A 57190-nucleotide genomic window follows, 5' to 3' on the forward strand; every position below is an offset into this window, starting at 1 on the left:
CGCACGGACTCATCAAGTCCTACAAGAAGCGATTGAATCTGCTTATTCTCAAGTCACTTTAAAGGATATTCGCAGCTGGTTCACAAATGACTGTTACTGTACCTCATCCGAATGAGAACCGCTATAGACCAGAAGTATGGTTTTGACACGGTAGTAAACTAAAACAACTAATGAATTACCAAATCACAAATTAGCTGCCGAATCGCAACTTCATTTGAGGGCGTGGTCGATTCATCTGGACTTATGACGAAGGAGCGGCAGTCATAATATTTTACAGGCTGCCTTTCACCGTCAATGCTAACAGTAACTCGATATTGCCAGACATATTTCGCGCTGCGTTTAATGGTTTCAAGACATACCTGATGGCTCGCTACATCTTGACAGAAGATGCCGATGCTGGCATCAGCATTATAGACCGGTAATCCTAATATCCAAATCAACCCGGCGATCGCCAAAATAAACGCTTTTACCACTGCTTTGCCTTTGGCTCAATTCATCTCAAGTCATAGCCAAACAAATTGGGATCTACATCACCCAAGTTCAAATCGCTGAGGCCATATTCAGTCCAGCGACTATCGACTAGTGCAGCGGTGTCAGGGTCGGGGGTAAGTTCTTCGCTCCAGGGGCGATCGGTTTCGGGGTAGACCTTGGTGGTGGCGTCGATGCCCATGCGGCTGCCGAGGCCAGGTCTTTCGGTGGCAAAGTCGAGCTTATCGAAGGGATTGTTTGGCAGAATAAATACGTCGCGCACGGGATCGACCTTAGAGGTGACGGCCCACATCACCTGGCGGGGGTCGCGAATGTTGATGGCTTTATCGACCACGATCACAAACTTGGTGTAGCTAAACTGCGGCAGCGCCGACCAAAAGGCCAAGGCCGCCCGCTTCGCCTGTCCAGGATACGACTTTTCAATCGAGAGCACCGCTGCTTTGTAGCTCAGGCCTTCCATCGGCAAAAAGAAGTCCTGAATTTCGGGCACCTGCTGGCGCAGAATCGGGTTGTAAATGCGGTTGAGGGCGATCGCCATCATGGCGTCCTCCTTGGGGGGGCGACCGCTAAACGTCGTCATGTAGATCGGGTTTTTGCGGTGGGTCATACAGTGAAACCGCAGCAGGGGGGCGGCTTCGTTGACGCCGCCGTAGTAGCCAATGTGGTCGCCAGCGGGGCCATCGACGGCGGTTTCGCCAGGGGTGATGGTGCCCTCCAGCACGATTTCAGAGGCGGCAGGCACCTCAAGATCGACAGTTTTGCATTTGGCCAGACTTAGCCCCTTGCCCGCATACAGCCCGGCGAACAGCCACTCTGACAGGTCTATAGGCAGCGGTGTGGCGGCGGCGAGAATGACCAGCGGATGTACCCCGATCGCGATCGCCACCTCTAGCTTTTTGCCCATTTCTGCGGCTTTGCGCAGATGGCGGCTACAGCCCCGCACCGACAGCCACTGCACCGTGGCGGTGTGCTTAGACTGTAGCTGAAGGCGGTAGACCCCAATGTTGGGAATATTGGTTTCCGGGTCTTTGGTGATCATTAGCCCCAGGGTAATTACCTTATCGGCATCGCCGGGGTAGACCCGCAGCAGGGGAATTTGGCTGAGGTCTACCGCGTCGCCCTTGAGCACCACCTGTTGGCAGGGGGGCAGCAGATCGCGCACGGGCTTGGCCTTGACCACGTCGAAAAGCGCTTTGCCCAAATCGATCGCCTGAGAAAACTGCTTGGGCGGGCGGGGCTGGTAGAGCAGCGCCAGCTTTTCGCCCAGGGTTTCTAGCTCCGCTGGCTGGTCCATACCCATGGCCCAGCACACCCGCTCTACGGTGCCCAGGACGTTGATGGCCAGGGGCATAGTCGCCCCCTGCACGTTTTCAAACAGCAGCGCGGGGCCACCGCCGAGTAGCAGACGATTGGCGATCTCAGCAATTTCAAGGTCGGGGCTAACGGGGGCCGCAATGCGGCGCAGCTGCCCGCGCTGCTCTAGCAGGGTCAAAAATTGCTGTAGGTCTTGTGCCATGGTGCCGAAATATTTGTGAACGAGTGTTAAGCGCTGTCTTCATTATGGTGGAGAGTGGGACCAGTCCGGCAAAAATCGTGCCTCTACAGGGGTAGCTGTTTTGGTCGCCTGAGGTAGTGGAGACAGCATGCTTTAGAATGCCCTTGCTGCCACAATTGGGGTATTACCATGGTCAATACCCAACTTCACCCTAAGGATTCAATGGCTCAATGGATAGGCGCAACCCCATAGCTCACGTGCATTTTTCACCATTTCTGCTGGGGCTGCTGGGGCTGGGAGTCATGGGCCTGAGTGCCTGCGGCAATCGCCTCGACACCGCCGATATCGAGGCCAATATTCAGGCCGATATTGAGCGCCAGGGGCGGCGACTGTCGCTCAGTGGGGTGCGCTGCCCCAGCGACGTCAGCCGTCAGGCGGGGGCCTATTTTCGCTGCGTGGGCGAGCTAGAGCCTGAGGGTACGTTCACGATTAACGTGACTCAGCAAGACAACCAGGGCAATGTTACCTGGGAGGTGCCCAACTCCAAGGTGCTGCTTAACTTGCCTACGGTCGAAGACACAATTCAGCAAGGATTGTCTCAGGCCTTTGGTCAGCGTGCTCTCATCGACTGCGGTACGGCCACCTACCGGATCAATCAGCCGGGCGATCGCTTCCAGTGTCAGGTGGTAGGCGGTCTTGAAACCAAGTCGAACACCATCGACTCGGTGCTGGTCAGAATTGGCCCCGACGGCAATTTAAGCTGGCAAGAACTGCAGTCCACCGCGACAGCATCAGCGCCGGTAGCCTTCAGCAGTGCATCAACCCCCTCAGCAGCGCCAGCCCAACCTGCGTCTGCCCCCTTGGCCAATGGGGCTGGGCCGCAGGCCGCTCCGGTCAAAACAACTACCGTGACCGGCCCCACGGGCCGGGTGGTCAACCGTCCCTATATCCCTGGCGACGATGACTAATGTGGGAATAATAGAACTGCGGGTTTAATCTGTTCTTAAGGCGCTAAATCCCATGCGTTAATGTGTGAGGCAGTGGCTTTCGATACGCTTATCCTGGTAGGCAGACCTGCTAGCACAACCAACTCCAACCTTAGTTTTGGGCTATGACAACTGTTCTTGATTTTTTAGCAAAGGGTGGGCCAGTCATGGTGCCCATTTTGGGCTGCTCGGTGCTGACTATTGCCACCGCCCTGGAGCGCGCCCTGTTTTGGACTAAGCTGCTGCGCCGGGAGGACCAGGTGGTCAGCGAGGTGCTCGATGCCTCCCGCCGCGATCTCACCGAGGCGGCCGCGATCGCAGCCCAGGCCCAAGATCTCCCCATTGGCCGGTTTTTGCTGGCTCCCCTGCGGCTCAAGCAGCCCTCCCCCGACACCTTCCGGCTGGCCATGGAAACCACAGGCGATCGCGAGTTCGTCAAAATGCGCAAGGGCGACAAGCTGCTCGAAACCATCGTGGCCGTAGCTCCCCTGCTGGGACTGCTGGGCACGGTAACCGGCCTGATTGCCACCTTTGGCAACCTCAACATCGGCGGCGGCGGCACGGGCGATCAGGCCACAGCGGCAGCGGCGGGCATTGGTGAAGCGTTGATTACCACCGCCGCTGGCATGATTGTCGCCATCATGGCGCTGCTGATCTTTCGCGTGCTGGTCAGCCTGCAGGCCCAGCAAATCGACTACTTTTCCGATGCTGGCAACGAGCTAGAGCTGATCTACCGCCAATACTGGTACGAGCCTGCGGCTCTCGCTCCCGACAGCACCCGCCACGGCGACTTTGTCGGCACCCCTGAGCGAATCTAGTTACCCCATGCGCCCCGATGCAATTTAAGTCCAAACTAAGCCCCAACCCGCCCCAGGTCGATCTGGTGCCCATGCTCACGGTCATGATGGGCATTCTGGCTTTCTTTGTCACCATCACTATGACCCTGGGCAGCGAAACCCTGATCGAAGTCCAGCTCCCCGCCGAGCAGCAGGACAGCGCCCCGCCACCGCTGCCTGCCGACCCCTTTATCGTGGAGCTAGTCGGTGAAAACCAGGTGCAGCTCAACGGTCAGCCCATCGAGGTTGACGCCCTGAAGGGCCAGATGGAGGCCTATCTCAGCCGCAACCCCGAAAACATCGTGTTTTTATTGCCTAACCAAGATCTCCCCTACGAGCAGGTCATGCAGTTTTTGGGCGAAATGCGCTCCGTCGGGGGCAGTCGAGTCTCTTTAGCCATCGAAGAATAGACGATCGCCAGTCACCCTCGACCATCACCTGGGGCTCGCCGGTAGCCCCAGCCCATTAACGACCTACTTCTGCATCGGCTGTAGCGTTAGCACAACCTCCCCATCCATCGGCTGCCGCTGAGTTGCGGTCAGTGCGTAGAACAGGGCCTCGTAGCGATCGATCGCGCGCTTAGCCGAGTAGTGCTCTAGCGCATACTGACGACCCTGACGGGCTAGTGCCTGGGCCTTTTCGGGCTGGTGGTACAGTTCGAGAATTCCCTTAGCCAAAGCCGTCGGATTCTCGGGGTCAACGACAAGCCCGCCGCCGCTGGCCAGAACCGCCTGCGCCGCCGTGCCGTGAGCCGGTACTGAGGCCAAAATTGGCCGACCGCTGGCCAGCAGCACCTGGGTTTTAGACGGCATGTTGAAGCCCACCATGCCGTGCTTCTGCAAAATCAGCCCCACATCGGCGGCGGCCAGCATATCGGGCAGTTCGGCTCGGGGCACAAAGGGCAACAGCAAAACGTTGGTCAGCCCCAGCTGCTGGCGAAACCGGTCGAGCACCTCGAGCTGTTTCCCCTCACCCACAATCACCATACGAATATCGGGGTAAGCGGCTAAGGCCTGAGCGGCGCGAATAGCGGTTCTAACCCCCTGAGTTTCGGCAATGTTGCCCGTATAGAGCACTACAAACTTGTCCTGCAGCTGGTGGCGACGGCGAAACTCGCTGCTGGCCTGAGGCCGAGGCGCAATAAAATCGACATCCACCCAGTTCGAAATCGGCACCATTTTGGCATCGGGTACCCCTTTGGCCAGCAGGTTATCGCGAAAACCCTGGGCAATCACGCTGATGCGGGTAGCGCTGCGGTAGGCAAACGACTCCAGCAGCTCAAACAGGCGAATGGCCCACGGATTGCGGAGTAAGCCGGTCTGAATGGCGGCCTCGGGCAAAATATCCTGCAGGTTGAGCACGCTGGGGCATTGAAACAGCGTCTTGAGAATGGCGACCGGCAGACAGGCTGGCAGCGACGGACTGGTGTTAAGAATAACGTCGGGACGCCAGCCCCCCAAAGCTGAAACCAGCGCTGGCCACAGGCTCAGGGTAATAAAGCTCGACTCCAGCAGCAGTCGCCCCACCAGTCCGCGCTTCGGGCAGGCCAGCACAAAGCAGCGCTGAATGGTAACGCCATTGCGCTGCTCAGTTGCGTAGAGGCGGCCTCGATACTGAGGATAAATAGTGCGCTCAGGATAGTTGGGCATAGCGGTTACAACCCGCACCTGGTGACCTCTAGCGGCTAGCCCCTCAGCCAGCTCAGTCATCAGTGGGGCAATACCGATAGGCTCAGGGTGGTAGTTGTAAGAATAAATAAGAATTCGCATGGACAACGCCTGCTCTAGAAAACCACGGGCAAGATGTCTTCGGGGGTGTTGAGGACAGGGGGCTGTGGGGCAAGTCTGGTTAAGCTCAGCTCAGCCGTAGCTGCAGGCTCACTTTAGGAGTGGTCTTTGGGCACCGTGCCTGGGCCTTTGCTTTGATGGCGATCGCTATACTCTGCTTACTCTTACTAGACTGAGGGGCTAAGGCGCAATCGGGAAGCCTTTGGTCTTTATTTATAGAAGATTGATGCATCGCCTGGTTGACCTTATAGAAGCTTTAGCCTGGAGGCAGCTTAGACAGCTAAGCTGCCAAGCTGAAGAAATCGCCCCGGTGCTCAGGCTCTATAGCTGTCGCTATGCTGTTGAGCGGCACCGAAATCCTGAATAAATCCAGCATACCCAGGCCCATTCATCGAGTTAATGGGTGAATTTACAGAAAAACTTTTCTTTTGCTGCTGCCTTGCACACCATAGCTCTGTGCCATCCGAGATTTTGCTGTAAGCTAAACTTCATTTAAGTCCAGAAATGACGTTCTACCTGTGGTAAAGCGTCAAATCCCGAGCTGGACTTGGTATATCACTATGGTTTGGAACCCTCTACGGCTGCTTAAAACGCTGGCTCACTTCGACGTGGCCGGGCCTTTATCTCCGGTATTGAGAGGGCTGTCTGAGCTAGCTGATCCTGGTAGTGCAATGACTCAGTCTCTCGACCCTGCTGGCTTGGTGCCGACTCCAGCCCCGCCGAGTGTGTACCTGTCTGGTGAGTCGACCGGCTGGGCAGCCAGTCTGATCGAACCCCTAGGTTCGTTGGGGTATAGGGTTGAGGCCGCACCGCAGGTTTTTGAATCTCATTTAGGAAATGCTGCGCTAGTTGTTTGGGCCGCTGCCGACCATGAAGATAGCTTTCAGCCCTGGCTAGAGCGCATGGGCCAAATGCCTGCTCACCAGGAGGCCACCCTATTCGATTTTCAGCAGCCTGATCCAGCTGTTGCCGCGCTGTGGGGCAGCCTAGACGATGGGGTGATGGGGGGCGTGAGCACTAGCCAGGTGCAGTGGCAGAATGGCCTGCGGTTTATGGGGCAGGTTTCTACGGCCAACAGCGGCGGGTTTGCCTCAGTGCGCACTCGCAATTTTGAGCCACCGCTCAATGTGGGGCAGTGGCAGGGCACGGTGCTCTACGCCCAGGGCGACGGCCAGCGCTACAAGTGGATTGTGCGCGACAACCCCGGTTGGGATAGCCTGGCCTACTGTTACTCTTTCGATACCCAGCCCGATCGGCTGAGCGTGGTCAGGGTTCCCTTTCTAGAGATGGTGGCCACTCGTCGCGCCCGCACGGTACCCGAGGCCACCCCGCTCAACCCAGCACAGCTCTACTCAATGCAGCTGATGCTGAGCAAATTTGAGTACGACGGTGAGCTAAATCCAGCCTTTCAACCCGGCTCTTTTGGGCTGACGGTAGCGCGTTTGGGAGTTTACCGCCAGGGGCCAAAGCCGCTGCTAGTGCTGCCCAAAGAAAACGCTGGAGTAGCCCCGCAGTTGACGGCAGCCGGGCTGACGGGAGTGGTTCCTCAAGAGGCTGGATTTGCGGTCATTGGAGCCAGCCGTAACCTACCGCTGGAGGTTAAGCCAGCGGTGGTAGAGTCGATATTTCAGGCGGCGCATTAGCCCACGCAAAAAGGGACCAGGTGCCTGTGTTGATGACCTAGATCTAGGCTTCAGCGCAGGCACCCGGTCCCTAAATAGCTGTATAGCGGTTTAATAGGCCGATCGCATGTCGCCCCGTTCGGCCCGAGCGCTTTCTTTGGCTTTGGCGGCGCTCTTCTTGAGCGCTTCTAGACGCTTGATATAGCGATCGCGCTGGCGCTTCTTGGGGGTTTGCTCGATCAGGGTTTTGAGGGCGCTGCCCAGGCTCTTGTAGGCGTTGGGCAGGGTATAGCCAAAGCGGGTAGCAATGGCGATCGCTCGCTCGTCGGCACTGATGCTCTCCTGCAGCGTTTTTTGGTTGTTGTTGCGCTTGTAGAGCCGCCAGCTAGAGAAGCCGCACAGGCTCAGGGCCAGCATCAGCAGCAGTCCGTCTTGCACCCACAGTTCGCCCACGGCACCGCCCAGACCAATGGCCAGCGCTGCCATCTCCCAACCGTCGCGGGGAATGGTGTCGTTTTGAATGCGACCCACCTCGTGCCAGAACAGCAGGTTGCGCTGATCGAGGGCCAGCTGCTCCCACTTGATTAGATCGACCTGGATTTCGACCTGGTCTTTACCCAGTTCTTCACAGGTAATCAGCGGCGGGGTGACATCAATGGCGGACTCCACCGTCACCCAGCTTTGCAGCTCGGGGGGCAGTAGGCTTCTCAGACGGCGAAGCTCACCCATATCGGCGCGGGCAGTGGCGGTGGCGTACGAGGTCATGGGAGATTACGGGGAGGAAACTGCAAATTAAATTTACTAATAGATCCTACCTTAAAGCCCATTAGTCAAGGGTCGGTTATCCGATGGGTAGAACTTCATTACATTTGACCGACCAGGACAGGGGGGTATTCGACTGCTGCGATCGCGTTTTCTAACTCAGCGATCGCGCCATCGAGCAGCGCATACCCGGCCTCAACCGTATCGATCTGGCAGAGTCGCTGACGCAGGGGGGCGGCTCCCTCAAAGCCTTTGACGTACCAGGCCATGTGCTTACGGGCCTGGTGAATGCCCTTCTGCCCCTTATACCGCCACAGCAGGCCCAGGTGCTCACGGGCGCAGCGCAGCTTATCTATGGGCGTGGGCGCTGGCGGCACGGTGCCAGTCTTGAGAAAAGCGTCAATTTCGCCGACTAAGAATGGGTAGCCCAGGGTACCCCGTGAGCACATCACGCCGTCGGCCCCGGTCTGCTCCAGACAGCGCACCGCCGCTTCCACCGAAACAATGTCGCCATTGGCAATGACTGGAATGCTCAGCGCCGCCTTGACCTGGGCAATCCAGTCCCACCGGGCCGGGCCGTGGTACCCCTGGGCGCGGGTGCGGCCGTGGAGGGTGAGCATTTGCGCTCCGGCGGCTTCCATGCGGCGGGCAAAGTCAACGGCGTTGATGTGGTCGTCATCCCAACCAATGCGGGTTTTGACGGTGACGGGTACAGAGACAGCTGCCGCGACGGTGCGCACGATCGCCTCGGCGACTTCAGGCTGGCGCAGCAGCGACGAGCCGCCCCCCTTTTTGGTGATTTTATTCACCGGGCAGCCCATATTGATATCGATGGTTTTGGCCCCCTCGGCGACGGCTTTACGGGCGGCCGCGGCCATAAAGTCAGGCCGACAGTCAAATAGCTGAATGCTGATCGGCTGCTCGCTGGCGTCAATATCCATAATTTTTTCGAGCTGCTGGGCGTGGCACAGTCCGGTGGCCTGCACCATTTCGGTGTAGAGCATGGAGGCGGGGGCGTAGCGGCGCACCAGCTGCCGAAAGGCGCGATCGGTCACGCCGGAGAGGGGCGATTGCAGCACCCGGCTTTGTACGGTTACAGCGCCAATGGCTAGAGGCGATCGCAGCCGCCGCTGTAGAGTGGGAGACAGGCTAACCATAAATTAAATCAACATTTACTAACCCGAGTTGGGAAGCAGCAGGCAGGCCGACAGGTCGCCTGGTTGGCAACCAAAACATTTGCAATCTAATCAGCTCGAAGACCTGCACCTCTGCCTCGCCTCTGCAATCTGTACAGAGGGCTTTGGCCTTCGAGACCCGGCTCTACCCAAACTGGCTGCACATCCCTAGGCCGATTGTATCCCCTCAGACCACAGGCAGTAGCGATTGCGACCGTTCTCCTTGGCGGCGTAGAGGGCCTGGTCGGCCCGCTGAATCAAGAGTTCGGCGGATAGGGTTGGGGCCGGGGTCAGAACCGCAATGCCAAAGCTGACGGTAACCTGCCCGTACAGGGGCGAGGCCGCGTTGGGAATGGCCAGGCGGGTTAGATAGGTTTGAGCTTCTGCGGTGAGGGCGATCGCCCCCGCCGAGGTCGTATTGGGCAAAACCAGGGCAAATTCTTCTCCTCCGTAGCGGGCGGCTAAATCAGCCGGGCGCTTAGTTACCTGGGCCAGCAGGCGCGCGATCGATCGCAGGCAGTCGTCGCCAGCCAGGTGGCCGTAGGTGTCGTTGTAACCCTTGAAGTGGTCAACGTCGGCCAAAACCAGGGCCAGGCTGCCCTGCTCGCGCTGCAGCCGCTGCCACTCCTGGGCCAGGTAGCGGTCAAACTCGCGGCGGTTGGCAATTTGGGTGAGCCCGTCGAGGTGGGCTAATCGGCGGAGTTCGTCGTTGGCCGCCTGGAGCTGCTGGTAGAGAGCCGCCTGCTGCAGCGCCTGACTCAGCTGCATGGCCACTTCTTCAACCAGGCTCAGATCGCTGTGCTCCCACCGGCTTGTTTTGTCGGTGCTGCTCAGGCGATCGGGGGCGGGGCAGGCCCACAACACCCCCTGCACCTGGTTGTCAATGCGAATGGCTGTAGCCAGATAGGTGTTTTCGCCCTGGACCACCAGCTGAGCTGCGTTGGGGCGCATCTGCAGTGGGTTCATCCGGTAGGGCAGCACGACCAGGTTGTTGTCGAGCATGAGCTGCTGCCGCAGCACCTCAGTAATCTCCAAAGGAGCAATCGGTTCACGCAGAGCTGGAGCCTGCACAGTCACCACAAACGGCGTGGGCAGGCCGGTCAGGTTGTGGCGCAGCAGCGTAATGCCGCACTGGCGCAGATTAAGGGCCGTGCCTAAGTGCTCTACGGTGCAGGTGAGAATGTGCTGTACGTCCAGGCTGGCGCGAATTTCGTCGAGAATGTGGTTGAGCAACATCTCCTGGCGAGCCTGCTGACGCACCTGCTCAAACAGGCGGCTCTGCTGAATGGCGATCGCCAGGTGGGCCGATATTTCCTGCAGCAGCTCAATCTCATGGGTTTGCCATCGCCGGGGTTGGTAGCACTGGTGCACAATAATGAGTCCCCACAGGTAGCGGTTTTGCCCTGGCAGGGTGTGGATAATTGGTGCCACCAGGTTGGCTCGAATGCCAAAGCTCAGCAGCATGTCGCGGTAGCACTGGCTGATGTTGCCCAACGCTTTGACGTCACTGATCTGCCCGACCCGCCCCGACCAGTATTTGGCGGCGTGCTCCTGATCAAAGCAGGCGTCTTCTACCTGGCGGTGCAGCACGGTGAGGTGCTGATCGACTATGGCTTCGTGAGTTACCAGGCCCCGCCCGTTCTGAGCAAACTGATAAATGATGACGCGATCGGCCAATATCTGCTGACGCACGTCCTGCACCGCCGTCTGCAAAATGGTGTCTAAATCGAGAGTATTGTGCAGGCGCTGCAGGCTATCTTTGAGCAACGATGGGCGAACTGGCCTGGCTGTCGCGACCTCCAGCCAGTGACCAACCCGAGCGACTACATCTGCCGCCACAAAGGGAGACTCCAGATAGTCTACGCCGCCCGCCGCAAAAACCTGCTCTCGGCTAGCCGCGTCGTTAAAGCTGCCGGCAAAGATCAGCGGTATGGCGGCTGTGCTGGGATTGGCCTGTAGCCTTCGGCCCAGGTTATAACCGCTGCTGTTGACCCCAGCTACCTGCAAAATTATCAGATCGGGCCACTGCTCTAGCTGCGGTGGTTGGGGCGGTGGTTGGGGCCGTAAATCTGCTTCGGCGCGCACCTGCACCTGGTAGCTGGCGGCGACTAACATCTGAACCAGGGCCTCGGTCTGGTGAGGGGCGGCTTCTGTGATTAAGACCGTTGCCTGCTGAAATAACGTCATTCCTGCAATCCTCTACCAGAGCCTCACCAGGCTCTGGCGTGACTGAATCGAACCCCGCCCTGTCCCCAGACAGCTCACCCAACCGCCGTTTCAAGACAATGGGGTGAGCTGATGAACGAACTGGGGTGCCCCCAATCTTTCTCTGGGCTTATCCTTCCCTTTGGCGTTGTCTCCCTCGCACCGGTCTTCAGGAAAGGCCGTTTATGTAAACCTTGATTACGCTATCACATGTGACAAAAACCATAGGTGTCTGCAGCTTGGTTACAGCCGCCCAACCAGCCAATAGGTCATCATCTGGCCCCGGCCTTTAACGGCTACATAGCCGCGTTGCTCAAACTGAAACTGGTCCTTCAGCCGCTCGTACAGGTTTGGAGTGACCTGAATGCGCTGGGCTTCGCCAGTTGCTTCCATGCGGCTGGCGATATTGACGGTGTCGCCCCAGAGATCGTAGGCAAACTTGCGCCGCCCAATCACGCCAGCCACTACTGGCCCGGTGTTGATACCTACTCGAATTTGAAAGGTTTTGCCGTCGGGGCGCTGAAATTGCTTAATCGCGTCGCAAATATCGAGGGCAAACTGCGCGATCGCAGCAGCATGGTCATCGTTAGGAGTCGGCAAGCCCCCCGCCACCATGTAGGCATCGCCAATCGTCTTAATTTTTTCTAGGCGGTGAAACTCGGCCAGCTGATCGAACATCGAAAAGATTTCGTTGAGCATCTTGACCAGCTGGCGCGGCGTCATTTGGCTAGAGGCGGCGGTAAAGTCAACTAGGTCGGCAAACAGCACGCTGACCTGGTCGAGGCTTTCGGCAATGGTGCGGGCACCGCCCTTAAGGCGCTGGGCAATGCGGTAGGGCAAAATGTTGACCAGCAGTCGGTCGGCCTGCTGCCGCTGCTGGCGCAGTTCGGTCTCCATCTGGCGACGCTCACTAATGTCGTGAACAATGCCCTCGTAGTGTAAGAAGGTGCCCTGCTTATCCCATACCTTCCAGATGTCTTCGCTGACCCAAAAGGTGGTGCCGTCTTTGCGAAACACCTCTGATTCGGCGTCGGTAATTTTGTCAAAGCGGTTGAGGTAGACCACTAGCTCATCGCGACGCTTGGGCTGAATATAGATCTGGCGGCTGATGTCGGCGACGGTAGCTACCATCTCCTGGGCCGACTCGTAGCCGTAGAGGCGCGCCATTGAGGGGTTGACGCTGAGCAACTGCCCCTGCGACGAGGCTTTAAAAATGCCCACTGTGGCATTTTCAAAAATGCTGCGGTAGTTCATTTCGACCGCAATCAGCGCCTGCTCCATCTGGGTGCGCTCGTGCACCTCTTGAGTGAGCAGGGCGTTTTGCTGGCTGAGCTGCTGCCGCTGCTGGGCCAAGCGCAGCTGGTTTTGCACGCGCACCAGCACCTCCTGCACCGCAAACGGCTTGGTAATGTAGTCGGTTGCCCCGGCCTGAAAGGCTTTGACCTTGTCGATGGAGTCGACCAAAGAACTCAGCACAATCACCGGGATTTCGGTGGTGAGGGGGTTTTGCTTGAGCTGCTGACAGAGGGTGTAGCCGTCCATATCGGGCAGCAGCAGATCGAGCAGCACCAGGCCAGGCCGAGACGTCAAAATAGATGCGATCGCCTGCTGGCCATTTTCGGCCACCTGAATTCGGTACCCTTGCTGGCTGAGGAGCCGCTGCAGTAGGCACGATGTCTCAGTATCGTCGTCGACGATGACTAAATCAATGGCGGCGGAGGCATCATCCACAACGCGGGGGCGGGCAGGCTACGTCATTGGTCTAAGCATACGGGCATTGAGCCGAAACGATGCACCGGATCTATACCCTCAGCTCTAGGGTAGCGCTGTTACGCTACCCCAGCGGGTAACCACCTGAACTGTTGAGCACCCTGGCGATGGCCTGGCAGTGGGTAGCTGCCATTTGGGGTACACCCTAGCGCCTGTACCCTAGCGCACCTTGAGGGAGCCGTCGCGATCGCGGTAGCCGGTCACTAACCCCTGCCGAAAGGTTACTTCACCGTCGCTGAAATGAAACACTTCCTCACAGTTGGTATCGTTGCGGCTGATGGCGATGGGGGTTTGCGCTTCGGCCCGCAGCACTTCGCTGCGGCTAGAGCCCATCGTCCAGAACGGCGGGGCTGCCTGCTCAGGAGGCAGGGCGGGCAGCTGCAGCGACACCTTGAGATTGTTGTCGGAGTTGAGGTAGCCGATCACCTGGCCATTCTCAAATAGCACCGAGCTTTTGCCGTAGTAATAGGTGGTAAAACGCTCGGACGTGTACTGCTCCTGGCGCGTGGGTGCGCCCTGGAGCTGCACTACATCGGCCTGGGTTGACCCCAGCGTCCAGCTGCCCTGGGCCGCCCTGGCCGACACGACGGCAGCCTCGTTAGCGAGCACCCGCAGATTGCCGTCGGCATTGTCATACTGCTTGACGTAGCCGTTGCTCAGTTCGACAAAGCTGTTGCCGTAGCGCAGGGTTTGTTGGCAGGCAGTGTGGTACTGCATGGTCTGCGAAGGTGCTCCCTGAATTGCCAATACCAGGTCGCGGTCAGAGCCCAGTGTCCAGTAGGTTTTGTCGGTGGGGGTGCGGCTGGCGCGGGTGCCCACATTGCTCTGGGCGTACTTCAGGTTGCGTTCGTACTCGGCCACTTTCTGCTGGGCCAGCGCGGCATTGGGGTTAGCCTTGGGCACTGATTGCATGTGGGCGATCGCCTGCTGCCAGAGCATCGCGACCTCGGCCCAGTCTTCGCTAAATTCTGCGGTTTGAGTCAGCTCTGCGGCTGCCATCGCCTGCCCGGCTCCCTGGCGAAAGGGATCGCTTTGGGCGGCGGCAGCGGCTCGATTAGGCCAAGACCACGATCGCGCCTGGGGAACCAGCAGAAAGGCGCTGGCAGCTATCCCCAGCCCTACCGATAGCCCCAGTGCGCCCCAGGTAAGCCGTTCTCGCAGGGTTTGGCCAGGGCGCTTGAGTTGGAATGTGTATAGGGTTTGAGGGTTTTGCCCGTCTAGCTCAGGGTGGCTATGCTTAGTCATAGTAGTTCGTGAGGAGTACACAACCCCAGCGACAGCCTGCTCAACCAGGGGCTAAGGCAGCGGTTGTCTGGGGCTTCCGTTAAATGTGAACCTGGTGGGACGTTAGGGACGGTAGAGGCTTTTTAAGCCGCAGTATGCCAACCCAGGACAGATAATTTAGTATGAATGTATTCGGCCAAATAGACGAAATTTCAGTACTAACAACTCTATCGCAGGATATAGATCTACAATTTCAGGCTTTCTTGATTTTACGGAAGCTTATTTAAACTGCCCTCGTCTGTCTATCCTGCATCACTCTGATATCACTTTTTCCTGACTGAATTTCTTAACTATTTTTAATCAAACGTATGGATGTCCTAGCGCTGCACTGGCACCTGCCGACCGAGGACCTCTGCCCCGATCGCTGGGCGCAGGCCGTAGCTGAAGCGCTACCAGGAGCGAGTCGTCGGTTGGCCCAGGTGCTGTGGCAGCGCCAGGTGTGTTCACTCGACAAGCTGGCGGGCTGGCTCAACCCTGGGGTCTATCAGCCTACCCCGGCCAGCACCCTGGGGCCTGATATGGCGATCGCCGTTGCGCGACTCCAGCAGGCGATCGCCTGTCAGGAGAAGGTGGCCATTTGGGGAGATTTTGACGCCGACGGGGTAACTGCTACCGCCGTACTCTGGGACGGGTTGGGCCAGGTGATCCCCAAGGGCGATCGCCTCACCTACTTCATCCCCAACCGGCTGAGCGAGTCTCACGGGCTGTCGCGGCGGGGGCTTGAGCAGTTAGCCGATTGGGGAGCCAGTCTGCTAGTGACCTGCGATACCGGCAGCACCAGCGGGGCCGAAATTGCCTATGCCCAGAGCCTTGGTATGGCGGTGATTGTGACCGACCACCACACCCTACCGGAGGGCGATATTGGTGCGGTGGCTTTAATTAACCCTCGCCGTCTGCCGCCGGAGCACCCTCTGGCGTCGCTGTCGGGGGTAGCGGTGGCCTACAAGCTGCTGGAGGGGCTGTACGAAGCGCTCGATGCGCCGCCGCTCCTGCCCCTAGACCACGTACTAGACCTGGTGGCGATTGGCCTGATTGCCGATCTGGTGGAGCTGCGGGGCGACTGTCGCTATCTGGCCCAGCGGGGGCTGGCGCGGCTACAGACCCAGACCCAACCCCAGCCTCCTTACCCGCGACCGGGGCTGGCGGAGCTGCTGGCCCTGTGCAAGCGCACGGGCGATCGCCCCACCGATATTTCCTTTGGTCTGGGGCCGCGCATCAATGCCGTCAGCCGCATCCACGGTGACGCTAGCTTTTGTGTAGAGCTGCTGACCAGCCAGAACCGCGATTGCGCCAAAACCCTCGCCTATGAAGCCGAGCTGGCCAACACCCGCCGCAAAGCCCTGCAGCGCGACCTCTACGAGCAGGTGATGGCGCGGTTAACTCAAATCGATCTCGCCACTACTCGCTGTCTGGTGCTGGCTGACGAGCAGTGGCCAACCGGCATTTTGGGTCTGGTGGCGGGGCAGGTGGCCCAGGCGCTGGGGCGACCCACTATCCTGCTGCGCATCGACCCACCCAGCGAGGATGGTAGCCCTCGACTGGCGCGGGGGTCGGCGCGATCGGTGAAGGGCCTCGATCTGTATCAGCTGTTTCAGGCCCAGGCCGAGCTGCTCAGCGGCTTTGGCGGGCATCCCCTGGCGGCGGGGCTAACTTTGCCAGTGGAGCACATTGAGGTGCTGGCGGCGGCGCTGAACCGCATGGTGCGCGAGCAGCTGGGCGGCGACGGTGTGCCCCAGGCCACTCTAGAGATAGATTTGGTGGTGACGGTAGCTGAGCTGGGCCAGTCCCTATTTCGCGAACTCAAGGGGCTGGAGCCCTGCGGTATGGGCAATCCGGTACCAAAGCTGCTGGTTCGCGGCGCCTGGTTCCAGAACGCGTTTCACAAGCGGCTGCGCGATCGCCAGAACCAGGCCGTCGGGTTTATCAAAACCGAGTTTGAACTGTGGGATGACGGTGCTTTGGCTGGGTTTCCGGGCGAGTGGTGGGGGCACTATCGCGACGAGCTGCCTGCGGGCCGCTGCGACGCAGTCGTGGAGCTAGACTTCAACAGCTACAGCGGCTACCACGTCAAACTGGTGGATGTGCGCCCGGTGCGGAGTGGAACAACTGGGCTAGTTCCGTTGCCAACGGCTCCAATTTTGGACTGGCGGCAGGCGGTTCCGGCTGAGCCAGAAGCCGTGCTCAGAGTTGAGCAAGCCCCGGTGCAGTGGAGCGAATGGCAGGCCTGGCAGCGACAGGCGGCCCAGACCGGGTTGCCCCTGGCGCTGACCTTTTCGGCCGAGCACGATGACCTGTCGCCGGTCGAGATTTGGCAAGAGCTGGTGGGCATTGCCAAGTATCTGGCGCGGACCGGGCTGGTGGTGGCGCGATCGCATCTGATCGATCGGCTGCGTCTGTCGGCCACCAGCCTTTCCCTCGGCCTCCAAGCCTTAGAGACGGCTGGCTTCGAGGTCACTGACCTCGACGGTGAGACAATCACCCTTCAAGCTGATCCAGACCCGGTTGCCCCCCAAGCAAAAGCGGTGCAGCGTTTTCTAGATGTACTGCAAGAGGAGCAGTTTCGCCGTCGCTATTTTGCCCAGGTGCCGGTAACAGCGCTTTCCTGGTAGGGTGGGCACTGCCCACTTCAAACCCCTGATATGACCACTGACTGGTTCTACCCCTTTCCTCCCCTTCTCGAAGGCACATTACTGAAGCGCTACAAGCGGTTTTTTGCCGACATTGAGCTAGAGACAGGCGAGGTGATTACCGCCCACTGTCCCAATACTGGACCGATGACGGGGGTGTGTCATTTGGGTGGACGGGTGCTGGTTTCCCACAGCGCCGACCCCAAGCGCAAGCTGGCCTACACCTGGGAACTAGCCGAAGTGCACGATACCGTGCCCACCTGGGCAGGGGTGAATACGGCCCTGCCAAACCGGGTTGTAAAATCGCTGCTGGAAGTGCGGCAAATTCCAGAGCTGGGGGAGTACAGCGCCATTCGCCCCGAGGTACGCTACGGTGGCGACGGTAAGAGCCGCATTGACTTCGTCATCTCCGGGGAAGATAACCCGATTCCCACCTATATCGAGGTCAAAAACACCACCTGGGCCAAGGGTAGCCTCGCCCTTTTTCCGGATACGGTGACGACTCGCGGCCAAAAGCACCTGAAGGAGCTGACGGCGCTCATTCCTCAGGCTCAGGCGGTGATGCTGTACTTTATCAATCGCAGCGACTGTACCGATTTTGCCCCCGGCGACGAGACCGACCCCACCTACGGTGTGCTGCTGCGGGAAGCGATGCTCAAGGGTGTAAAAGTGCTTCCCTGTCGTTTTGAGATTACGCCAGCGGGAATTCGGTATTTGGGATTGGCGAATTTAAGGATGGATTAATAACAAATCCAAATCACGTAACCCCGACTCCAAACAGGTGACTTGCGTAGGAGCAAACACCGTTTGCCCCTACGCAAGCGGGGGTAGCCAAGGCGAATTCAGTATCAACATCAACCCTTCTAACGGGCGGAATAGGTGAGCGATCGCAGGGCAAAATGGGGCAGCGCCAGCATTCGCCGCCAGCGCCAGGGTTCTTTATAGAGCCGGTAGAGCCACTCCAGGTGGTTATCGCACATCCACTGGGGAGCGCGAGATTTAACCCCGGCCCAGATGTCAAAGCTGCCGCCGACGCCAATCCAAATGCTGTTGGGGCAGAGGTGGCGGTGCTCACGAATCCACAGTTCCTGTCGAGGAACACCCATGCCGACCAGTATTACGCTGGGCTGAAGCTGCTCCAGGCGCTGCAAAAATTCGGGCTGGTCTTCAGGCCCTAGATAGCCGTGTTGGGTGCCCACCACATTTAGCCCGGCCAACTGTCGTTGCCAGTAGATGCCAGCGCGATCGGCTACACCGGGCACTCCACCATACATAAAGACAGTTTCCTGCGGTGACAGGCGCTTGAGCACCGCAGCGGCTAGCTCAATGCCCGGTGCCCGCTCAATGCGCTGTCCTTTGGTGCGAAAGTACAGCACCACCCCGGCCCCGTCGGGGATCACCAGTTCGGCATTGAGAATGACCTGGCGCAGGGCCGGGTTTTGGTCGGCCTGCATGGCCATTTCGGCGTTGAGGGTGACCACGTGGGCCCCGTGCCCCTGGCGGTACCAATCGACTAGCCAGCCGGCATAGTCGGCGCGCCAGTGAACCGGCAAACCCATAACCTGCAAAACTTCTGGGGTATTTGAGCGATCAGCCAACACCATACGACCCTTCCCGAACCTGCATCTCAATGTAAAACGGCCCAGCGGCTGTGCTGACGTTCTCGGCTGTTGGACTTAGAACGTCAATGCCCCACTCAAACCGCGATTAACCATAGAGACAATACCTCGAAATTGAGTTAATGTGTTGCATTTCTCAACATCGAAGCAAAGGCTTTAATGACGGGCGAGGGTATCTAAGGCCAGACGGGCGCGGGCCTGCACAGCAGGGGTTTCATCCTGCTCAAAGATGCGGTGGAGGGAGGCGAGAATCAGCAGTTTTTGGTGGTCAGGCTCTACCAAGTTAGTCGCTAGGATCTGTAGCCCGGCCACCGCCGCGTAGCGCACAACCCATTCTGGATCGGCAGTGGCCTGGGTCAGCACCTCAAGCACATCGCTCTGCGCGATCGCGGCCTGGTCGGGGGGCAGCAGTGCCCAGTGGATGGTGCCCAACCCCCGCGCCGCCGCCCGGCGGACGCTGAGGGCGAAGTCGCCTTTGGCCGTCTCAAGCAGCACGGGCAGGGCGCGGGGGTCACCAATCAGCGCCAGGGCGCGAATGGCCCAGGCCCGCGCGCCGTAGTTGTAGCCGTCAATCTGTTCGAGCAGGGCGGGTACGGCGGCGCTACCCAAAGCCGCTAAGCCATTGACAGCCGCTACGGCGGCCCCGGGATTGTTGTAGCCCAGGACCGTTATCAAAGAGGGAATAGCGGCGACATCTTGAGCGGCGGCCAAATTATTGACGGCCACCACCATCGCGCCCTTAGAATCGGCGGCTTCGATCGCTCGAACTAGCTCTGCTACGGTTGCACCCACGCCTGCGTTACAAGTCCTACAACAGCTCATCCATTAAAACCAGCACCCGGCGGGCATCGTCGCTCAGCGCCTGGCTGGGAAAGTCAGACTGGCGCAGGTGTGATTCGAGCACCCCCTGTAGCGCGATCAGCTTGAGGCTGTTTTCGGCCAGGGTGGTGGCGATCGCCTCCGCCGCAGGCAAATACCCAATCGCCCCCAAATCCATCATGGCCGATCGCCTGAGCTGTAGGTTGGGCTCTTGCAGGCGCTCGACCAGGCGATCGCAGTAGGTGGCATCGCCGGTTAGCTGGTAAAGGGCGCGGGTGGCCGCGTTTTGCACCTGGGCCACATCGTGCCCTAAAAAAGGAGCAATCTCTTCGACCGCATCAGTTGCACCCAGGGTGCCCAGGGCCTCTAGAACAGCGTTGTAGGGCTGCACCAGGTGGGGCTTGCCGGGTACCGCTACGGCGGCGGCAACACCGCCCGCTAGCAACGCCCTCAGCGCCGGAATGGCCCGAGAATCGCCCAGGGCCTCCAGGGCCTGAGCCGCCGATTCGCGCACGTAGTAGTCGTCGCAGGCCAGGCATTGGATCAAAGCGGGAACGACGCTGCGATCGCCTAATTTTCCGAGTGCTCTGGCCGCATTGCGCCGCAGTGGATACCCCCCGTCGGGGGCGCGATCGCTCTCGTCCTCCAGGGCCAGCGCCAGCGACTCAATGGCCAACGGCTCAGTCACACGAAAGCGCCCTAGCCACCAGGCGGCATAGTAGCGCAGTCCTGCATCGGTGGTTTGGCGCAGGTTGGCAATGGCCTGCTCAACCGTAAGCGGTTCTCCCTCAGCATCGATCGGCTGTTGCAGATCCTGTTCCATGCTCCACTGTCTCTCCAGCGACGATCGGAATCGCCTAATCAGCCGCCAAAGGCTGAATGCTGACGATCTTGCCGCCCATCCTGGTGATGCGCTGCATTTCCTCGTTCATGCGGCTGTAGGGCACCTTAATAAAGGTGCTGCCGCTTTGGCGAATGGGGTAATTGTTTTGATCGGTGGCGTCGTTTTGGCGCAGCCCCTCAACTTCGTAGAGAAAAATGCGGTTGCCGGAGGGGGAGGTGGTCTGACTGCCAAAGGCGTTTTGAGCGAGCATAGGAAACTCTCCTGGTCGTTGCGAGATCTCGAATGTGGCAATTGACTCCAGTCGGCGCACCTCTCGAGATACGCCGACTGGTATTGGCTTAGAGGCTAGCAGGGGTAACGCTGGTTACCCTGCCGCCCATGGCGTTAATCTGCTGCAGCTTAGCCGACAGCTTTTCGTAGGGCACCAGGTAGGAGGTGTTGATCCGCCGTACCTTTGGGTAGCGAGGCAGGTTGGCACCCATGACCTCAATGCGGTAAACCCTTCCGGCGCTGGCACCGTAGGGGGTAGACCCACCCAAAGCTTGACTGGGGGTGGCCAGCTTGTTGGCCTGAGACGACCAGCCCGCGGCTGCACTGGTGGGAGCAATCACCGATGAGGAGGTGTTGCGGCCCAGTTCACCCGCCAGGCGGGACTTTTTGCCGCCCGCTTGCGAGGTATCGCTGGTGGCGTAGCCCCGGTACATCTGGAACATGCGGGTAAAGCCCACCGAACGCTGCCCGGCCTGGTAGACAAAGCTGCGGTAGTAGGGCACTACGTTGTCGCCAAAGTTGGCCTGGTACTCTTCGCTGTCGATGAAAGAATCAACGTCGGCGTCGTAGCCCTGGGTTTCGTAGCGATCGAGGTGCTCAACGACCTCAGACTCGTCATAGACAGCGCGGCCCAGCAGGTGCTTAGTGTGCAGCTCGATCACGCGGGTCTGAAAGTTGCCGTAAAAGAACTTTTCTTTGTACAGCTCAGACTTAGCCACGGCCCGCACAAAGTCGCGCACGCTGATGTAGCCATTTTTGAGCAGCGACTCGGCACCGACCAGGCGCTCAGACTTCATCAGGTAGTCGTTGCCCAACAGCTGGCGGTACACAGCCTTAATCACGAGTTCGGCGTCTTCAGGAGACCAGTTGGCGCGCAGCTCCACGGGCGAGCTTTCGTCGTATGCAGCGGTTCCCAATCGGGATGCTGCCGTTGTAATAGGCACAGGAATATCCTCCTTATCAACACAGTCTTATCGACACAGTGAGCGCAAGCCCACTCAACACAGCAAAATAAAAAATAGCGGAGCACCCCAGGCTAGCCCCACCTAGAGCCGAAGCGATCGCAGACTTAAGCCCCCGTCGCCCCCGCTCACATGAGTTCGCCATCGCAGCCTTGCCTAAGCAAGACTAAGCACTCCGCTAGAAAGGTATTAAAGCCGCGACCTAGGCCAGGTCGACTTTAGTTACCCGACCGCCAGTGCGGTTGACTTGCTGAAGCTTGCGAGACAGCTGCTCGTAGGGCACCAAAAACTCGGTGCAGGTGCGTCGCACCTGGGGGCTACCTGCCCTGGCAGCCTGAGTTACGCGAACCCGGTAGAGCTTCTCGCGATCGCCCCCAGACCCACCGACGATGGCGGCTCCGGTAGCGCCGCTACCCACGGGCGATGCTGAATTCTTCGCAATCTCCGAAACAAGCTTTGACCGCACACCGCTGCGCTGCGAGCGATCGCTGCTACCATAGCCCCGGTAGAGCTGGAAGAATCGGGTAAACCCAACGGTCTTTTGATTGCGCTGGGTCAAGTGACCGCGATAGTAGGGCACAACATTGTCCCCAAAACTGTCGCGATACTCGGCGGAATCTAGGTAGGAGCTGATTTCCGCTGCGTAGCCGTAGGTGTTATAAAGGTCAGTGTGAAATGCGATTTCGTCCTGGCTGTAGGGCGCCCGACCCAGCAGGTGCTTGTAGTTCAGCTCAATAAAGCGATTTTGCGGTCCGCTCAGGAAAAACTTATCCCGATACAGATCGGATAGAGCCAAAGCCCGCACAAAATCACGAACTGAAATGTCTCCCTGCCGGAGCAGCGACTCGGCACTGGTGTTGCGCTCACTGGCCATGATGTACTGGTTGCCAAATACCTGACGGTAGGCGGCACGAATTACCGCTTCCACATCACCTTCGGTCCAGTTGGGCCGCAACTCAACGCGCATTGCCTCGCTGTAAGGCGAAACGCCAAGGCGTCCCGCTGCAGTGGTTACTGCCATGGTTGCCTCCTTGGGCGTATAGATACAACAATGCCCGGAGCAACAAACAATCGCTAACAAGTCGCTAACAACTGTCTGCCCCTCCGGGCAAATGGCCAACCTAGCTTAGAGCGTTGATGGCGTAGTCGATGTAGGAGTTGGCTTCAACGGCACCGTCGCCAGACAGACCGTGGTTAGCTTTGATGTACTTCAGAGCTTCCACGTACCAGCTGGGGGACAGTTCGAAGGTGCTGTTGATTTCATCTAGGCCAGCAACCAGGTACTCATCCATGGGGCCAGTACCACCAGCGATTAGGCAGTAGGTGACCATCCGGAGGTAGTAGCCGATGTCGCGAGCACACTTGGCTTTACCGCGCTCGTCAGCAGCGTAGTTAGGCCCCTGCATCTGGGTGGTGTAGGGGAACTTGTTGTACACGGCTTGAGCAGCGCCGCTCACCAGAGAGTCAGACTTGGTGGTCAGAGCTTTAGCAGCTTCTAGACCAGACTGAGCCTGGCGAAAACGGCCAAAGGCGGTTTGCATCTCGGTGCTGCTCAGGAAACGGCCCTGGGAATCAGCAGCAGCCACAGCTTCGGTCAAAGGGGTTTTCATAGCTTAAGGTTCTCCTTCAGTTGTCTTCACAGCGAATAAATCAAATGAAAGGGATTGCGCAAATGACCGATGGCCAATGGGCGCAAACCGACGAAGCGCTTGGTTGAACCTAAGCAACTGCAGCAGCAGCCAGGTCAAAGTAGCTGCCGATCTCGGAAACGAGAGAGCTGCAATCGCCTTGGGTGATGTTGCTGGTGTCGTTAACGATAGCGATCGCGGCACCTTTCATTTTCTCAACGCCAGCGGCCACGGAAGCACCGGGGGTACCCAGAGCAACGTAGGTCTCACGCAGGCCGTTCAGGCAGCGATCGTTGAGAACGCTAGCATCGCCAGAGAAGATAGCGTAGGTGACATAGCGCAGGATGATTTCCATGTCGCGGAGGCAAGCGGCCATGCGACGGTTGGTGTAGGCGTTGCCACCGGGAGCGATCAGCTGGGGTTGCTCGGCGAACAGAGCGCGAGCAGCATCAGAAACGATCTTGGAAGAGTTGCTGGTGATGCGGTTCACGGAGTCCATACGCTTGTTGCTGTCGGCAACCATGCGCTGAAGAGCATCGATCTGATCGGTGGAGAGGAAGTCGCCTCGTGCGTCAGCTTGGGAAACGACTTTAGTGAATGCGTCAAACATCGACTCAAATCTCCTAATATTTTTGTCGCTGAGTTTGCTTGAAAATGGTCCTAAGACCGAGTTAATCATTAGTTCAGCCGGAGCTGCCTAACCAATCTATAGGAAGGATCTTAAAGATCAGCGTGTTCGGTTTTCTCATCTAGTTTACATTTCTTCAAGGTTGTTCAAGCTTCTACACAATCGGCTCAACACACTTGAAAGGAAGGCTGATGAGAGTGAGAAAAAGCGGCTCTGTAAGAGATCCGCAACATTCCTCGAAACCGTTGCCTGAATTGGCTTTCGCTAATTCAATTAACCCTCCAGACATGTTTATACACCGCCAGTGTGTCTTTATCTTTTACAAGTTATTAAGGAAAAGCTACCTTTGCCGCAGGGACAAAGCGAAAGAATTCAACCATTCTGGGCACTCTAGCCCTTCGCAGGACGCTTCAAGTCTTCTCAGGCAACGTAACATTGCGTAACAATAGGTTCTGCTTGAGCTGACCCATAGGGAGCGCTGGTGCTGCCTTCACGAAGGCGTAAAACCCTTGCTCAAGAGGCGATCGCGCCTTTTGCAGCCAGCCATTTCAGCAATTGGCGGCATTGACCCTGGTGACAGCGGTATGATCCATACAGAGCAGTGCGACCAGTGCTTGCCGGGCTGAGTCGATGCATTTCTGAGAACGCTAGTAAGTAATAGAACCTGCCCCATGGACGTAATGGACTTTTTCCGCATGAGTGCGGGCCAGTGGAATTCCCAACGCACTACCCACCACCTGCCCTTTCGCCGGGCCGAACTGGGCGGCTCTACAATTTCCGTAGAAGCTCTCGATCAGGGGCACCCCAGCGTAGTCGAAATTTGCCAGCTTCACGATGTTGACCCGGCCTCGGCTGTAGGTGGGGCCTACGTGACCTGGGACGGGGCCATGGCCTGGGACAAAGACGACGAAAACCACGCTGGCAGCACGGTGTTTGCCCTGGTGCCCGACGTCGATGACCCCAGTCGCGGCCAGCTTTTGCGCGAGCGGGGCTATGCCGAAATTGTGCCCGTGATCGGTCGCTACGAAATTGACGGCGATGGTGGGCTGCTGCTGATTACCGAGTACGAAACCATGAGCTCGGTCGAGCGCTTTTGGTTTGCCAACCCCAATCTGCGGCTGCGTACCAGCGTAGTGAAACGGTTTGGCGGCTTTAGCACGGCGTCGTTCTGCGCCGAGTCGCGTCTGTCTGAGCCTGCTGCTGAATCTGAAGATGCCAAGGACCAGGCGCTAGCCCCTGTCTCAGCCTTTGGCTGGTAAGCGTGGGTTGATTTCTCGTCGGTAGTGTAAACAGCATCACCATAGGCAAAGCCCTCCCCAAGTTAGGGAGGGCTTTGCCGTATGTACGGCTAGCGGTAGGTTCGACAGCAAAGTTGAACTCAATCTGTAGGCGTTGCCGTGGGACTAACGGCGTCATCCCGGTGCCGAGTTGATAACGCTATGGGGCCACCTTGACCGCAATTAGCCTGCTTGTGAGCAGGCGTCTGATTCAGATTAGATGCCAGGTGGGAATGCGGTTGGCATCGTTGTTAAATTCTTTTTAGAGTAGAAAATAATGCTGCTGCGACAACTTTGAAGAAACATGACTGTTTGTTACTCTCCCTGTCGAAATGCGAATGTCTGATCCCCGTTGCTCGTAGGCTAGGCCTTAATCGTTTCTGGCCTTATCACAGCTAGAAACTAAACATAGTTAAGGGTCTATAAACAATGACGGAGGTTGTCAATTTGTTGAGGCCTCTACAAAGGTGACGAAAGCCATTTTATTTTGCGTGTGGAGGAAAAATAATTGTGACTTTGCCGCTATTAACTTATGCTCCCAGTAGCCAAAACCAGCGTGTGGAGGGCTATGAGGTGCCTGGAGACGAGCATTCCAGAATTTTTACGCTGGAGCAAAACCACGATAAAGATGATATTGATGCCTTAGTGACGGCAGCCTATCGGCAAATTTTTCACGAGCAGCAAATGCTGAAAAGCAACCGTCAAACATTGCTGGAGTCTCAGCTGCGGGGCGGTTTGATTTCGGTAAAAGATTTTGTGCGTGGCCTTGCTATCTCTGATGCGTTTCGCACCTGGAATTATGAGGTAAACAACAACTATCGCTTCGCAGAGTTGTGCGTGCAGCGTCTGCTTGGCCGCAACGTCTACGACGACAAAGAAACCCTGGCCTGGTCCATTGTGCTGGCAACGAAAGGGGTTGAGGGGCTAGTGGATGCTCTGATGAGCAGTGAAGAATACGGGGCCAATTTTGGCGATCGCACCGTACCCTACCAGCGGCGGCGGGTGCTGCCCCAGCGATCGCAGGGCGACCTGCCCTTTGAGCGCGTACCCCGTTACACCCGCGACCACCTGACCACGCTAGAGGCCCTGGGCTACGACTTTTCGAGCGATCGCCGCCTTGACCAGGGCGACTGGATGGCAACGCCCGACGGCGTGCGCAAGGCGGCTGGGGCGGTGACGGCTGGCTTGGCCATCTTCTTCGGCCTGATAGCGGTAGCGGTGGTGCTGTCGTGGTTCGGCTGGATCACAATCTGATCGCCAGGGTGGAACCGCCCCCTAGTTTGCCTGACACAACGTTTACCTGCGCCTGTGACGTTGCCCTCCGATACCGTCGGGGGGCTTTTTCTTCGGCATGCTTGCTGTTTGATCTGGACTAGATCAGCGGTGGAACGGTGAGGCCTTTCAACGCTTTAGCCTGCTCCGCCAGATCCTTGCCCTGTACCAGTACCACAAAATTCCCCAGGCCCATGGGGTTAATTAACTGGTGCAGCCGATCGCGCCGCTGAATGGCGAGGTTGACGGTGGTCGGGTCACTGGCCTGAATTTGGCTCGGGGCGGTAAGGCGATCGCCCAAACCCAGCGCCATCAGAAATATGCCCTGCTGGGTTGCCCCCAGAGTCTCTAAGCCATAGCGCTCCCCCTGACGTTCTAGCGCCGTGAAGTTGACGTGGGCAGTAATATCTTGGTAGCCCAGGTGGCTATAGGGGTCGTTGTGGTGGGCGTGCTGGTAGTAGCACTGCAGCGTACCCTGGGCGCGGGCGCGACTGTAGTAGCGGCTGGCGGGGTAGCCGTAGTCGATGGTGAGTACGTAACCCTGGTGAAGTTTGGCCGCAACCAGTTGCATCCAGTCGAGGGCGGCCAGGTGAACTTCGGTGCGGTAGCCCGGAGCATACTGTGGGTCGGCTAGGTCAACGCCGACAAAGGCAAAGTAGTCGGCTAGACGCGGAGTGGAGGGGGCATCTACGACTTCTTGCACAGGAAAATCTGTGCTGTTGGTCAAGGTAATGTAGACCTCCTGCAAACCTGCTTCTGTAATCACGACCTGGTGCACGGGCAGGGCATCGACCAGCTCATTCGAGAACAGGCAGCCGGTGATGCTGTCGTCGGCAATGTCTTCTAAAGTTAGCCAGCTAACTTTGCCAGCCCACGGTGACAGACGCTGCTCTTGGGCGGCTCGCAGCTGGTTAGACTTTTCGACGATTTGATAACTCAGGGCGGCAAAGCAGTCGGGGAAGTGATTTTGCAAAGTGCTCAGCACATCGGCGGCGGCCAACCCCTGACCAGCGCCCATTTCTACCAGCGCAAAGGGATTGGGATGGCCCAGATGCGCCCACATTTCGGCAAACTGAGTGGCCAGCAGTTCGCCAAAGTCGTGGCCCAGATGGGCGGAGGTAACAAAGTCTCCTTCAAAGCCAAGGATGGCGTCTTTGGTGCTGTAGTAGCCCCCCTCGGGGTGGTAGAGGGCGAGATCCATAAATTCGGCAAAGGAGATGCGGCCCTGGGGCGACTGCTGAATGCGATCGCGCAAAACCTGATACAGCACTGGGTTGTGGGGCATGGGGAAATCAGCTCAGCTGCTGCCTTAGTTTATCGATAGACTCGGCTACGGCCAGACATTTGGTACCTCGGCACACCATCCCCACGGCCTTGGGCGGCAGGTCGTGGGCCACAGAAAAAACCGTGGTTGGCCAGTACTCAGTCGCTAGTTCAGAAATGATAGCCGTGGTGGCCTGAACTACGGTGCCATTGAGGAACCAGTTGAGGCCGTCGAACAGGCTGGGGCAGGCGCGGGGAATTTGCTGCATTACGGTGCCAAAGGCCTGCAGGGTGTGTTCGGCGCGATCGAGGTAGGCCAGGTCGTCGGTGAGCAGGGCGAGGCGGACCAGGTTGGCGACGGCCACGCCATTGGCTGCTGGGGTGGCGCTGTCCTGGTAGGGGCGTTCTTGAACCAGCAGATCGGTGTCAGCAGCGGTGCTGAGGTAGCCGCCCTGGTCGGCGCTCCACAGGCGGTGGTCAAATTCCTGCTGAGTTGAGATGGCAAGCGCTAGCCAATCGACTTGGGGCAAAGCGGCGATCGCGTCTGAGGGCTGGGTGGTAGGGACGTGGGCGATCGCCAGCTCAGCCTGGTGCAGGTCTAAAAATGCCTTGATCAGCAGGGCATAGTCTTCGGCCTGGGCCAGCACCTGGGGCACGCCATCGTACCCCAGACGGTGCAGCTGGCTGCCCACCCACTGATGCTGGCGAACGTAGTCGGCGGCAGTGGCAGCGGTCGCCAAATACTCAGGCTTTTGCCAAACCATCGCCGCTCGGGCCAGACCAGAAATCATCAGGCTGTTCCAGGCCACAATCAGCTTGGTATCGGTGACAGGTGGAATGCGACCGGGCCAGGACTCAGTTTTGGCGGCCTGGCTGGTGGAAGCCGGGGGAAACGTCTCCAGGGCTGCGGCTGGGGTGCCGTAGCGCAGGGTAAACAGCTTATCCAGTGCCGTCTCTACAGCGAGGGAGAGGGTGTCAGGGTGCGCTCGTTGGAGTACAGTCTTCCCCTCAAAGTTGCCCTCCGGCACCAGGGCAAAAGCCTCCGCCAGGGCCTGGAACTGCTCCTTTGTCAGAGCCGATTCCAGAACTGGGTAAGGCCAGACGTAGAATGCGCCCTCCTCAGGCTCGGCGTCGTGGCGGGTGACAAAGCTATCGGCATCCTGGGCGGCATAAAAGTAGCCCTCGGGAGCGGTCATCTCGCGCTTTAGCCAGGTGTGGGTGCGCGCGATCGCGCGTTCAAAAGCAGGCTCTCGCTGCCCGCTGGCCCACAGATGGGCCAGATACTCCACAATCATGCCGTTGTCGTAGAGCATTTTTTCGAAGTGGGGCACCGTCCAGGTGGGGTCAACGGTATAGCGGTGAAAGCCGCCGCCCACATGGTCAAAAATGCCGCCCAGGGCCATATCGCGCCCCCGCTGGCCGCAGATGTGGGCAATGTCTAGCTCCAGGTCGAGCCGTAGCCCGCCCAGCACCGCTGCGGCGTAGGGAATCATCGGGAAACAGGTACCCTGGCCGCTGGGGATGAGAATTTTAGCGTTTGTGCCCAGCCCGGCATAGAGCAGATCTGTAGATGGAATGGTCAAGGACTCGGGTAGTTTCGCCTCCTGGTGCAGGTTACTCACCACCGCTTCGGTAATCTCAGCCAGGCGAGATTTCTCGGTGTCGTAGAACTGGCGCAGGGAGGTAAGCACCTGCAAAAAGCCCGGTCGTCCGTACTTCGGCTCCACCGGGAAGTAGGTGCCGCCGTAAAAGGGCACCCGCGTTTCAGGATGGAGCACCACGTTCAATGGCCATCCCCCCTGCCCAGTCAACATTTGCAGCGCCTGCATGTAGATGCTGTCGATGTCGGGCCGCTCTTCGCGATCGACCTTGATGGGAATGAAGTTGGCGTTCATGTAGGCGGCGATCGCCCCATCCGAAAACGCCTCGCCCTCCATCACCGTGCACCAGTGACAGCTGGAATACCCAATCGACAAAAAAATTGGTTTGTCATCCTGCTGCGCCCGCTCCAGTGCCTCGTTGCACCAGGGCCACCAGTCGATTGGGTTTTCAGCGTGCTTGCGCAGATACAGACTGGGCGAATCTGCTAGGCGATTAGTCATGACCACTAGGCGGATGAGGGCATGATCACCCTACCACGGCGGCAGTTGAGGGGTTTACAGCCTAGGGTTTGAAATTAAGGAGTTCTGGCAAAATCTTTCCCTGAGTTAAGCCACTGGCAAGGTAGCTGTAATGGCTTGGCAGACTCATAATCTATCAGCTTCCCCTGAACGTCTTAACGTAATTTGAATAACTGTTAGAGTCAGCCCGCTAGGCAATCTCTTCCAATACAGGAACGTACTTCGTTTCGTAGTTTTCGATTAAGGCACCAATAACATCCATCATTGAAGCCAGAGGATGTTCTTCATCTTCGCCCACCTGATCGATAAGGGTGTCTAGCAAAGCGACTAACCGCTCATATTGTTCGTCGGAGTGGGGAACGTATACTGTGTTAACGATCGGCTCCCAGGCAGCAATAGTTTGATCGAGATTAATACTCTGAATCATTCTTTCCATCTCCCTTCGTCATATTCTGCGTGGGTCAATACAGCTCGGATGTAAACTTTACTGCGGTTGTAATGAATAGCTGCAATCAGCCGGGCTTTGTTGCCCCCGATATTAAAAACGGTCATTTTCCCGACTTGATCGGCAGACGGCATGAACTGTCGGAGTTCAGCGAAATTAGAAAAGTTGTCCTCTTTAACAATTCTGTACCACTGAGCCAGAGTACTGCGTGTATTCGGATGCAGTGCAGCAAACTCATTGAGTCGCTTGCGCGTAATCACATGCATGCCAAGTTATTTGCGTCTCCTGCTAACGAGCATTGTTTCTACTATGACATTTGCGGCAAGGTAGAGGCTACGGCGTAACGAAGGCTTTGCCTATGCAGATTCAGTTTCCCGATCGCTGGCCGACCGCGCCTGCGGAGGCGATCGCCCTCCAGCAAACCCTCGCGCCCCAGATTGTCCTTGAAGACCGTATCCCCAACCCGATTCGCTACGTCGCTGGGGTCGATGCGGGGTTTGAGGATGAGGGCGAAACCACCCGCGCCGCTGTAGTGGTGCTGTCGTTTCCTGACCTGACCCCAGTGGATGAGGTGCTGGTGCGGCAGCCGACCGTCTTTCCCTACGTGCCGGGGCTGCTGTCGTTTCGGGAAGTGCCTGCGGTGCTGGAAGCGCTGGCGCAGCTACGAACAGAGCCGGATGTAATTCTCTGCGATGGTCAAGGAATTGCTCATCCCCGCCGATTGGGGATTGCGTCGCACTTGGGGCTGTTGTGCGATCGCCCCACGGTGGGTGTGGCCAAGTCGCGCCTGGTGGGCACCCACGCCGAAGTGCCGCCCGACAAAGGAAGCTGGGTACCGCTAATGGATCGGGGCGAGCAGATTGGAGCCGTGCTTCGCAATCGCGCCAATACCAAGTCGCTGTACATTTCCCCCGGCCACTACACCACGCTCGAAACTGCGATCGACCTGGTTCTGCGATGCACCACCAAATACCGTCTGCCCGAAACTACCCGCTACGCCGATCGCCTGGCGTCTTCCGATACGGCGCGATCGGCGCTGGGGGAAGCGCAGCAAGGTCGCCTGTTTTAGATTTGATGAGACGGTAGAAAATTCCTTGACAGCAAGAGTCAAGCCTGGGCAATATCTGTCTGAGAAAAATCGTTCCCTTTGAACAGCAGAGGTTCATTTCTAGATTTAGCCAGGGCGTAGGCAAAGCAATCGCCAAAGTTTAGGCCTGCCGGGTGCCGACCTTTGCCATAGGTTCGCCAAGCTGTTGCAGCCAAATCAGCTTGCAGTCGATCGAACTCTACTACGGTTAGATCTGCTTCGTAGGCAAATAGTTCAAACTCAGCACGGCCTAAAGCCTGTTTGCGAGCCTCAATTACCAAGTTGCATTCTAGCCAATTGGGAGCCGAAATAAGGCGAGTTGTGGCGGCAGCAATCTTTTCATTAAAGGTCTCCCGCTCAGTTTCGGCAAAGAGAATGGCCACGATCGCCGAGGTGTCGATCACCATTAGCTTGGTAGCCCGTGCTTGTCGTAGCCCAAAATTTCGTCTGCGCTGCGGTTGTCATAATCGGGTAGGGCCGCACAGCGCAGGGCAATTTCATTTAAGCGATCGACTAAGGGGCGGGGCTGCGGGTCGGGTTTGCTGGTCTTAAATTTAGCCAAAGCCTGTTGAAGCGCCATTTTGACGGCATCAGTTAGACTTTGTCCGGTCAGTTCTGCCAATTCCTGTGCCATGCGGTGAGCTTGGGGATCTTGAATTTTCATAACCACTGAAAACCCCAATGAGTGGATGTTGCTATTTTACTCTTCCAACATCTAACCAAACAGAGGTCTACCGCCCCAACCGACTCAGCAGCGTTCCTGCTTTGCGACTGAGGGTTTTGATTGGAGATGGGGATGGTGCTGGAACGTCCACCGGGCGGCTGTCGGGGTCGCGCAGGTAGCGGTAGTAGGCCCAAATATCCCAGTAGGGGCAGCCCGGCTGAATGCGGTAGCCCGCCCAGTGCAGGTAGTCGAGAGGCTTGTTCACATTCGGATCTACCAGCGTCATGCCCTCTTGCTCAAAGTGGGGGCTGCCTGCCCAGTTGCCGGGGCCGCCGCCGGGCTGGCGCACCAGGTTAAACCGCCGCGCCATGCGCTTGAGAATTAAATAGTTAATGATCGGCTGGTCGGAGGTTTTTTCGGAGAAGTCAAAGTAGTCGGGGTGGGCAGCGCATTCGGCAAAGGTGTCATACAGGTCTTGCTCGCTGACCAGCCCTTTTTTTGAGCCCCAAAAGCCGCAGTTAAACATATCCTCTAGCTCGGCGGCGGTGAAGACGCCCTGCTCGACGATCGCGGGCGCGAACACGTTGCGAATGCCGCCCCGGTGCTGGTAGTCGTAGCTGATGAAGTCGTGGTTGTCTAGGTGATCCAATACGTTTGCGATCGCGCTAAACACCACCACGTCGGTATCGATATAGAGGAAGCGATCGAAGGGGCCAAACCAGCAGGCCTGCTTGCGAAACTGGTTGGGCCTAGCAAAGAACCCCTTGCCAAAGATGGCGTGCAAATTTTCTGACAACCGCCGAATGAACTCCAGGTCGGGGTAGACCTCTACGCCGTAGTCACGGCCGAGCACCTCGGCCACCTGGTGGTAGTCGTCGTTGTAAGGAATCAGCATCACCGGAATGCTGGGATCGTGGGCGCGGATGCTGTTCAGGCAGGCGATCGCGTGGTCGATCACCTTGTCGTTGGCTGTAATGTAAATGCCGCGCGAAGTCATAGCAATTCTCTAGGGGAGCAGTTGGGCCAGGGGTTTTAGGTACCGTCGCCAGCCCTGGGGCCGGGCTGTCACTAGTTTGCCCAGCAGCGCGGGACGATTCGCGGCGTCGTGCAGGTAGCGGTAGTGCAAGAACACGTCGCGATAGGGCAGGTCTACATTCTCGCCATGACAAAGACGGACAAATAACTGAGATGACAGGCCGATGTAGTGCAGATACAGCAGCGGCACGCCTTTGTCGTAGACCCGCTGATTCTCAACAGTGAAATGTCTAGAGGTAACGGAATTTCCGGTGCGCTGCTCTGGTGGCAGCGTCAGCGCCAGGTTGCAAGAATTCACCCCATTCCGCATTACCAGGTAGTTGAGAATGGTTTGGTCGGGGGCCATCGGGTACAGCACGGCTGCCTCCCCAGATGTCAGCCAATCCAAAACGTCTTGGCCCTGGTTAGGATCAAATAACCCCCGACGGCTGGCGTAAAAGCCTGAGCAAAACGCCTGTCGCTGAAGCTGTTCTGCTGAAAACATCTTTTCCATCCAGCCCGAATTCACGTCGTAGACGTGGCTGAGGTCTTTGTGCTGAAAGTCGTAGGTGACCCAGTCGTAGTCAGTCAGCGCGTTGAACACCGGGACTGGATCGCTCAGCAGCAGCGTATCAGCATCCATGTAAATGAAGCGATCGAAGGGACCGTCGAAGGCGCAGAAGCGACGGTGGGTGCCCATACGGTGCACGCCCGCGCTGCCGATCGCATCCCACTGCTGCCGGGCGGTAGGGTGGGCGGCCCAAATTTGCTCCACCCAGGCATCCCACCGCTGAATGGAGGCGGTGTCGTCGTAGAGCGTCACCTGGGGACGCTCCTGCACCATCTCCCTTAAACGATCCACCCGCTCGTCATAGGGGTAAATGCACACCAGCATGCCTGGAGCAAAGATCTCGATGCTGTTAATCAGGGCCACGATTTGGTTGTAGACGCGATCGTTACCAAGAGTACAAATGCCATCCATTCAAACTACCTCAATGGTGGGCACTGCCCACCCTACTTGCTGATCTAGGAAAACAGGTCTGCCCCTACCCATTCACTCATCCACCTACCTACCCGCCTACTCACCCACCTGTCTACTCCTTACTCCCCACCCACTCTGACAGCCAGTTCATCAGGTTGAGCTTGTGGAGGATCACCTGGCGGGCTTCGGCGATCGCATCCTTCGCCTCAATCCACGCATCGGGGCTGGCCGTCACCTCACGGATGTACTCAATTCCCTTCGCGTCTAAGCTGGGCAGGCGCAAAAAGCTGCCGGGGGGCAAGAGCTTATCCGCCGCGCCGCCGCCGTAGTAGATGGGCAGACACCACGACAGCAGCGCATCCCAAAGTTTTTCGCTGGCGTACCAGTCGTTGTCGGCGTAGTTCTCGATCGCCAGGTTGTAGGTGTAGGGGGCCATACCCGCCCACTTGTTGCTGAGTTCTCCAGCAGAGCGGGTGCCGGGGGGCAGGTCACGCCCGTAGACCTCAACGGGCACATCACTGTTCTGAAGCTGCTGTAGAAACGCTAGTCGCTGGCGGTGGCTCTCGGTGCGGTTAATGCCGGAGGTGATCCAGCTGCAGGGGCTGTGCTTTTCGGGGGGCGGCGCTTCATTGAGTTCGCGGAACGATACGTTGACGTACCAAATCGCAGGCATGTAGGCGGGCACCGGAGCAGCGGCGTCGGGGCCAGAAACGTAGCCGCAGTAGTCGCGGGCGTAGGCGTAGTTGAGCAGGTTTTGATACTGCACCTCTGGCAGGGGCGGCTCGCGCAGCAAAAAGGCAATCCGCTCTTTGGGCACCTGTTTAAACTGGGGCGGCAGTTTGTCCAGGGCGTCTACCGCTGCTTTAGGCCGAGCCAGAGACATCACATTGCGCAGCAGCTGCGTTTTAGACCGGCGCGGGGGAGCAAACTGCTCGTGAAAGTTGAACTGGTACAGCAGCAGGTAGTCGGGCTGAGGATCCTGCGACTGCAGCTGCATATTGCCCCAGACGCCAAAGGGCTGAGGACTCTGCTTCCACAGCCAGTCGCACTGGGTGAGGCCACCGTAGCTAGAGAGCATACCGATAACGGGGAGAGGCATAGGGTGAGAGAGGGAGTGGGTGGGTGGGTGAGTGGGTGAGTGAGTGAGGGGATTAGAGGGGTAAGGGGGTGCCGGGTGGCCGGGTAGGGACGGGGGGAAAACAAGTGGCGACGGCGGCGGCAATTTCCTGGGTGAAGCGATCGGTGGAGAAAAGGGATTGTTGCTGGACTAGGGCGTCTAGCAGGGCAGACTGGCGATCGCGGCTTTCCAGCACCGCCACGATTTTCTCGATCGCATCCTGGGCGTTGCTAAAAATAATGTCTGAGTTGGCGGCGTTGACAATTTCGATCTGGCCGCCCCGGTTGTACACAAAGGGGATCATGCCCGCGTTGACCATCTCGGCCACCGAAATGCCAAAAGGTTCAGGCTTGTGGTGAATGCCGTAGCGGCAGCGGGCGAGAATCTTGAGGTAGTCGGCGTAGGGTAGATTGCGATGGAAGGTCACCCAGTCGGCGTTGGCCGCCGCCAGCTTCTGCACCCGGCGCTCGTAGCCCCAGCCGTAGGTGCCGCCGCCGCCGCCGGTGATGTGCAGCCTGACGTCAAAGCCGCGCTGGCGCACCGCCGCCAGAATTTCGATCACGCGGTGGGTCTGCTTGGCCACCACCACCCGTCCGCTGCACAGAAAGGCGGTCTCTTTGTCTGCCCAGGAAAGGGGGGCGATCGCCGTGGTCACGGGCGGGTAGACGACCTGGGCGTCAATGCCGTAGGTCTGCTTGACCACCTCGGCGGTACAAAAGGAGTTGGTGATGGAGACATTGGCCTTGAGGTTGGCCTCAGAAAACCGCGACAGCATCAGCATCAGCTTCATAACTGGGCCAGCTTTGGCCCAGGGCTGCTCGACTACGTTGACCCAGTGGATGTATTGCAGACCCCGCTGGCCCAGGTCTACGGCGTTGTAGGTAGAGATGGCCAGGTCATACCGGGCGCTGATCGCCTTGAAGCGGCGGATCGACCAGTGGATAAACGCCAGCCGCACCCAGGGCAGGTTGGCAATCAGGCTGTGGACGAAGTGGGTGAGGCCGGGGCTGAGCAGGGGCCTTACTCGAAGGCGATCGCGGCTCAGATTGGTGCCGTACATGGCGTTGAGATGGTCCAGATCGATGCCCGTCAGGGTACATAGCGTCACGTCGTAGTCGTTGACCAGGGCCACCAGCACCCACAGCGCTACGGCCTCGGCACCGCCGCCTAAAAAGTAGGGCTGCCAGACGGCAATGGTTTTGCGTGAGTTGGTCATGGGGTCACCGCTGGTTGTTCGGCAAACTGCATCGCGTGGAGCTTGGCGTAGTGCTGACCTTTCGCCAGCAGGGTGTGGTGGTTGCCCACCTCCACCACTCGCCCGTGGTCGAGCACCGCAATCTGGTCGGCCCGGTGCACCGTGGAAAGTCGGTGGGCGATGACCAGGGTGGTGCGGTTTTGGCTGAGTTCGTCGATCGCCTGCTGCACCAGTCGCTCAGAGACGGTATCGAGGGCGCTGGTGGCCTCGTCGAGAATGAGGATGTCGGGGTTTTGCACCAGGGCGCGAGCGATCGCCAGCCGCTGCCGCTGCCCGCCAGAAAGCATGATGCCGCGATCGCCAATCGGCGTGTCGTAGCCCTGGGGCAGTTTGAGAATGAACTCTTCGGCGTTGGCGCGGCGGGCCGCTTCCATCACCTCCGCCTCGCTGGCCTCGGGGTAGCCGTAGCAAATGTTGTCTTTCACCGAGGCATTGAAGAGAAACGTATCCTGGCTCACCACCCCCACCCGACGGCGAAAGGAGCGCATGTCAAACTCCTTCAGGTCAATGCCGTCAATCTCGATCGCCCCCGAACTGGGATCGTAGAAGCGGGGCAGCAGGTCGGCCAGGGTCGATTTGCCCGCCCCCGACGACCCCACCAGGGCCAGGGTTTGCCCCCGAGGCAGCATCAGGTCAACATCCTTCAGCGCCCAGCTTTCGCCCTGCGGGTAGCGAAACGAAATGTGGTTAAAGCGAATGCCCTCGCTCAGCTGCGAAAAAGTCCGATGCCCGGAGGCCATAAACGGTTTGTCGCTGCGGTTGAGAAAGGCCCCGAGGCGTTCGGTACTGGCGACGTTGCTGGCAAACTGGCTGCGGCTGCTGTTGAGCTGACCAATAAAGGGCAGCATGCGAAACAGCACCACCAGGTAAATCAAAATGATCGAAGAAAAGGTTTCTAGCTGGCTGGCAAACAGCGATCGCCCTACAATAATGAGCGCAATAAACGCCATTATGCTCAGCATTTCGTTGACCGGGCCAATGCTGGCAAACACGAGCTGCGACCTGAATTCGGCCTCCTCTCGCTGGTCTACCAGGCGGTTAATAATGGCGTACTCTCGGTCTTCATTGGCGGTTGTTTTGACCAGGCGAATGCCGGAGAGCACCTCAATTAAGCGATTCGACAGAGCGGCGGCGGCGCTAGAAAGCTCCTGGCCAAACGCTTTGGCTTTGCTGATGGATACCTGATTGGCCAGCGCCACCGTGGCCATCAGCAGGGCCGAAACCAGCGTCAGCTGCCAGGAAATTGCCATCAAAATGACTAAAAACACCAGAATAGTCACAACCAGGGTGGCAATTCTGGCCAGGGTTCTAACCGCTGTGGCGACTCGATTGACCTCAGTATTCAGGTAGTTCATCAAATCGCCGAGCCGGACATTGGCGTAGTAGTCTAAATCGACATCCAGCAAGAGCCGCAGTCCGTCTCGGCGCAAATGACAGACATAGTCTCGACTGAGCAGGCTAGAAATGGCTGTACCGCCGTAGTTAGCCAGGTTCTTGAACAGCAGCGCCACCAGCAAAACCGCCATTAACGCCAGTGGTCGGTAGTCACCAGACACGCCGTTAAAAACGGAGAATAGGGAGCTTAGCAGCGGCGGAAAATTGGTGTTCTCCAGAATATCTTGGCCCAGCAGATCGAGCATTAGCGGAATAATCAGCGTAATGCCGATGCCGTTAAAAATGGCTCCTGACAGGCCCAGTAGAATAGACAATAAAAACCACAGCGGCGACTTTTTGGCGACGTTAAAAATTAGATGATTTGCGCTCATAGTGATTTATAAATTCGCTAGAAGATGGTCTAACTGAGTCGCCATTGTTGTAATGCTGTAGTGCTCACAGCAGCGGGCTCTGGCCTTTAGCCCCAGGGCCTGGGCCTGCGGCCAATCGGCAAAAATAGACTGGAGCTGAGCGGCAAGATCTGCCGGTGAATCTGGCTCGGCCAGGTAGCCAGTATCGGCCAAAATTTCGGGAATATCGCCTACCCGCGTGGCCAGAATGGGTTTTGCCATTGCCATACCGTCGGTGAGCTTGAGCGGAAACTGGGCCTGGGCCGCCGGGGTCTGGCGCTGGGGCACCACCACCACATGGGCAGCGGCAATCACCCTGGGCATGTCTTCGTAGGGCTGCTTGCCCAGGTGAATAATGTGCTGGGGCCAGCGATCGCGCAGGGTGCGATCGTAGTCGTCGTAGGGGCTGCCGCCGACGATCACCAGCTTCAGGTCGGGCTGGTTGAGCCGATCCATAGCGACCAAAACATCCTCCACGCCCTTGTAGGGGCGGGGCGCACCGGGAAACATCAGCACCCGGTAGTCGGCCAGACCGTAGGCGGCGCGGCTGGCCTCTGGGTCGTAGCGATCGGGGTTGAATAGCTCAGTGTCTTTGCCGTTGGGGATTTTGACCCCGCCAAAGCGCCGCTGCAAAAAGTCATTGTGGGTGGTGATCAGATCAGCCTTGGCCACCAGTCGTTCTATCCATTGCAAATAGAGCGGGTGATCTGGGTGGCGCAGCGCCCCCTGATGTTTCAGCAGATCCCGCGCTAGCTGCCGGGAACTGGGGCGGTAGCGGTAGTCGTCGCCGCCGTGCCAGCTCAGCTCCCAGTCGTCAATATCGAGCAGGATCGGGCGGTGGGGCCGCGATCGCGCCATTTGACGGTGCAGCAGAGCCAGGCCAAAGCTGCTGGGCTTGAGCTTGTAGGCATAGACAATATCGCCGCTGAGGTGGCGAAAGAGTTCACCGACGGCTCGTAGCCCAGGGGCAGGCGTCGCGAGGGGAACGGTGTGGATGGCAACATCGGTTGTGGGTGCCGCCTGGTTCGCAGCGGGTGCAGGCCCCGACCTGGAACGCGGGTTTTCGGCATCGCCCTCCGCTGAAAATCCGACAATTTCTACCGGGTAGCCCCTGCTCTGCAGCGCCTGCGCCAGCAAAAATGGCCGCACGGCCCCGTTCCAGCGTCCAGCGCCGCGACTCGATAAATCGCTGACTAAAATTGAGACCTTAGGCCGCAACTCCTGGCCATCGCCAGGGAGCCTGCTTAGCCCAGGGGCAGGGCTAGCGGTAGGGCGTTGATCCAGCATGGGTGCCACGAGCTAGGGGCGAGACTACATAGACCAGGGATACACCCCTATAGCTTGCCCACCTTTGTCGTTGACATTTAGGTAAGCCCCCAAACCCAACGCTCTCTTCAAAAAGCGCTTCAAAAAAGCGCTAGCGCAGGTAGCTAGCGCCGCTGCCCCAGGGAGCCCGGCTGAGACCGTTGCCAATGGTAACTACTTCGCCGCTGGCGCGGGTAATGCAGTGGGCTTTGAGTTCATCATTGTCGTACTCGCCAACTACGGTGACCTGTTCGCCGGGGGCAATTGTGAGTTTTTTGTGCCAGCGAGGGCCAGCATTAACAATGATCTGGCTGGTGCCGTCGCTGAGGATAAAGTTGTTGCCGACTACGCTACCGACGGTGCCAGCGATCGCTGTGCTGCTGGGGCGGCTGAGAGAATGAATCGGCACAATCTGCGCTATGGCGGGAAACGTGGCCCCCAGTCCCAGCGTGAGCAGAGCTGCCGTTGTGAAAAATCGCATAAACCTGAGAATTGACTGATCTTAAACGTATAGCTGTAGCCGATTCGGTTAGGACTTCTGTCAGACAGCATTCAAACGTTTGAACGTTTTCAAGCTTTATGGATGTCCTAACTTAAGTCACTCTGGCTACACAGTGTACGTACCTCTTTAGATCGTTGAAAAAATTGCGGTGCTGCGTCATCTGTCATTTGACAGAGATCGGCGGCGTTAGCCAATTTCTTCATTGACCGGGAAGCGGTTGATCAGGTCTTTGGCCTCGCGGGCGTTGCTGCGCAGGGTTTCGCTGATGTAGGGCACGTGGGGTATCTGCGACAGCACATCCAGCGTGCGGCGCAAAATGCGCACAATGTCGCCCTCATCGAGGCTGGTGTTGTCGCACAGCGTTACCCAGTCAACGCCATTGGCCCACTGCTCGACTAGGCCCACCAGGTCGTACTCTAGCCAAATGGGGGCGGTGACGTGGCGGCGGTGCTGCTGCTGGTAGAGCTGGCGGCGCAGGCTATGCAGTCCGCCCAGGGCTTCTTCTACCGTGCCGGAGAGTTTGTAGCGGCACCAGCTGTCGGGGCGCGAGTTTTCGGTGACCAGGGCGGCCAGGGCGGCGGCGAGCTGGGCGGCGTTGAGGTGGTCAAACTCGCCCGACTCTAGGGCTAGGGCCAGCCACAGCTCGTTGTCGCCGCGAATGGCGGCGGCCATTTCACCCAGCTCGGTGGGGCGGTTGTCGTCGAGGCCGCCAAAGTGCTTCAGCACATCCATGATGTTGAGAAACTCCTGCCAGTAGCGACCGGTGTACTGGGCCAGCTTTTCTCTGCGATCGCGCCATTCTGCCTCCAAATCGCGCAGGCGCTTCTGGCGCTTGAGCAGCGACTTGGTGTTCTCCCACTGGCTGGCGGGGTGTTTGGCCAGGGTGTGCTCAACCTCGCGCATGCGATCGAGCTGGTCTTGCACCTCGGGGGCCAGCATTTCCAGGGTGGGCGGGGTGGCCATGGTAGCGACGATCGCGGCGGTGTGATCGTCGCCCCGGCAGTGCTGACCCGGACGGGGGGCCAGCTCGCTGGGTGGAGCCAGGGTATCGACCGCCTGCAGGCGGGGAATATCGGCGTGCAGGCCGACCACATCGGCGGTGGTGACCACGTACCACTGGTTGGTCTGCGTCAGGCACACCAGGTAGGGAAACTGCCCCGACCCCTGCGCCTTGGCAACCAGCACGGCGGGCACCGGCTCGCTGACGGGAATGTGCTTGCCCTTGAGGGAGAGCAGGGTGCCTGCGATCGCAAAGGGCACCATCTTGGCCACATCGTCGGCCAGCACCTGAGCGGCCTGCTGCTGCAGGGTCTTGAGCAGGCGGCGTTCTTCTTTGAGACGCTCTTTGAGTTTGGCGTACTCGGCTAGCAGGCCTTCGTCGAAGGCGGCGAGCTGGGCCTGCTGGTGCGCGATCGCTCCCTCCAGGCGATCGATCTCCTGCTGCTGGGGCACCAGGTGCAGGGTGGCCAAATACTGGCCAAAGCTGCGCTCGATCAGGTCTTTGGCTTCATCAATGGTGTGGGTTTGCAGCAGGTTGAGCACCATGCCGTAGCCGGGAGTAAACTGGCTGACCAGCGGGTCAGCCCCCGAGGTGGCCAGGTGCACCGCCTCCCGCGACCCCTCAAAGGGGCTTTCAACCGTGACCACATGGCCCTGGAGATCCATGCCGCGCCGCCCGGCTCGGCCCGCCATCTGCAAAAATTCTGATGACGTGAGCAGGCGGTGGCCCATGTCGGTGCGCTTCGAGAGGCTGGCGATTACCGTGGTGCGGGCGGGCATGTTGATCCCCGCCGCCAGGGTTTCGGTGGCAAACACCACCTTGATCAGCCCCGCCTGAAAGAGTTCTTCGACCAGCCCTTTCCACAGGGGCAAAATGCCCGCGTGGTGGGCCGCAATGCCCCGGTACAGTGGCCCCACCTGGCCCGCCCGCCCAGCATCGGGGTTGTGGGCCAGAAAGGTGTCAATGCGGAGCTTGAGTTCCTGCGCTTCCTCGTCGGTCACGAGCGACATATAGCTGACCTCATCCACCGCTTTGTCACAGCCCCGACGGCTAAAAATAAAGTAGATGGCGGGCAGCATATCGCGCTCTTGCAGCTGACCCACCACAAAGGGCAAACTCACCCGACCGCCGCCGCGCCGACCGGGCTGGCGCTGGGGAGCCCGCTGCTTTTTGAGCTGTGGATTAATGGCCTTTTGGGCGGCATCGAGCAGGGGCACCAGTCGCTTGCCGGTGCAGTAGTGAAACTGCAAGGGCACCGGGCGAAAGTCGGAATAGATTAGCTCGGTGGGGCCGTGGACTTTTTGCAGCCAGTCGGTGAGCTGGCCTGAGTTTTCGACCGTGGCGGAAAGGGCCAAGAGCTGAATTTCCGGCGGGCAGTAGATGATCGACTCTTCCCAGACGGTGCCGCGCTGGCGATCGTTCATGTAGTGGCACTCGTCGAGCACCACGGCTTCGACCTGCTGGAGGGTGGTGCCGGTTTCGCCAATGCGAGTGCCGTAGAGCATGTTGCGAAAGATTTCGGTGGTCATCACCACCACGGGGGCATCGCGGTTGATGGAGAGATCGCCGGTCAGCAAACCCACATTGTCGTAGCCAAACTGGTCGCGAAAGTCGCGCAGTTTTTGGTTAGAAAGTGCTTTTAATGGAGTGGTATAAAACACTCGCTTGCCGTGGTCTAAGGCCCGGTGGATGGCGTATTCGCCCACCAGGGTTTTGCCGGAGCCGGTGGGGGCACACACCACCACAGATTTGTCGGCGTTGAGGGCGTCGATCGCCTCGTGCTGAAAATCGTCGAGGGGAAAGGGGAAGATGTGGGCGAGGTCTAGCACAAGGCTGGCACGGGTAGGGGCGACACTATTCTAGTGTGCCAAGAGATTCACGAAACAGCGCGAGTTGAGCGGTTCTCTCTTAAAGATGTGAATGGGGGCAGCAGTTCTTCGGATGAACTGCCAAATAATTCGACAACCGCAGATCGTAGGGTGCATTCGCGCAGCAATGCACCACTCCCCTCTGCAAATACCGATGTACGCTTGAATAAGCCCAATCTATGGGGCACTCCACCAACCCATGCTTCACCGGGTTGAAATGAATGTACTCACAATGGTTCACAAAATCCTGCTCATCTCGAATGGCATGCTCCCAATAGCGGCGCTGCCATAGATTTCCCTCCCCCCGGCGCTCTCCCGATGTACTTTTCTCCGATGGCAGCGCCAACTCTCTCCCACAGGTCTTTGTCACCATAAGCTTGATCAACCGCCAGCGTTTTGCATAGTCGGCATCAGACTCTGGCAGCGTCAAAATGCAGTGGAAATGATCGGGTAGCAGCACAAAGGCATCGATCGCAAAGGGATATTTTTGTCGCACGGCAACAATCGCTTCTCGCAGGGCATGTCGGCCAAGATCGGTACAAAGCCAGGGATACCTTTGGTAAGTGACGTGGGTGAAGAAGTAGCTACCGCCGGATCGGCACAATCGTCGGTAATTGGGCATTGGGGTGAAGGGAAGAATTTTGTTTAGGATGCCCGATTGTGGTTGAGATGGTTGAGTTGGTGGGGGCTTTGACGGTGCATTGCTGCGCGAATGCACCCTACTGTTTTAACCATCGACCAGAGAGCTTTTAGGTTGTTTCGACCAATTCACTGTGCCAGTTTTGTCTTGGAGCCATAGGCGTGTGTAGCTTGGCTACTTGCAGAGGAATCTTGGGCGCTTAGGGCGTGGTCTTGTCATAATGGCGGGCGAGCCCTCAAGTGACTAATTAGCTATGGTTGTTGAGCTTTTGACCCCGGTTGCTACCTGGGCGCTAGGTAAAGCCGCTGACACTGTCTGGACTCTGGCAACAGACAAGGCGCAGACGACGCTGCAAAAGACAGATGTTGAGCAGGCAATTAAGGCCGGATTGGAAGCAGTGAGGGCGTGGGAGCAGTCGCTGGAGGTTCCGGCCCTGCTGTTTAAGCGCTGTGACGACAAGCAAAAGCGACAGTTTTTGGAGCAGGTGTTTGCCAATGCTGGCGTGGTAGAGCAGCTTCAGCGTCCGCTGGTGGGTAAAGGTGAGCCAGATGTGGGTTTGTTGCAGGCCTATGTTGAGCAGGTTGCCAGGGATGGGGGCATTGAGCTAACAACTGAAAGCTTGCCTCAGTGGTTGCAGATTTTTAGCGCTACCTATGTTGAAAAGACGGCACTGTTTACGAAGTACGAGGTGGCCCGGCAACGCTATCTACAGCAGCTTGCCCACTGGTATGACGACGTTAAGTTTCTCGGTATCTCTGTTGCCGGGCAAGAAGATACCAAGTCGGAGAAGCTGCTACAAATTTTCGTCATGCCGGATGTGAAGCAGCGGGCCGAATCTTGGAAACAAGAACAGCTATCCCAGCAGGTTTCTTTAAAGTCAAGATCAGGCCTGATATTAATGGTGGATGATCCCGAGCTGATTGTGGGACACCCCCAGTTCAAATTAATGATGGAGCAGCATCAGCTAACCTTGCTACTCAAGCAAGAGGGCAAACCCTTTTCAGCGGAAGCAATATATCAGCAGGGTCGGTCTCAAAGGTGCGTGCTGTTGGGGGCACCGGGTTCTGGCAAAACCACGTTGATGAGCTATTTTGCCGTAGCCTTCACCACTGAGGAAACGCCTGTCAAACTGGGTTTAGCAGGTGAGCATCTGCCAATTTTGGTGCGTATTCGTGATTGGGTACGGTCTTCCCATACAAATCTGCTGGACTACGTGCGCTGGTTTGCGACAGATAAGCTCAACGTTAGGGACTTGCCCCCTGGCTTCTTTGAGCACTGGCTGAAGGCGGGCAAGGCGCTGATTTTACTGGATGGGTTGGATGAGGTGGCCAGCGAAGCGCGGCGGGATGAGGTCGTCAACCAGATCGAATGCTTTTTGCAGCATGAGGCCTATCGACAAAACCCGGCCATTATCACCTCGCGCCCAGCGGGTTATAAGCAAGCCTACTTTCGCACAGAAGAGTTCCCTCACTACGACTTGCAACCGTTTGACCAGCCAAAGATCGACCAGTTTATTCAGAACTGGTACGACAATCGCTTTCAGGATCGCGACGAATCGCAGCGGCGACAGCAAACGCTTAAGCAGGCTTTATCAGAGCGCGATCGCATTCAGGTGCTGGCCAAAAATCCACTGCTGTTGACGACTATTGCTCTGATTGATCGTGGTGAAGCCTATCTGCCGCACGATCGCCACGAGCTTTACAACCGAGCTGTAGAAACCCTGCTAACCAACTGGGACGCCAACAAAGAACTCAACGACTACAAGTGGCCGTTGGAATATCTCAAGCGCGATGCCGTGCGACGTATGATGGAGCGCTTAGCCTACTGGATACATAACTATGGCAGCACAGGGGATACCGAGGGCGGTACCTTAATTGATTGTGAAGATCTCATTCGTCAACTCAGCCTCTTCATTGCAAAAAAGGCCAAGATCGATCGTGAAGAGGCGACAGCAGAAGCCAAACGATTTTTAGAACATATCCGTAGTCGGACCGGGCTACTTAATGAACAAGGGCAAGATTGTTATGCCTTTGTTCACAAGACGTTTCAAGAATATCTTTGTGCTCAAGAAATTCAGGAACAGTCTGCGGATGAAGACTACGATTTTGACCTCATCTTGAGTCCAATTCGTGACCACTTGCACAATCCCCACTGGGAAGAAGTGTTGTTACTACTGATTGCCCAGCAACGGGAAAAGCGGGTAGGCAAGATTCTTCAGAAGATCTTAGACCATCCCGCCCCCTACGAGCAGTGGCTGCATCGCAACCTCTTTTTTGCGGCGGCTTGTATGGCTGAGAATGTGAAGCTTACCGATGTCAATCTAACTGAGCACATTCTCGCTGCTCTGGTGGAGCTTGTAGTGGCAGAATCGTCCCTGATTTCTTTAAGGTTGAAAAGACAAGCAGAGCAGTGTCTACGGAACCTGGCAAAGACTGAATTTCAAGACTTGGCTTTACCTCTTCTAGAAGTTCAGCATGCCAAAATTAGCCCTGTGCAATTACAACAATTTCGGGCTGCATTAGGTTGTGAAGCCTCAGCAACAGCCACGCTATTCATGCTTCTCAGCAATGAGGATAGTAGTATTTCCATGTCGGCTGCGAAAGCCTTGAGTCAACTTGGTAAAAATATTCACGATACCTTGCGAAGGCTTTGTAACATTAACCCCCAGGTAATACAGGTTCTTCTCTCTAAACTCAGTGACGAAGATCTTATAGCCAGCTCTGTGGCTGCGTACGCTTTAAGCCAACTTGGTAATGCCAACCCTGACGTAGTGCAAGCTATGCTTGACTGCTTAAAAAGTGGGGACAGAAAAACTATCGCTATGGCTGCACATGCTCTAGGTCAACTACTCAGCCCTAGCCCCAGTGTGGCAAAAGCTCTCCTTTCTTGCTTTGATGATGGGGATAACGACATTCGCTCTAGCATTGCAGAGCCGCTAGGCAGACTGGCTAGAGTTGAACCTAGCGTAGTGCAAGCTCTCCTGAATCGACTCAAGGATGAGGATAGTAACGTTCGCTATGCAGCTGTATGCGCTCTAGGCGAACTTGGTACTACTACTCCTAATATGCTACAAGCCCTCGTGTATTGCCTCGACGATAAAGACAGAAACGTGCGGATAAGCGCCTTATTTGCTTTAGGAGAACTCGGTACTTCTACCGCTGATATGCTGCAGGCTCTCCTACATCGTCTTAAAGAGACCGATTGGGAAGTTCGTTCTATGACAGCATACGCTTTAGGCAAACTTGGCAACGCAACCCCTGAAGTAATACAAGCGCTCTTATCTTGCCTCAGCGACGACCTTGAGGACGTCCCATCCAGCGCTGCAATAGCACTAGGCGAACTCGGTACTGATACTTCTGAAGTCTTACAGGCCCTTATCTCCCTCCTCGTTGATAGCGATAAGTATAGTCGTTCTAGCGCTGTACAAGCTTTAGGGCAACTCGGTAATACCAACACTTCCGTGATACAAACATTAATCGGTTGTCTCAGCGATGATGATAGTGATGTCCGCTCTAGTGCCGTAGCTGCCTTGGGAAGACTGGCTCGGCCATCCCCCGAGGTGGTGTCAGAGCTGATCGACCGCCTCAGCGATGACGAAAGTGGCGTTCGCTCTAGGGCCGCATCCGCCTTGGGTAAACTGGGCAGGCAAACAGATGTCGTTGCACCCCACTTAGCTGACTGGATTGAGCAAAACCAGCACGCTGACTATGTCGGCCACGGTATCGATGCCCTATGGGCCATCATGACAGAGCAATCGTAGGGTGCATTCCCGGCCCATAGCTCCGCGCAAAGCCCCACAAATTTACACTTTAGGCCGCAATGCACCGCTCACTGTATCGAGTGTCTCGCTTGACGCAAACGGTGCGTTACGGCCAGGGCAGAGTGCACTTCACACTCACCGAGTTGGCCTAAGGCCGGGAACGCACCCTACGCATAATCTAGCTTTCGGTGAGTTCAATGGTGAAAGGCGGGCAGTGCCCACCCTACAGTAGCTAACGCGCCAATGCAAAGTAAGCGGTGCTCAACCGATGGGTTTGGCTTGCAATAGCAGAGGTGTAAGGTGGGCAGTGCCCACCCTACAGCGGTCTACAGATCTAGCCTTGGCCGATCGCGCCGCAGCAGACTAAACACCTCCCCCTGGGCTGGGGTAATCAAAATCCCCGACGTGGGTATCGTGACTAGCTGGCTCCAGGTCGCCTGCTCTGCATAGCCCAGCACATGCAGCGTGTGAATGGTCGATCGCACCCCCTCCGGCGAACCAATCACCAGATGGCGCAACCGCTCCCGCTCTGGCGGCAGGTCGGGATCGGCAAGCAGCAGCGGGGTCGCCGCACCCGCACGGGCCGACGACGCCAAAAATGGCAAACACAACATTGGGGTTTCCTCCAAGAAACGGATGGGTAGGAAACCCAAAACTTGGCCGCTCCCGGACATAAGCGGTTCGGAGCGGCCAGAGTAACATAGTACTCAGCCTCCGAGACAGCCCGTAACTGCCGAAGGGGTCAGCTGGTGGTGGGTGTTGAGAGCACCTGCCATCAGCGTTCGACCAAATTTTGGGAACCGGGCTGCACACAGACAGCCTTAATCGAGGAATGTAGCGTATTGCCACCCTCCAGGCAAGTCAAAATTGCTACAGACTGCAACTCCGTCTTGAAGCTTAACGATCGCACCGCCAAAGCAGGTAGGGTGGGCAATGCCCACCACCCTATTTATTCATCTACCACCAAACCCTCCCCACCCGATCCTTGGTAAAATCGGAAGGTGAAAGGTGGGCGGTGCCCACCCTACAGGTTTGAACTGGCGATCGCGAAGCAAGTACAGACCCGCGCGAAGCAAGTACACCTCTGCGTGAAGCAAGTACAGCCCTGCGCGAAGCAAGTACAGCCTTGCGCGAAGCAAGTGCAGCCCTGCGCGAAGCAAGTACAGCCCTGCGTGAAGCAAGTGCAGCCCTGCGCGAAGCAAGTACAGGGGTGGTTAGGCTTTACCATCATCGCCGCTTCATTCAGCAGCCCCCGCTGATATGACTTCTGTAAAGCTGTGCCGGTTTTTCCGGGTCGGTGATCGCAGCGGGCACATTGCCCTGAGCGAAGGACAAGCCGCCCCAGCCTGCCGCCAACCCAAATTTTCTAACTGAACGTGCTGACGATGAAAGAACTGGTGCGAGGCGTCTACGGCTCCGACAGCAACGAGGCCCAGGCCGTTGGCTACAAGAAAAAGTCTGAGCGCAAGCGGCCCCGGCGATCGGCAGCCTAGCTCGCTAGCATTTCGTAAATCGTTGCTGCGCTGATGGCTAACCCGTAGGAGAACTACGGGCTTTTTTACATCCGTAAACTAATCTTAAATCGTGTTCTAGGTCACAATCGGCGATCGCGCAATTTGATCTGATCAAAAGGTCACTGCTCATCTCCTGACCCAGGACCAATCACTTATGGATACCCCATCTCCGGTAGACGTTGCGGTTGCCACGGCCCTGGCCAAGGAGCGCACCGCCGACGATATTGAGAGCATTAAGCGGGCCTTTCTCAACAACCTGTTCTACGTGCAGGGCAAGCCGGTGTCGCTGGCCACCCAGCACGACTACTATATGGCCCTGGCCTACCTGGTGCGCGATCGCATGCTGCACCGCTGGAACGGCACCGCCGAAAGCTACACCCAGCACCGGGCTCGCACGGTCTGCTACCTGTCGGCGGAGTTTTTGATGGGGCCGCACCTGGGCAACAACTTGATCAACATGGGCATTTACGAGCAGGTCAAGCAGGCCATGGAAGAGCTGGGCCTCAACTTCGACACCCTGCTGGCCCAGGAGGAAGAGCCGGGGCTGGGCAATGGCGGCCTGGGACGGCTGGCCGCCTGCTACCTCGACTCGCTGGCCTCGCTGGAGATCCCTTCGGTGGGCTACGGCATTCGCTACGAGTTTGGCATTTTTGAGCAAGAGCTGCGCGACGGCTGGCAGGTCGAGCGCACCGACAAGTGGCTGCGCTATGGCAACCCCTGGGAGGTGGCCCGGCCCGAGTGGTCGGTGGAGGTGAAGCTGGGCGGCTACACCGACACCTACACCGACGACCAGGAGCGCTACCGGGTGCGCTGGGTGCCCGATCGCGAGGTGCTGGGCGTGCCCTACGACACGCCCATTTTGGGCTACCAGGTCAACACCGCCAACACCCTGCGCCTGTGGAAGGCCGAGGCGATCGAATCGTTTGACTTTGCTGTGTTTAACCAGGGCAACTACTACGGCGCGGTCGAAGACAAGGTGGCCTCTGAAAATATTTCCAAGGTGCTCTACCCCAACGACGAAAAAATTGAGGGCAAGCAGCTGCGCCTGGAGCAGCAGTTTTTCTTTGTCTCCTGCTCTTTGCAGGATATGTTTCGCATTTTGAAAGGCCAGGGCATGGCGGTGGAGCAGTTCCACGAGAAGTTTGCCATTCAGCTGAATGACACCCACCCGGCGATCGCCGCAGCAGAACTCATGCGCCTGCTGCTCGACGAGCACGGCCTCGACTGGACCGTAGCCTGGGAGATCACCCAGAAAACCCTCGCCTACACCAACCACACCCTGCTACCTGAGGCGCTGGAGAAGTGGCCCGTCAGCCTGTTTGGCCAGCTGCTGCCCCGCCATTTGCAGATTATCTACGAGATCAACCGCCGCTTTTTGGAGCTGGTGCGGATGAAGTTTCCCAAAGACAGCGATCGCCTGGCCCGCATGTCGCTAATTGACGAAAGCGGCGAGCGCTACGTGCGAATGGCCAACCTGGCCTGCGTCAGCAGCCACACCATCAACGGCGTCGCCGCCCTGCACAGCGAGCTGCTGAAAGAAACCGTGCTGCGCGACTTCTACGAGCTGTTTCCCGAAAAGTTTACCAACATGACCAACGGCGTCACCCCCCGTCGCTGGCTGGTGCTCAGCAACCCGCGCCTGAGCACGCTAATTTCGGGCCGCATCGGCGATCGCTGGATCAAGCACCTCGACGACCTCAAACAGCTCGAACCGCTGGCCGACGATGCGGGCTTTCGCGACGAGTGGCGCAGCATTAAGCAGGCGGTCAAGCGCGACCTAGCGGGCCGCATCCACGAGCGATTCGGCATTTTGGTCGACCCCGCCTCGCTGTTCGACGTGCAGGTAAAGCGCATTCACGAGTACAAGCGCCAGCACCTCAACGCGCTGCACATGGTCACCCTCTACAGCCAGCTGAAGCAAAACCCCAGTCTCGACATCACCCCGCGCACGTTTATCTTTAGCGGCAAGGCGGCCCCCGGCTACCACATGGCCAAGCTGATGATCAAGCTCGTCACCGCCGTGGGCGACATGGTCAACAAAGACCCCGACCTGCGCAACCAGATCAGGGTGATTTTTCTGCCCAACTACAACGTCACCAACAGCCAGCGCATCTACCCGGCCTCCGACCTGTCGGAGCAGATTTCTACCGCCGGGTTTGAGGCCTCGGGCACCGGCAACATGAAGTTTGCCATGAACGGGGCGCTCACCATCGGCACCCTCGACGGGGCCAATGTGGAAATTCGCGACGCCGTGGGGGCCGAGAATTTCTTTTTGTTTGGCCTCACCGCCCCCGAGGTGGTGGCTCTCAAAACCGAGGGCTACAGCCCCTACAGCTACTACCAGCGCAATCCATTACTTAAGGATGCGATCGATCTGATCGCATCGGGGCACTTCTCCCAGGGCGATCGCGATCTGTTTCGGCCCCTGCTCGACAAGCTGCTGCACCACGACCCATTTATGCTGCTGGCCGACTACCAGGCCTACGTTGACTGCCAGCAGATTGTGGGCCAGGCCTACAGCGACACCGACAGCTGGACCCGGATGGCGATTCTCAACGCGGTGCGGATGGGGCGCTTTTCGAGCGATCGCTCCATTGCCGAGTACTGCAGCGAGATCTGGAAGGTATCCCCCTTCTCCGTTGGCCTGGTGAACTACGGCGAACTCGGCAGCGACCCCGGCGGCGGCAAGCTCACCTGCAAGCTGAGCTAGGCGGCGAAACACCAGGCTGTCTGAGTTCTACCCGTAGGTTGGGTGAAACGAAGTGGAACCCAACACCAGCAGCGGTTTCGTTGGGTTTCGCTAGCGCTGCACCCAACCTACGCAAGACTCAACGATAAAAACAGCTATAGCCGTTCCCTGAGCGGAGTCGAAGGGACGGCTATTTTCTAGGGCAAATCCGCCTTGGAGAGACCTTGGGTCAAAACAAGGATCTCGTAGGGGCATTACAGTGCAATGCCCTTACAAACCGAGTGTCCCTAAATGCTATTCGGTACAAAGGGAAGCCCCTGTATCAGCAGTAGAGCCTCAAATGGGGGGAACTGCTGGTAGACCTGGCACTTCACCAACCTGCTCTAAACTGCTGGCCCTAAACTCGGTCTGGCTCAAAAAGCGCAGTGTCTCCTGATACATCGGCTTCCAGTAGCCGTTGCTCATGTTTTGGCTGCGCTCCAGCGGGTCTACCATCGGGTGGGGCACCAGGGCGGCGCTGGGAAAGGTGTACAGGTAGTGGTTGTCGTAGCGCTTAAAGAGGGCGGCGCGGGTCAGCGATTGGGCAAAACTCTGGTTGGTTTGAATGTCGGCAGCGTCTTCGTTTTCGGTCAAAATCATCAGCGTGGGCGTGGGCCGCAAGGCCGCCACGTTCTCGTGTTTGCGCACAAACGTACCAAACTGGTTGGCGGCGGTAAAGCAGCCCAGCGGAAACTGCAGGTCATCCCAGCCAAACTCGCGAATATCGAGCGGGCCAGCCAGGTTGACGTAGCGCTCGCGGGTTTCGCCATACACCTCTAGCAAGGGCGCAAAGGCCACCACCTTGGTCACCCGCTGGGGATGGCGGGCGGCCAGCGCCAGGGCCACGGCCCCGCCCACCGACAGCCCAACGGTGTAGACTGGCCCCGGCATCGCCTCTAGCTCGCTCAGGCGAGCCTGGGCATCGCTCAGGTAGCTCAGGTGCGACGAGACAAAATAGCGGTCAAACTCGGGGGCGTTTTCCTGCTCGATCGCCGCAATGATATCGAGCAGGCGCGGCTCTAGCTGGCGCAGACGGGCGACCAGCCCCATCATTTGCACAGGCGAGGGCGATACGGCCCCTCCCTCGCCTGTCTTGGCTAGATTGGCCAGATAGGTTTGCAGTACGGGGTCGGCGTCGACCTTTTGGCGCAGGGGAATCAAAATTTCGGGTTTGAGATCGACCTGGGGCCAGTATTTGTCGGGAATGCGGTAGGCATGCCCCGCCAGCGTGGCCTGGTACACGTTGAAGCCGTTGCGAAACAGGTAGTCGGCCAGCCGCGACATCTGGTGGGGCTTGGCGCTAAACCCGTGGAACATCAGGACGGTGCCCTTGATCGGGGTGTTGGCGTCGTGAAACAGGTAGTAGGGCAGCGCCCCCTCCCGGCGATCGGGGTGGCTGGCCAGGGTTTGAATGTAGGCGTCAATGCGCTGTCGGGTGGTCTGGAGCTGGGCCTGGGTGAGCGTCGGGGGGGTAGATTGCAGAGTGACCATGGGGCTTGGGGAAGGGGGCACCCCCATTATGGCCGAGGTCTGGTTAAAGGCAGCCTAAGCCGGGTCTACAGACGCCGCTGGCTGAGCCAGCCCAAACTCCACCAGGGCGGGGTAAAAGTTGCGGTTTTCGTGGCTGGCGCGGCTGAGCTTAATCAGGGCAAAGCGCTGCAGGGGGCGCAGCGATCGCCACTGCGCCAGGTCAATCTCTACCCCTAGCGATGCGGTCTGGGCCAGTACGCTGGCCGGAACCTCATCTTCGTTGTGCCAGGGAGGGTGGGGGTCGATGACCAGAGTCGAGGCTGGGGCACCCTGCACCCGATGCACGAGCGCCTGCACGTAGGCGGTGTAGGTGACAGTAGAGTCGCGATCGCCGCAGGGTAGCTGGGTCAGTCGCTCGCGATCGCCCGCGCTAAAGCGGTGCCAGTGCTCCAGCTTGAGCTTGACGCCGCAGGTATCGAGCTTGAGCCGCACCTGCATGGGAATGCAGCGCAGCGACTCGACAAAGTCGGACTCGAACTGAAAAAAATCGTTGTCGTCTAGGGCGCGGTCTTGAGCCATAGCAAAAAGAGACAGTAGCGGCTGAGCGAGCAGGCCTAGCGGGCCTGTATCGAATGCACGTCAAGCTGGTAGGTTTGCCCCTGGTGGGTAATCGTCACCGGGGTGAGGCCTGCGCCGCCCGCAGCCGGTGGAGCAGGCAGGGGGGTAAACGTCACCCGCTCTACCTGTTCTCCAGGGACGGGGGTGAGCGAGCCTGCCACCTGGCTCGCCTGCTCCAGCTGGTGGGTCAGCGAAACCAGTCCGCTGAGGCCATTGATCAGGTCGCGTAAATTCTGGCGTACGGTGGGGTCGCCCGTGAGTTCATCCACATCGGCCAGCACCTTATTGGCGTTTTGAAATACGCTGCGGGCTGAGTCGAGGGTTTGCTGCAGCATGACCAGGTTGTCTGGGCTGTTAAAGGTGCTCGTAATCGAGCGAATATCGGCGGCGGCCAGAGCGGCATTGGCCGAGAGCAGTTCAAGGTTGGCCAGCAGTTCGCCGTCTTGAATCGCCGGTCTGAGCGACGTAGTAATCGCCTCTAAGTTGGTAGCGCTGCGGCTGACGTTGTCGAGGGTGGTGACAAGAGTGCCTCGGTTGGTCACCACCAGGCGATTGATCTCGCCGCCGGTCAGCTCAAACTGGGCGGCGGCATTGGCCACGTTATCGGTGGCGCGGTTGGCTGAGGCTACCAGCGGCCCCAGGTCGGTGCGCAACTGCTGCGACAGCCCAATCAGCTCCACCGACAGCCGGTTGGCCGACTCGGTTAGGGTGGCCGCGTTGTCGAGGGTGACTTTCAGGTCGTTGACCAGCTCTGGATCAGAAAAGGTGCTGGCCAACTCTTCCGCCGAGCGCAGCAGCGACTCATAGCTGGCCCCGACGCTGCCAATCAGGCGATCGCCGTCGCAAATAATGGTCTCGGGGCAGTCTTCGCCAATCGGGTCGAGCGTTAGCTCCGGCGGGGTCAGCGGGCGCTGGGGGGTAATGTCGATGGTGGTGTCGCCAATCAGCCCCGACTGATTCACCAAAATTGACGAGTCTCGCGGAATGCGCAGCTCGCTATCAATAATTTCTACCGCCACATCGACGGCGTTGGTGCTGGGATTAATGCCCAGCACGCGCCCCACCGGCACCCCCCGGTAGCGCACGCTAGTGCCCTCCTGCATGCCCAAGGTATTGGCAAACACAAACGTTGCCCGGTAGGTGCGCTGGCCGGGGTTGAGCCCGCGCAGCCACAGCACCAGCCCAGCAAACAACCCCACCGCAATGAGGATTAGCAGCCCCACCGACCCTTCTCGAATTGCCCTTGCCCGCATGGTGCCTCTTACCCTTGCCCCGAAACTAATGTAATCACCAATTTATTCTCTCCTGAATTCACCCTGCCTGACCTGGGTTCACCCCCCGGATTGGGCTAGGCAGGGAGATTGCCCAAACGCTAGTGCACCATTTGAATGGGGCCTTCCACCCGACCGCTGAAGAACTGGCGCACGAAGGGGTTGTCGGTGGCATCGACCTCCGCCACCGGCCCCTGCCACTGAATTCTGCCCTGGTGTAGAAAAATAACGCGATCGGCGGTGCGGCGAATGGTGCTGTCCTGGTGGGTGACGATCAGGTAAGAACTGCACCCATTGTTGCTCTTAATGGAGCGAATCAGGTCTTCGATCACCGTTGAGGCGATCGGGTCTAGCCCTGCCGTCGGCTCATCGTACAGCAGCAGGGCCGGGCGATCCTGAGGGTTTTCAGGATTTGACACGATCGCTCGGGCAAAGCTAACCCGCTTGCGCATCCCTCCCGACAGTTCAGCCGGGTAGCTTCTGCCGGTTCCGGGCAGCCCCACCATATCGAGCACGTCATCAACAATTTGCTGAATTTGGTGGGCGGGCAGCTTGGAGTGCTGGTAGAGCAAAAACCCGACGTTTTCCTCCACGGTGAGCGAGTCAAACAGGGCTGCCTGCTGAAACACCATGCCAATACCCACCGGGTCAGGCGAGTCTTCAATCAGCCCCTCTCGCCGCCGCCCCTGCACGTAGATTTCTCCTGCATCGGGGGGAAGCAGCCCGGCAATAATTCTTAAAATCGTCGATTTACCGGTGCCCGAGGGGCCAATAATCGCCACCGCCTCGCCCCGGTACAGGGTTAGATCGACGTTGTCGAGCACCTGGTTGTCGCCAAACCGCTTGGATATGCCTCGCAGCTCGAGCAGCACCTCATCCCCGCATTCGGCTGGGGTCACCTCACCTGGCGAAGCTAGCCCCAAGGCTAAGGATGCGGCTGGCGGCCCAACATCAGAGCCGTGGTTGTGGGAATCGGGCATAGACCTTACCGATATATGTACCCATGTAGATCTGGCGATCGATCCGCCCGGGCCGATTGACCAGGGCGGGTGGCTTTACCAAGCATTAATAGCTTTGGGGGCATATCCATGCTTTGACTCTATCAAATAGCCGCTAAAATCGAAGGCGCTGGTGCTCAATCCTATCAGAGGCCGCTTAAAACACCCCTAGATGTTTTGAGGCCGATCGCGAGGGCGGGTCGTCAGGGTTGGCCAACCATCGGCCTGAGAGGCAGCTAAATAGCCGAGGGCAGCAGCAAACGCCTATTTTCACCCGCCTCTCAGGTTGGTCAGATCGCTATCGACCTCCTTATACATGTTCCTAAAACCCTTCTACAAGGCCCTGGCCCGGCTTTTTCGTCAGGTCAGGCAGGAGACCCTCACCCTGGCCCCACCCCGGCAGGTCAATCGGCTGATGTGGTGGCTGGCTCCGGGGCTGCTGGTCAAGCGATGGCTGTTTCTCAGTATGGCCGGGGTGCTGCTGGTGGGTCTGGGAGCCATGATCTGGCTCAGACTGACGCCGGTATTTTTTACCGGACAGCTGCTGGGGGCAGCCCTGCGGGCGTTTACCACCCACGTGCCCAACTATATCAGCGGTCCGCTGGGCATTTTACTGGGCCTAGGGCTAATTTTTTGGGGTCAGAGTCGCACCGTGGGGGCGATTACCGACGTGCTGATTCCGGGCAATGAGGAAGAGCTGCTGGACGCCCTGCTAACCCAGCGACGCCTGTCGCGCGGGCCAAAGATTGTGGTGATTGGCGGCGGTACCGGGCTGTCTAATCTGCTGCGCGGCATGAAGCGCTACAGCTCGAACATTACAGCCATTGTCACCGTGGCCGACGACGGCGGCTCGTCGGGGCGGCTGCGGCGCGAGATGGGGGTGCTGCCACCGGGCGATATTCGCAACTGTTTGGCGGCTTTAGCCGATGAGGAGAAGCTGCTCACCGAGCTGTTTCAGTACCGGTTTGAGTCGGGTAGCGGGCTGGTGGGCCACAGCTTTGGCAACCTGTTTTTGACCGCCATGAACGAGATCACGGGTGACCTGGAGCAGGCGATTGCCGCTAGCTCTAAGGTGCTGGCGGTGCGGGGCCAGGTGCTGCCCTCGACCTCGGTGGATGTGCAGCTGTGGGCCGAGCTGAGCGACGGTCGCCGCATTGTGGGCGAGTCAAAGATTACCGAGGCGCGGGGCCGAATTGTGCACATTGGCTGTCTGCCGCCCAACCCGCCGCCGCTGGCCAAGGCGATTAAGGCGATCGAAGAAGCCGACTACATTGTGATTGGCCCCGGCAGCCTCTACACCAGCATTATTCCTAACCTGCTGGTGCCCGATCTGGTGAAGGCGATCGCGGATCGACAGGTGCCCCGCATCTACGTGTGCAACATTATGACCGAGCCGGGCGAGACCGATGGGTTTTCGGTGTCTGACCA

48 protein-coding genes (1 of these 48 cut by a window edge) are annotated in these 57190 nt (G+C 58.2%); 12 read left to right on the forward strand and 36 right to left on the reverse strand.

All coding sequences use genetic code 11. The features are described 5' to 3' along the window. Positions 1–167: 167 nt before the first annotated feature. Positions 168–473, reverse strand: a complete 306-nt coding sequence (locus tag ACQ4N7_RS22265; RefSeq protein WP_430713684.1) for a hypothetical protein — start codon at positions 471–473, stop codon at positions 168–170. A gap of 20 nt (positions 474–493) precedes the next feature. Further along, positions 494–2005: a UbiD family decarboxylase gene (locus ACQ4N7_RS22270; protein ID WP_430713685.1), complete on the reverse strand. Its 1512-nt coding sequence runs from the start codon at positions 2003–2005 to the stop codon at positions 494–496. 209 nt (positions 2006–2214) lie between these two features. Between ACQ4N7_RS22270 and ACQ4N7_RS22275 the strand changes: the two genes are divergently transcribed. The 3 genes from ACQ4N7_RS22275 to ACQ4N7_RS22285 all read left to right on the forward strand — a co-directional run bounded on the left by ACQ4N7_RS22275 (position 2215) and on the right by ACQ4N7_RS22285 (position 4216). Next, positions 2215–2952 (forward strand): DUF4333 domain-containing protein, encoded by a 738-nt coding sequence (locus ACQ4N7_RS22275; RefSeq protein WP_430713686.1) that lies wholly within the window; start codon positions 2215–2217, stop codon positions 2950–2952. A 143-nt stretch (positions 2953–3095) separates the two neighbouring features. Further along, positions 3096–3788: a MotA/TolQ/ExbB proton channel family protein gene (locus ACQ4N7_RS22280; RefSeq protein ID WP_430713687.1), complete on the forward strand. Its 693-nt coding sequence runs from the start codon at positions 3096–3098 to the stop codon at positions 3786–3788. Positions 3789–3805: 17 nt separating this feature from the next. After that, the gene (locus ACQ4N7_RS22285; RefSeq protein ID WP_430713688.1) at positions 3806–4216 is read left to right on the forward strand and encodes an ExbD/TolR family protein; all 411 of its coding nucleotides are present in this window, start codon (positions 3806–3808) and stop codon (positions 4214–4216) included. A 63-nt stretch (positions 4217–4279) separates the two neighbouring features. Here the strand turns inward: ACQ4N7_RS22285 and ACQ4N7_RS22290 are convergent, their stop codons facing one another. Beyond that, the gene (locus ACQ4N7_RS22290; protein ID WP_430713689.1) at positions 4280–5575 is read right to left on the reverse strand and encodes a glycosyltransferase family 4 protein; all 1296 of its coding nucleotides are present in this window, start codon (positions 5573–5575) and stop codon (positions 4280–4282) included. Between the two features lie 578 nt (positions 5576–6153). On the opposite strand from ACQ4N7_RS22290, the gene ACQ4N7_RS22295 reads away from it, so the two are divergent. After that, complete coding sequence (locus ACQ4N7_RS22295) at positions 6154–7236, forward strand: CIA30 family protein (RefSeq protein WP_430713690.1); 1083 nt, start codon at positions 6154–6156, stop codon at positions 7234–7236. 90 nt (positions 7237–7326) lie between these two features. Here the strand turns inward: ACQ4N7_RS22295 and ACQ4N7_RS22300 are convergent, their stop codons facing one another. The 5 genes from ACQ4N7_RS22300 to ACQ4N7_RS22320 form a co-directional block, all read right to left on the reverse strand. Beyond that, positions 7327–7980 carry a DUF3318 domain-containing protein gene (locus ACQ4N7_RS22300; protein ID WP_106868565.1) on the reverse strand — a complete coding sequence of 218 codons (654 nt, stop codon included), beginning with the start codon at positions 7978–7980 and terminating at the stop codon, positions 7327–7329. Between the two features lie 98 nt (positions 7981–8078). Then, positions 8079–9134: a tRNA dihydrouridine synthase DusB gene (gene dusB / locus ACQ4N7_RS22305; RefSeq protein WP_430713691.1), complete on the reverse strand. Its 1056-nt coding sequence runs from the start codon at positions 9132–9134 to the stop codon at positions 8079–8081. Between the two features lie 186 nt (positions 9135–9320). After that, positions 9321–11339, reverse strand: coding sequence for a diguanylate cyclase domain-containing protein (locus ACQ4N7_RS22310; protein WP_430713692.1), 2019 nt, complete (start codon positions 11337–11339; stop codon positions 9321–9323). 261 nt (positions 11340–11600) lie between these two features. Next, entirely contained in the window at positions 11601–13088 is a 1488-nt protein-coding gene (locus ACQ4N7_RS22315) for an adenylate/guanylate cyclase domain-containing protein (protein WP_430713693.1), read from the reverse strand. 198 nt (positions 13089–13286) lie between these two features. Then, positions 13287–14372: a hypothetical protein gene (locus tag ACQ4N7_RS22320; RefSeq protein ID WP_430713694.1), complete on the reverse strand. Its 1086-nt coding sequence runs from the start codon at positions 14370–14372 to the stop codon at positions 13287–13289. A 347-nt stretch (positions 14373–14719) separates the two neighbouring features. Between ACQ4N7_RS22320 and recJ the strand changes: the two genes are divergently transcribed. Both recJ and sfsA read left to right on the forward strand, forming a co-directional pair. After that, positions 14720–17020 carry a single-stranded-DNA-specific exonuclease RecJ gene (gene recJ, locus ACQ4N7_RS22325; RefSeq protein WP_430713695.1) on the forward strand — a complete coding sequence of 767 codons (2301 nt, stop codon included), beginning with the start codon at positions 14720–14722 and terminating at the stop codon, positions 17018–17020. A gap of 30 nt (positions 17021–17050) precedes the next feature. Further along, positions 17051–17782, forward strand: a complete 732-nt coding sequence (sfsA, locus tag ACQ4N7_RS22330; RefSeq protein WP_430713696.1) for a DNA/RNA nuclease SfsA — start codon at positions 17051–17053, stop codon at positions 17780–17782. Between the two features lie 119 nt (positions 17783–17901). Here the strand turns inward: sfsA and ACQ4N7_RS22335 are convergent, their stop codons facing one another. The 8 genes from ACQ4N7_RS22335 to ACQ4N7_RS22370 form a co-directional block, all read right to left on the reverse strand. Continuing rightward, a complete protein-coding gene (locus ACQ4N7_RS22335) occupies positions 17902–18642 on the reverse strand; it encodes a WecB/TagA/CpsF family glycosyltransferase (protein ID WP_430713697.1) in 741 nt (246 codons plus the stop codon). Between the two features lie 171 nt (positions 18643–18813). Beyond that, positions 18814–19479 (reverse strand): HEAT repeat domain-containing protein, encoded by a 666-nt coding sequence (locus ACQ4N7_RS22340; RefSeq protein WP_430713698.1) that lies wholly within the window; start codon positions 19477–19479, stop codon positions 18814–18816. After that, positions 19466–20299: a HEAT repeat domain-containing protein gene (locus tag ACQ4N7_RS22345; protein WP_430713699.1), complete on the reverse strand. Its 834-nt coding sequence runs from the start codon at positions 20297–20299 to the stop codon at positions 19466–19468. The genes ACQ4N7_RS22340 and ACQ4N7_RS22345 overlap by 14 nt, the downstream gene beginning before the upstream one ends. 34 nt (positions 20300–20333) lie before the next feature. After that, positions 20334–20570 carry a phycobilisome linker polypeptide gene (locus ACQ4N7_RS22350; protein ID WP_106868041.1) on the reverse strand — a complete coding sequence of 79 codons (237 nt, stop codon included), beginning with the start codon at positions 20568–20570 and terminating at the stop codon, positions 20334–20336. An 88-nt stretch (positions 20571–20658) separates the two neighbouring features. Continuing rightward, positions 20659–21534, reverse strand: coding sequence for a phycobilisome rod-core linker polypeptide (locus tag ACQ4N7_RS22355; protein WP_430713700.1), 876 nt, complete (start codon positions 21532–21534; stop codon positions 20659–20661). Between the two features lie 220 nt (positions 21535–21754). After that, the gene (locus tag ACQ4N7_RS22360) at positions 21755–22573 is read right to left on the reverse strand and encodes a phycobilisome rod-core linker polypeptide (RefSeq protein ID WP_430713701.1); all 819 of its coding nucleotides are present in this window, start codon (positions 22571–22573) and stop codon (positions 21755–21757) included. A 100-nt stretch (positions 22574–22673) separates the two neighbouring features. Beyond that, the gene (cpcA, locus tag ACQ4N7_RS22365) at positions 22674–23162 is read right to left on the reverse strand and encodes a phycocyanin subunit alpha (protein WP_430713702.1); all 489 of its coding nucleotides are present in this window, start codon (positions 23160–23162) and stop codon (positions 22674–22676) included. A 109-nt stretch (positions 23163–23271) separates the two neighbouring features. Next, positions 23272–23790 (reverse strand): phycocyanin subunit beta, encoded by a 519-nt coding sequence (locus ACQ4N7_RS22370; protein ID WP_106868037.1) that lies wholly within the window; start codon positions 23788–23790, stop codon positions 23272–23274. A 689-nt stretch (positions 23791–24479) separates the two neighbouring features. On the opposite strand from ACQ4N7_RS22370, the gene ACQ4N7_RS22375 reads away from it, so the two are divergent. Further along, positions 24480–25067 carry a phycobiliprotein lyase gene (locus ACQ4N7_RS22375; RefSeq protein ID WP_430713703.1) on the forward strand — a complete coding sequence of 196 codons (588 nt, stop codon included), beginning with the start codon at positions 24480–24482 and terminating at the stop codon, positions 25065–25067. Positions 25068–25595: 528 nt separating this feature from the next. Continuing rightward, entirely contained in the window at positions 25596–26339 is a 744-nt protein-coding gene (locus ACQ4N7_RS22380; protein WP_430713704.1) for a phycobilisome rod-core linker polypeptide, read from the forward strand. Positions 26340–26457: 118 nt separating this feature from the next. On the opposite strand, the gene ACQ4N7_RS22385 is transcribed toward ACQ4N7_RS22380, so the two are convergent. The 4 genes from ACQ4N7_RS22385 to ACQ4N7_RS22400 form a co-directional block, all read right to left on the reverse strand. Next, on the reverse strand, positions 26458–27642 hold the full coding sequence (locus tag ACQ4N7_RS22385; protein ID WP_430713705.1) for a class I SAM-dependent methyltransferase: 1185 nt from the start codon (positions 27640–27642) through the stop codon (positions 26458–26460). 7 nt (positions 27643–27649) lie between these two features. Beyond that, positions 27650–29722 (reverse strand): thioredoxin domain-containing protein, encoded by a 2073-nt coding sequence (locus tag ACQ4N7_RS22390; protein ID WP_430713706.1) that lies wholly within the window; start codon positions 29720–29722, stop codon positions 27650–27652. A 208-nt stretch (positions 29723–29930) separates the two neighbouring features. Continuing rightward, entirely contained in the window at positions 29931–30164 is a 234-nt protein-coding gene (locus ACQ4N7_RS22395; protein ID WP_430713735.1) for a hypothetical protein, read from the reverse strand. Then, entirely contained in the window at positions 30164–30451 is a 288-nt protein-coding gene (locus tag ACQ4N7_RS22400; RefSeq protein WP_430713707.1) for a type II toxin-antitoxin system HigB family toxin, read from the reverse strand. The genes ACQ4N7_RS22395 and ACQ4N7_RS22400 overlap by 1 nt, the downstream gene beginning before the upstream one ends. A 92-nt stretch (positions 30452–30543) precedes the next feature. Here ACQ4N7_RS22400 and nfi point away from each other — a divergent pair, with 92 nt between their 5' ends. Beyond that, positions 30544–31254: a deoxyribonuclease V gene (gene nfi / locus ACQ4N7_RS22405; protein WP_430713708.1), complete on the forward strand. Its 711-nt coding sequence runs from the start codon at positions 30544–30546 to the stop codon at positions 31252–31254. A gap of 38 nt (positions 31255–31292) precedes the next feature. Here the strand turns inward: nfi and ACQ4N7_RS22410 are convergent, their stop codons facing one another. The 11 genes from ACQ4N7_RS22410 to ACQ4N7_RS22460 form a co-directional block, all read right to left on the reverse strand. Beyond that, entirely contained in the window at positions 31293–31679 is a 387-nt protein-coding gene (locus ACQ4N7_RS22410; RefSeq protein WP_430713709.1) for a type II toxin-antitoxin system VapC family toxin, read from the reverse strand. After that, positions 31679–31936, reverse strand: a complete 258-nt coding sequence (locus ACQ4N7_RS22415; RefSeq protein WP_430713710.1) for a type II toxin-antitoxin system VapB family antitoxin — start codon at positions 31934–31936, stop codon at positions 31679–31681. The genes ACQ4N7_RS22410 and ACQ4N7_RS22415 overlap by 1 nt, the downstream gene beginning before the upstream one ends. A gap of 67 nt (positions 31937–32003) precedes the next feature. Continuing rightward, positions 32004–32933 carry an Npun_R2821/Npun_R2822 family protein gene (locus tag ACQ4N7_RS22420; RefSeq protein WP_430713711.1) on the reverse strand — a complete coding sequence of 310 codons (930 nt, stop codon included), beginning with the start codon at positions 32931–32933 and terminating at the stop codon, positions 32004–32006. Positions 32934–32942: 9 nt separating this feature from the next. Beyond that, complete coding sequence (locus ACQ4N7_RS22425) at positions 32943–33932, reverse strand: Npun_R2821/Npun_R2822 family protein (protein WP_430713712.1); 990 nt, start codon at positions 33930–33932, stop codon at positions 32943–32945. A 112-nt stretch (positions 33933–34044) separates the two neighbouring features. Beyond that, positions 34045–35031: a glycosyltransferase family 10 domain-containing protein gene (locus tag ACQ4N7_RS22430; RefSeq protein WP_430713713.1), complete on the reverse strand. Its 987-nt coding sequence runs from the start codon at positions 35029–35031 to the stop codon at positions 34045–34047. A 52-nt stretch (positions 35032–35083) separates the two neighbouring features. Next, positions 35084–36265 carry a glycosyltransferase gene (locus tag ACQ4N7_RS22435; RefSeq protein WP_430713714.1) on the reverse strand — a complete coding sequence of 394 codons (1182 nt, stop codon included), beginning with the start codon at positions 36263–36265 and terminating at the stop codon, positions 35084–35086. Then, the gene (locus tag ACQ4N7_RS22440; protein ID WP_430713715.1) at positions 36262–38070 is read right to left on the reverse strand and encodes an ABC transporter ATP-binding protein; all 1809 of its coding nucleotides are present in this window, start codon (positions 38068–38070) and stop codon (positions 36262–36264) included. The genes ACQ4N7_RS22435 and ACQ4N7_RS22440 overlap by 4 nt, the downstream gene beginning before the upstream one ends. A 6-nt stretch (positions 38071–38076) precedes the next feature. Next, positions 38077–39375, reverse strand: coding sequence for a glycosyltransferase family 4 protein (locus ACQ4N7_RS22445; protein WP_430713716.1), 1299 nt, complete (start codon positions 39373–39375; stop codon positions 38077–38079). A gap of 130 nt (positions 39376–39505) precedes the next feature. Next, entirely contained in the window at positions 39506–39874 is a 369-nt protein-coding gene (locus tag ACQ4N7_RS22450; protein WP_430713717.1) for a DNA-binding protein, read from the reverse strand. 207 nt (positions 39875–40081) lie between these two features. Continuing rightward, a complete protein-coding gene (locus tag ACQ4N7_RS22455) occupies positions 40082–42724 on the reverse strand; it encodes a DEAD/DEAH box helicase (protein ID WP_430713718.1) in 2643 nt (880 codons plus the stop codon). Positions 42725–42803: 79 nt separating this feature from the next. Further along, positions 42804–43385 (reverse strand): REP-associated tyrosine transposase, encoded by a 582-nt coding sequence (locus ACQ4N7_RS22460; RefSeq protein WP_430713719.1) that lies wholly within the window; start codon positions 43383–43385, stop codon positions 42804–42806. A gap of 271 nt (positions 43386–43656) precedes the next feature. On the opposite strand from ACQ4N7_RS22460, the gene ACQ4N7_RS22465 reads away from it, so the two are divergent. Beyond that, positions 43657–47163 carry a sister chromatid cohesion protein PDS5 gene (locus tag ACQ4N7_RS22465; protein ID WP_430713720.1) on the forward strand — a complete coding sequence of 1169 codons (3507 nt, stop codon included), beginning with the start codon at positions 43657–43659 and terminating at the stop codon, positions 47161–47163. Between the two features lie 326 nt (positions 47164–47489). Here the strand turns inward: ACQ4N7_RS22465 and ACQ4N7_RS22470 are convergent, their stop codons facing one another. Further along, the gene (locus ACQ4N7_RS22470; RefSeq protein ID WP_430713721.1) at positions 47490–47777 is read right to left on the reverse strand and encodes a hypothetical protein; all 288 of its coding nucleotides are present in this window, start codon (positions 47775–47777) and stop codon (positions 47490–47492) included. 1054 nt (positions 47778–48831) lie between these two features. Here ACQ4N7_RS22470 and ACQ4N7_RS22475 point away from each other — a divergent pair. Beyond that, positions 48832–51387 carry a glycogen/starch/alpha-glucan phosphorylase gene (locus ACQ4N7_RS22475; protein ID WP_430713722.1) on the forward strand — a complete coding sequence of 852 codons (2556 nt, stop codon included), beginning with the start codon at positions 48832–48834 and terminating at the stop codon, positions 51385–51387. Positions 51388–51702: 315 nt separating this feature from the next. Here the strand turns inward: ACQ4N7_RS22475 and ACQ4N7_RS22480 are convergent, their stop codons facing one another. The 4 genes from ACQ4N7_RS22480 to ACQ4N7_RS22495 all read right to left on the reverse strand — a co-directional run bounded on the left by ACQ4N7_RS22480 (position 51703) and on the right by ACQ4N7_RS22495 (position 55744). Continuing rightward, positions 51703–52896 (reverse strand): alpha/beta fold hydrolase, encoded by a 1194-nt coding sequence (locus tag ACQ4N7_RS22480; RefSeq protein ID WP_430713723.1) that lies wholly within the window; start codon positions 52894–52896, stop codon positions 51703–51705. Positions 52897–52950: 54 nt separating this feature from the next. Continuing rightward, positions 52951–53454, reverse strand: a complete 504-nt coding sequence (locus ACQ4N7_RS22485; RefSeq protein ID WP_430713724.1) for a nitrate reductase associated protein — start codon at positions 53452–53454, stop codon at positions 52951–52953. Between the two features lie 35 nt (positions 53455–53489). Further along, on the reverse strand, positions 53490–54746 hold the full coding sequence (locus tag ACQ4N7_RS22490; RefSeq protein WP_430713725.1) for an MlaD family protein: 1257 nt from the start codon (positions 54744–54746) through the stop codon (positions 53490–53492). A 119-nt stretch (positions 54747–54865) separates the two neighbouring features. Further along, positions 54866–55744 carry an ABC transporter ATP-binding protein gene (locus ACQ4N7_RS22495; RefSeq protein ID WP_430713726.1) on the reverse strand — a complete coding sequence of 293 codons (879 nt, stop codon included), beginning with the start codon at positions 55742–55744 and terminating at the stop codon, positions 54866–54868. A gap of 334 nt (positions 55745–56078) precedes the next feature. Here ACQ4N7_RS22495 and ACQ4N7_RS22500 point away from each other — a divergent pair, with 334 nt between their 5' ends. Continuing rightward, positions 56079–57190, forward strand: the 5' portion of a protein-coding gene (locus tag ACQ4N7_RS22500) for a gluconeogenesis factor YvcK family protein (protein ID WP_430713727.1). 271 nt of this gene lie beyond the right edge of the window; only the first 1112 of its 1383 coding nucleotides appear in the window; the start codon lies at positions 56079–56081; its stop codon lies off the right edge, out of view.

It is taken from the genome of Nodosilinea sp. AN01ver1 (assembly GCF_050565655.1).
In the GTDB taxonomy this organism is placed as follows: domain Bacteria; phylum Cyanobacteriota; class Cyanobacteriia; order Phormidesmidales; family Phormidesmidaceae; genus Nodosilinea.

Excerpts from the sequence above, each read along its gene's own strand:
- ACQ4N7_RS22370 (WP_106868037.1), bottom strand. The coding sequence starts at position 23,790 with ATGTTTGACGCATTCACTAAAGTCGTTTCCCAAGCTGACGCACGAGGC.
- ACQ4N7_RS22270 (WP_430713685.1), bottom strand. The coding sequence starts at position 2,005 with ATGGCACAAGACCTACAGCAATTTTTGACCCTGCTAGAGCAGCGCGGG.
- ACQ4N7_RS22280 (WP_430713687.1), top strand. The coding sequence starts at position 3,096 with ATGACAACTGTTCTTGATTTTTTAGCAAAGGGTGGGCCAGTCATGGTG.
- ACQ4N7_RS22450 (WP_430713717.1), bottom strand. The coding sequence starts at position 39,874 with ATGCGATTTTTCACAACGGCAGCTCTGCTCACGCTGGGACTGGGGGCC.
- ACQ4N7_RS22425 (WP_430713712.1), bottom strand. The coding sequence starts at position 33,932 with ATGGATGGCATTTGTACTCTTGGTAACGATCGCGTCTACAACCAAATC.
- ACQ4N7_RS22375 (WP_430713703.1), top strand. The coding sequence starts at position 24,480 with ATGGACGTAATGGACTTTTTCCGCATGAGTGCGGGCCAGTGGAATTCC.
- recJ (WP_430713695.1), top strand. The coding sequence starts at position 14,720 with ATGGATGTCCTAGCGCTGCACTGGCACCTGCCGACCGAGGACCTCTGC.
- ACQ4N7_RS22410 (WP_430713709.1), bottom strand. The coding sequence starts at position 31,679 with ATGGTGATCGACACCTCGGCGATCGTGGCCATTCTCTTTGCCGAAACT.
- ACQ4N7_RS22290 (WP_430713689.1), bottom strand. The coding sequence starts at position 5,575 with ATGCGAATTCTTATTTATTCTTACAACTACCACCCTGAGCCTATCGGT.
- ACQ4N7_RS22295 (WP_430713690.1), top strand. The coding sequence starts at position 6,154 with ATGGTTTGGAACCCTCTACGGCTGCTTAAAACGCTGGCTCACTTCGAC.
- ACQ4N7_RS22420 (WP_430713711.1), bottom strand. The coding sequence starts at position 32,933 with ATGACTTCGCGCGGCATTTACATTACAGCCAACGACAAGGTGATCGAC.
- ACQ4N7_RS22320 (WP_430713694.1), bottom strand. The coding sequence starts at position 14,372 with ATGACTAAGCATAGCCACCCTGAGCTAGACGGGCAAAACCCTCAAACC.
- cpcA (WP_430713702.1), bottom strand. The coding sequence starts at position 23,162 with ATGAAAACCCCTTTGACCGAAGCTGTGGCTGCTGCTGATTCCCAGGGC.
- ACQ4N7_RS22445 (WP_430713716.1), bottom strand. The coding sequence starts at position 39,375 with ATGCTGGATCAACGCCCTACCGCTAGCCCTGCCCCTGGGCTAAGCAGG.
- ACQ4N7_RS22310 (WP_430713692.1), bottom strand. The coding sequence starts at position 11,339 with ATGACGTTATTTCAGCAGGCAACGGTCTTAATCACAGAAGCCGCCCCT.
- ACQ4N7_RS22475 (WP_430713722.1), top strand. The coding sequence starts at position 48,832 with ATGGATACCCCATCTCCGGTAGACGTTGCGGTTGCCACGGCCCTGGCC.
- nfi (WP_430713708.1), top strand. The coding sequence starts at position 30,544 with ATGCAGATTCAGTTTCCCGATCGCTGGCCGACCGCGCCTGCGGAGGCG.
- ACQ4N7_RS22345 (WP_430713699.1), bottom strand. The coding sequence starts at position 20,299 with ATGGAACAGGATCTGCAACAGCCGATCGATGCTGAGGGAGAACCGCTT.
- ACQ4N7_RS22350 (WP_106868041.1), bottom strand. The coding sequence starts at position 20,570 with ATGCTCGCTCAAAACGCCTTTGGCAGTCAGACCACCTCCCCCTCCGGC.
- ACQ4N7_RS22275 (WP_430713686.1), top strand. The coding sequence starts at position 2,215 with ATGGATAGGCGCAACCCCATAGCTCACGTGCATTTTTCACCATTTCTG.
- ACQ4N7_RS22400 (WP_430713707.1), bottom strand. The coding sequence starts at position 30,451 with ATGCATGTGATTACGCGCAAGCGACTCAATGAGTTTGCTGCACTGCAT.
- ACQ4N7_RS22480 (WP_430713723.1), bottom strand. The coding sequence starts at position 52,896 with ATGGTCACTCTGCAATCTACCCCCCCGACGCTCACCCAGGCCCAGCTC.
- ACQ4N7_RS22430 (WP_430713713.1), bottom strand. The coding sequence starts at position 35,031 with ATGCCTCTCCCCGTTATCGGTATGCTCTCTAGCTACGGTGGCCTCACC.
- ACQ4N7_RS22300 (WP_106868565.1), bottom strand. The coding sequence starts at position 7,980 with ATGACCTCGTACGCCACCGCCACTGCCCGCGCCGATATGGGTGAGCTT.
- ACQ4N7_RS22440 (WP_430713715.1), bottom strand. The coding sequence starts at position 38,070 with ATGAGCGCAAATCATCTAATTTTTAACGTCGCCAAAAAGTCGCCGCTG.
- ACQ4N7_RS22490 (WP_430713725.1), bottom strand. The coding sequence starts at position 54,746 with ATGCGGGCAAGGGCAATTCGAGAAGGGTCGGTGGGGCTGCTAATCCTC.
- ACQ4N7_RS22485 (WP_430713724.1), bottom strand. The coding sequence starts at position 53,454 with ATGGCTCAAGACCGCGCCCTAGACGACAACGATTTTTTTCAGTTCGAG.
- ACQ4N7_RS22360 (WP_430713701.1), bottom strand. The coding sequence starts at position 22,573 with ATGGCAGTAACCACTGCAGCGGGACGCCTTGGCGTTTCGCCTTACAGC.
- ACQ4N7_RS22465 (WP_430713720.1), top strand. The coding sequence starts at position 43,657 with ATGGTTGTTGAGCTTTTGACCCCGGTTGCTACCTGGGCGCTAGGTAAA.
- sfsA (WP_430713696.1), top strand. The coding sequence starts at position 17,051 with ATGACCACTGACTGGTTCTACCCCTTTCCTCCCCTTCTCGAAGGCACA.
- ACQ4N7_RS22385 (WP_430713705.1), bottom strand. The coding sequence starts at position 27,642 with ATGCCCCACAACCCAGTGCTGTATCAGGTTTTGCGCGATCGCATTCAG.
- ACQ4N7_RS22340 (WP_430713698.1), bottom strand. The coding sequence starts at position 19,479 with ATGAGCTGTTGTAGGACTTGTAACGCAGGCGTGGGTGCAACCGTAGCA.
- dusB (WP_430713691.1), bottom strand. The coding sequence starts at position 9,134 with ATGGTTAGCCTGTCTCCCACTCTACAGCGGCGGCTGCGATCGCCTCTA.
- ACQ4N7_RS22495 (WP_430713726.1), bottom strand. The coding sequence starts at position 55,744 with ATGCCCGATTCCCACAACCACGGCTCTGATGTTGGGCCGCCAGCCGCA.
- ACQ4N7_RS22390 (WP_430713706.1), bottom strand. The coding sequence starts at position 29,722 with ATGACTAATCGCCTAGCAGATTCGCCCAGTCTGTATCTGCGCAAGCAC.
- ACQ4N7_RS22335 (WP_430713697.1), bottom strand. The coding sequence starts at position 18,642 with ATGGTGTTGGCTGATCGCTCAAATACCCCAGAAGTTTTGCAGGTTATG.
- ACQ4N7_RS22415 (WP_430713710.1), bottom strand. The coding sequence starts at position 31,936 with ATGAAAATTCAAGATCCCCAAGCTCACCGCATGGCACAGGAATTGGCA.
- ACQ4N7_RS22285 (WP_430713688.1), top strand. The coding sequence starts at position 3,806 with ATGCAATTTAAGTCCAAACTAAGCCCCAACCCGCCCCAGGTCGATCTG.
- ACQ4N7_RS22460 (WP_430713719.1), bottom strand. The coding sequence starts at position 43,385 with ATGCCCAATTACCGACGATTGTGCCGATCCGGCGGTAGCTACTTCTTC.
- ACQ4N7_RS22470 (WP_430713721.1), bottom strand. The coding sequence starts at position 47,777 with ATGTTGTGTTTGCCATTTTTGGCGTCGTCGGCCCGTGCGGGTGCGGCG.
- ACQ4N7_RS22435 (WP_430713714.1), bottom strand. The coding sequence starts at position 36,265 with ATGACCAACTCACGCAAAACCATTGCCGTCTGGCAGCCCTACTTTTTA.